This window comes from Aquimarina macrocephali JAMB N27 (genome assembly GCF_000520995.1).
GTDB classification, from domain to species: Bacteria; Bacteroidota; Bacteroidia; order Flavobacteriales; family Flavobacteriaceae; genus Aquimarina; species Aquimarina macrocephali.
Genome location: NZ_JACA01000007.1, coordinates 1 through 57,671, shown reverse-complemented (window position 1 = coordinate 57,671; position 57,671 = coordinate 1). Strand labels below are relative to the sequence as shown.

At 32.9% G+C, this 57,671-nt stretch carries 58 protein-coding genes (1 of these 58 running past the window's edge); 27 read left to right on the top strand and 31 right to left on the bottom strand.

Annotated features, from left to right (window positions below; genetic code table 11):
- Positions 1 to 277: the final stretch of an HAD family hydrolase gene (locus Z054_RS0107345; RefSeq protein ID WP_024769435.1), read on the top strand. Its footprint begins 416 nt before the window's first position; the window shows 277 of its 693 coding nt (coding positions 417–693); its start codon lies off the left edge, out of view; the stop codon is at positions 275 to 277.
- Between the two features lie 2 nt (positions 278 to 279).
- A complete protein-coding gene (locus Z054_RS0107340) occupies positions 280 to 909 on the top strand; it encodes a chloramphenicol acetyltransferase (RefSeq protein WP_024769434.1) in 630 nt (209 codons plus the stop codon).
- A 95-nt stretch (positions 910 to 1,004) separates the two neighbouring features.
- Here the strand turns inward: Z054_RS0107340 and Z054_RS0107335 are convergent, their stop codons facing one another.
- The 3 genes from Z054_RS0107335 to Z054_RS0107325 form a co-directional block, all read right to left on the bottom strand.
- A complete protein-coding gene (locus tag Z054_RS0107335; protein WP_024769433.1) occupies positions 1,005 to 1,790 on the bottom strand; it encodes a DUF3050 domain-containing protein in 786 nt (261 codons plus the stop codon).
- Between the two features lie 335 nt (positions 1,791 to 2,125).
- Positions 2,126 to 3,247 (bottom strand): histidine decarboxylase, encoded by a 1,122-nt coding sequence (locus Z054_RS0107330; protein ID WP_035090976.1) that lies wholly within the window; start codon positions 3,245 to 3,247, stop codon positions 2,126 to 2,128.
- A gap of 186 nt (positions 3,248 to 3,433) precedes the next feature.
- Positions 3,434 to 4,024 carry a pseudouridine synthase gene (locus Z054_RS0107325; protein ID WP_024769431.1) on the bottom strand — a complete coding sequence of 197 codons (591 nt, stop codon included), beginning with the start codon at positions 4,022 to 4,024 and terminating at the stop codon, positions 3,434 to 3,436.
- A gap of 328 nt (positions 4,025 to 4,352) precedes the next feature.
- Here Z054_RS0107325 and Z054_RS0107320 point away from each other — a divergent pair, with 328 nt between their 5' ends.
- Positions 4,353 to 4,802, top strand: a complete 450-nt coding sequence (locus Z054_RS0107320) for a cold-shock protein (RefSeq protein WP_024769430.1) — start codon at positions 4,353 to 4,355, stop codon at positions 4,800 to 4,802.
- A 114-nt stretch (positions 4,803 to 4,916) separates the two neighbouring features.
- Here Z054_RS0107320 and Z054_RS0107315 read toward each other — a convergent pair whose 3' ends face one another.
- Both Z054_RS0107315 and Z054_RS0107310 read right to left on the bottom strand, forming a co-directional pair.
- Positions 4,917 to 5,720, bottom strand: coding sequence for an MBL fold metallo-hydrolase (locus Z054_RS0107315; RefSeq protein ID WP_024769429.1), 804 nt, complete (start codon positions 5,718 to 5,720; stop codon positions 4,917 to 4,919).
- 220 nt (positions 5,721 to 5,940) lie between these two features.
- The gene (locus tag Z054_RS0107310) at positions 5,941 to 6,696 is read right to left on the bottom strand and encodes a sulfite exporter TauE/SafE family protein (protein ID WP_024769428.1); all 756 of its coding nucleotides are present in this window, start codon (positions 6,694 to 6,696) and stop codon (positions 5,941 to 5,943) included.
- A gap of 221 nt (positions 6,697 to 6,917) precedes the next feature.
- Between Z054_RS0107310 and Z054_RS0107305 the strand changes: the two genes are divergently transcribed.
- Complete coding sequence (locus Z054_RS0107305; RefSeq protein ID WP_152538489.1) at positions 6,918 to 8,654, top strand: SulP family inorganic anion transporter; 1,737 nt, start codon at positions 6,918 to 6,920, stop codon at positions 8,652 to 8,654.
- Positions 8,655 to 8,663: 9 nt separating this feature from the next.
- Here Z054_RS0107305 and Z054_RS0107300 read toward each other — a convergent pair whose 3' ends face one another.
- The 3 genes from Z054_RS0107300 to Z054_RS0107290 all read right to left on the bottom strand — a co-directional run bounded on the left by Z054_RS0107300 (position 8,664) and on the right by Z054_RS0107290 (position 11,849).
- Positions 8,664 to 9,629: a peptidase associated/transthyretin-like domain-containing protein gene (locus Z054_RS0107300; RefSeq protein ID WP_024769426.1), complete on the bottom strand. Its 966-nt coding sequence runs from the start codon at positions 9,627 to 9,629 to the stop codon at positions 8,664 to 8,666.
- A gap of 153 nt (positions 9,630 to 9,782) precedes the next feature.
- On the bottom strand, positions 9,783 to 11,396 hold the full coding sequence (locus Z054_RS0107295) for an FAD-binding protein (RefSeq protein ID WP_024769425.1): 1,614 nt from the start codon (positions 11,394 to 11,396) through the stop codon (positions 9,783 to 9,785).
- A 129-nt stretch (positions 11,397 to 11,525) separates the two neighbouring features.
- A complete protein-coding gene (locus tag Z054_RS0107290; RefSeq protein ID WP_152538488.1) occupies positions 11,526 to 11,849 on the bottom strand; it encodes a hypothetical protein in 324 nt (107 codons plus the stop codon).
- A 346-nt stretch (positions 11,850 to 12,195) separates the two neighbouring features.
- Between Z054_RS0107290 and Z054_RS0107285 the strand changes: the two genes are divergently transcribed.
- Genes Z054_RS0107285 through Z054_RS28040 form a run of 3 tightly spaced genes read left to right on the top strand, consistent with a single transcriptional unit; the run spans position 12,196 to position 14,652 of the window.
- Positions 12,196 to 12,525: a helix-turn-helix transcriptional regulator gene (locus tag Z054_RS0107285; RefSeq protein ID WP_024769423.1), complete on the top strand. Its 330-nt coding sequence runs from the start codon at positions 12,196 to 12,198 to the stop codon at positions 12,523 to 12,525.
- Positions 12,519 to 13,805 carry a type II toxin-antitoxin system HipA family toxin gene (locus tag Z054_RS0107280; RefSeq protein ID WP_024769422.1) on the top strand — a complete coding sequence of 429 codons (1,287 nt, stop codon included), beginning with the start codon at positions 12,519 to 12,521 and terminating at the stop codon, positions 13,803 to 13,805. The genes Z054_RS0107285 and Z054_RS0107280 overlap by 7 nt, the downstream gene beginning before the upstream one ends.
- Positions 13,806 to 13,821: 16 nt before the next feature.
- Entirely contained in the window at positions 13,822 to 14,652 is an 831-nt protein-coding gene (locus tag Z054_RS28040; protein ID WP_035090973.1) for a DMT family transporter, read from the top strand.
- A gap of 106 nt (positions 14,653 to 14,758) precedes the next feature.
- On the opposite strand, the gene Z054_RS0107270 is transcribed toward Z054_RS28040, so the two are convergent.
- The 8 genes from Z054_RS0107270 to Z054_RS0107235 form a co-directional block, all read right to left on the bottom strand.
- Complete coding sequence (locus Z054_RS0107270) at positions 14,759 to 15,010, bottom strand: hypothetical protein (RefSeq protein WP_024769421.1); 252 nt, start codon at positions 15,008 to 15,010, stop codon at positions 14,759 to 14,761.
- Between the two features lie 1,125 nt (positions 15,011 to 16,135).
- Positions 16,136 to 17,416 (bottom strand): M20 metallopeptidase family protein, encoded by a 1,281-nt coding sequence (locus Z054_RS0107265; RefSeq protein ID WP_024769420.1) that lies wholly within the window; start codon positions 17,414 to 17,416, stop codon positions 16,136 to 16,138.
- Between the two features lie 112 nt (positions 17,417 to 17,528).
- Positions 17,529 to 18,281 carry a LytR/AlgR family response regulator transcription factor gene (locus Z054_RS0107260; RefSeq protein WP_024769419.1) on the bottom strand — a complete coding sequence of 251 codons (753 nt, stop codon included), beginning with the start codon at positions 18,279 to 18,281 and terminating at the stop codon, positions 17,529 to 17,531.
- Positions 18,262 to 19,353 (bottom strand): sensor histidine kinase, encoded by a 1,092-nt coding sequence (locus Z054_RS0107255; protein WP_024769418.1) that lies wholly within the window; start codon positions 19,351 to 19,353, stop codon positions 18,262 to 18,264. Before Z054_RS0107255 ends, Z054_RS0107260 begins: the two co-directional genes overlap by 20 nt.
- A 10-nt stretch (positions 19,354 to 19,363) precedes the next feature.
- Positions 19,364 to 20,119, bottom strand: coding sequence for a hypothetical protein (locus tag Z054_RS0107250; RefSeq protein WP_024769417.1), 756 nt, complete (start codon positions 20,117 to 20,119; stop codon positions 19,364 to 19,366).
- Positions 20,116 to 20,538, bottom strand: coding sequence for an ABA4-like family protein (locus Z054_RS0107245; protein ID WP_024769416.1), 423 nt, complete (start codon positions 20,536 to 20,538; stop codon positions 20,116 to 20,118). The genes Z054_RS0107250 and Z054_RS0107245 overlap by 4 nt, the downstream gene beginning before the upstream one ends.
- Before the next feature lie 464 nt (positions 20,539 to 21,002).
- Positions 21,003 to 22,133: a PQQ-dependent sugar dehydrogenase gene (locus Z054_RS0107240; RefSeq protein WP_024769415.1), complete on the bottom strand. Its 1,131-nt coding sequence runs from the start codon at positions 22,131 to 22,133 to the stop codon at positions 21,003 to 21,005.
- A gap of 274 nt (positions 22,134 to 22,407) precedes the next feature.
- Positions 22,408 to 23,043 (bottom strand): LysE family translocator, encoded by a 636-nt coding sequence (locus tag Z054_RS0107235; RefSeq protein WP_024769414.1) that lies wholly within the window; start codon positions 23,041 to 23,043, stop codon positions 22,408 to 22,410.
- Between the two features lie 122 nt (positions 23,044 to 23,165).
- Here Z054_RS0107235 and Z054_RS0107230 point away from each other — a divergent pair, with 122 nt between their 5' ends.
- Positions 23,166 to 23,618 carry an Lrp/AsnC family transcriptional regulator gene (locus Z054_RS0107230; RefSeq protein WP_158237279.1) on the top strand — a complete coding sequence of 151 codons (453 nt, stop codon included), beginning with the start codon at positions 23,166 to 23,168 and terminating at the stop codon, positions 23,616 to 23,618.
- Here Z054_RS0107230 and Z054_RS0107225 read toward each other — a convergent pair.
- The 3 genes from Z054_RS0107225 to Z054_RS0107215 all read right to left on the bottom strand — a co-directional run bounded on the left by Z054_RS0107225 (position 23,615) and on the right by Z054_RS0107215 (position 27,944).
- Positions 23,615 to 25,999 carry a TonB-dependent receptor domain-containing protein gene (locus Z054_RS0107225; RefSeq protein ID WP_024769412.1) on the bottom strand — a complete coding sequence of 795 codons (2,385 nt, stop codon included), beginning with the start codon at positions 25,997 to 25,999 and terminating at the stop codon, positions 23,615 to 23,617. The genes Z054_RS0107230 and Z054_RS0107225 overlap by 4 nt on opposite strands.
- Before the next feature lie 148 nt (positions 26,000 to 26,147).
- Complete coding sequence (locus Z054_RS0107220) at positions 26,148 to 27,290, bottom strand: helix-turn-helix domain-containing protein (RefSeq protein WP_024769411.1); 1,143 nt, start codon at positions 27,288 to 27,290, stop codon at positions 26,148 to 26,150.
- Between the two features lie 93 nt (positions 27,291 to 27,383).
- Positions 27,384 to 27,944, bottom strand: coding sequence for a Crp/Fnr family transcriptional regulator (locus Z054_RS0107215; protein ID WP_024769410.1), 561 nt, complete (start codon positions 27,942 to 27,944; stop codon positions 27,384 to 27,386).
- A gap of 288 nt (positions 27,945 to 28,232) precedes the next feature.
- Here Z054_RS0107215 and Z054_RS28035 point away from each other — a divergent pair, with 288 nt between their 5' ends.
- From Z054_RS28035 to Z054_RS0107200, 3 genes are read left to right on the top strand one after another with little or no spacing between them, the layout of a single operon-like run.
- Positions 28,233 to 29,180 carry a GlcNAc-transferase family protein gene (locus tag Z054_RS28035; RefSeq protein WP_024769409.1) on the top strand — a complete coding sequence of 316 codons (948 nt, stop codon included), beginning with the start codon at positions 28,233 to 28,235 and terminating at the stop codon, positions 29,178 to 29,180.
- Positions 29,161 to 29,766, top strand: coding sequence for a prolyl hydroxylase family protein (locus tag Z054_RS29985; RefSeq protein ID WP_024769408.1), 606 nt, complete (start codon positions 29,161 to 29,163; stop codon positions 29,764 to 29,766). The genes Z054_RS28035 and Z054_RS29985 overlap by 20 nt, the downstream gene beginning before the upstream one ends.
- Positions 29,767 to 29,779: 13 nt before the next feature.
- On the top strand, positions 29,780 to 30,145 hold the full coding sequence (locus Z054_RS0107200; RefSeq protein ID WP_152538487.1) for a hypothetical protein: 366 nt from the start codon (positions 29,780 to 29,782) through the stop codon (positions 30,143 to 30,145).
- A gap of 397 nt (positions 30,146 to 30,542) precedes the next feature.
- Here Z054_RS0107200 and Z054_RS0107195 read toward each other — a convergent pair whose 3' ends face one another.
- From Z054_RS0107195 to Z054_RS0107170, 6 genes are all read right to left on the bottom strand, one after another.
- Complete coding sequence (locus Z054_RS0107195) at positions 30,543 to 31,052, bottom strand: DinB family protein (protein WP_024769406.1); 510 nt, start codon at positions 31,050 to 31,052, stop codon at positions 30,543 to 30,545.
- A gap of 18 nt (positions 31,053 to 31,070) precedes the next feature.
- On the bottom strand, positions 31,071 to 32,069 hold the full coding sequence (locus Z054_RS0107190; protein WP_241461397.1) for an NAD(P)-dependent alcohol dehydrogenase: 999 nt from the start codon (positions 32,067 to 32,069) through the stop codon (positions 31,071 to 31,073).
- A 264-nt stretch (positions 32,070 to 32,333) separates the two neighbouring features.
- On the bottom strand, positions 32,334 to 33,980 hold the full coding sequence (locus Z054_RS0107185; protein WP_152538486.1) for a hypothetical protein: 1,647 nt from the start codon (positions 33,978 to 33,980) through the stop codon (positions 32,334 to 32,336).
- 168 nt (positions 33,981 to 34,148) lie between these two features.
- Positions 34,149 to 35,810 (bottom strand): 7TM diverse intracellular signaling domain-containing protein, encoded by a 1,662-nt coding sequence (locus tag Z054_RS0107180; protein WP_024769403.1) that lies wholly within the window; start codon positions 35,808 to 35,810, stop codon positions 34,149 to 34,151.
- Between the two features lie 174 nt (positions 35,811 to 35,984).
- Positions 35,985 to 37,811: a serine hydrolase gene (locus Z054_RS29980; protein WP_024769402.1), complete on the bottom strand. Its 1,827-nt coding sequence runs from the start codon at positions 37,809 to 37,811 to the stop codon at positions 35,985 to 35,987.
- A gap of 64 nt (positions 37,812 to 37,875) precedes the next feature.
- Complete coding sequence (locus tag Z054_RS0107170; protein ID WP_024769401.1) at positions 37,876 to 38,319, bottom strand: GNAT family N-acetyltransferase; 444 nt, start codon at positions 38,317 to 38,319, stop codon at positions 37,876 to 37,878.
- A gap of 224 nt (positions 38,320 to 38,543) precedes the next feature.
- Between Z054_RS0107170 and Z054_RS0107165 the strand changes: the two genes are divergently transcribed.
- The gene (locus tag Z054_RS0107165) at positions 38,544 to 39,215 is read left to right on the top strand and encodes a DUF2293 domain-containing protein (RefSeq protein ID WP_024769400.1); all 672 of its coding nucleotides are present in this window, start codon (positions 38,544 to 38,546) and stop codon (positions 39,213 to 39,215) included.
- Between the two features lie 92 nt (positions 39,216 to 39,307).
- On the opposite strand, the gene Z054_RS0107160 is transcribed toward Z054_RS0107165, so the two are convergent.
- A complete protein-coding gene (locus Z054_RS0107160; RefSeq protein ID WP_024769399.1) occupies positions 39,308 to 39,814 on the bottom strand; it encodes a hypothetical protein in 507 nt (168 codons plus the stop codon).
- A 711-nt stretch (positions 39,815 to 40,525) separates the two neighbouring features.
- Here Z054_RS0107160 and Z054_RS0107155 point away from each other — a divergent pair.
- Positions 40,526 to 40,975, top strand: coding sequence for a hypothetical protein (locus Z054_RS0107155; protein WP_024769398.1), 450 nt, complete (start codon positions 40,526 to 40,528; stop codon positions 40,973 to 40,975).
- A gap of 44 nt (positions 40,976 to 41,019) precedes the next feature.
- On the opposite strand, the gene Z054_RS0107150 is transcribed toward Z054_RS0107155, so the two are convergent.
- Positions 41,020 to 41,691 (bottom strand): sterol desaturase family protein, encoded by a 672-nt coding sequence (locus Z054_RS0107150; RefSeq protein WP_024769397.1) that lies wholly within the window; start codon positions 41,689 to 41,691, stop codon positions 41,020 to 41,022.
- A 388-nt stretch (positions 41,692 to 42,079) separates the two neighbouring features.
- Here Z054_RS0107150 and Z054_RS0107145 point away from each other — a divergent pair, with 388 nt between their 5' ends.
- The 7 genes from Z054_RS0107145 to Z054_RS28020 all read left to right on the top strand — a co-directional run bounded on the left by Z054_RS0107145 (position 42,080) and on the right by Z054_RS28020 (position 46,715).
- Entirely contained in the window at positions 42,080 to 42,259 is a 180-nt protein-coding gene (locus Z054_RS0107145; RefSeq protein ID WP_024769396.1) for a hypothetical protein, read from the top strand.
- 420 nt (positions 42,260 to 42,679) lie between these two features.
- On the top strand, positions 42,680 to 42,997 hold the full coding sequence (locus Z054_RS0107140) for a hypothetical protein (protein ID WP_024769395.1): 318 nt from the start codon (positions 42,680 to 42,682) through the stop codon (positions 42,995 to 42,997).
- A 1-nt stretch (position 42,998) separates the two neighbouring features.
- A complete protein-coding gene (locus Z054_RS0107135; protein WP_024769394.1) occupies positions 42,999 to 44,072 on the top strand; it encodes a putative phage abortive infection protein in 1,074 nt (357 codons plus the stop codon).
- Between the two features lie 366 nt (positions 44,073 to 44,438).
- Positions 44,439 to 44,813, top strand: a complete 375-nt coding sequence (locus Z054_RS0107130; RefSeq protein ID WP_024769393.1) for a hypothetical protein — start codon at positions 44,439 to 44,441, stop codon at positions 44,811 to 44,813.
- A 46-nt stretch (positions 44,814 to 44,859) separates the two neighbouring features.
- The gene (locus Z054_RS0107125; protein WP_024769392.1) at positions 44,860 to 45,696 is read left to right on the top strand and encodes a GIY-YIG nuclease family protein; all 837 of its coding nucleotides are present in this window, start codon (positions 44,860 to 44,862) and stop codon (positions 45,694 to 45,696) included.
- A gap of 92 nt (positions 45,697 to 45,788) precedes the next feature.
- Positions 45,789 to 46,016 (top strand): DUF6671 family protein, encoded by a 228-nt coding sequence (locus tag Z054_RS0107120; RefSeq protein ID WP_024769391.1) that lies wholly within the window; start codon positions 45,789 to 45,791, stop codon positions 46,014 to 46,016.
- Positions 46,017 to 46,328: 312 nt separating this feature from the next.
- On the top strand, positions 46,329 to 46,715 hold the full coding sequence (locus Z054_RS28020; RefSeq protein ID WP_241461396.1) for a GIY-YIG nuclease family protein: 387 nt from the start codon (positions 46,329 to 46,331) through the stop codon (positions 46,713 to 46,715).
- A 19-nt stretch (positions 46,716 to 46,734) separates the two neighbouring features.
- Here the strand turns inward: Z054_RS28020 and Z054_RS0107110 are convergent, their stop codons facing one another.
- On the bottom strand, positions 46,735 to 47,580 hold the full coding sequence (locus Z054_RS0107110) for a CPBP family intramembrane glutamic endopeptidase (protein ID WP_084050161.1): 846 nt from the start codon (positions 47,578 to 47,580) through the stop codon (positions 46,735 to 46,737).
- Positions 47,581 to 47,818: 238 nt separating this feature from the next.
- On the opposite strand from Z054_RS0107110, the gene Z054_RS0107105 reads away from it, so the two are divergent.
- Positions 47,819 to 48,142: a hypothetical protein gene (locus tag Z054_RS0107105; RefSeq protein WP_024769388.1), complete on the top strand. Its 324-nt coding sequence runs from the start codon at positions 47,819 to 47,821 to the stop codon at positions 48,140 to 48,142.
- An 84-nt stretch (positions 48,143 to 48,226) separates the two neighbouring features.
- On the opposite strand, the gene Z054_RS0107100 is transcribed toward Z054_RS0107105, so the two are convergent.
- Together Z054_RS0107100 and Z054_RS0107095 are read right to left on the bottom strand one after the other, a co-directional pair.
- Positions 48,227 to 48,637 carry a DUF3592 domain-containing protein gene (locus Z054_RS0107100; protein WP_024769387.1) on the bottom strand — a complete coding sequence of 137 codons (411 nt, stop codon included), beginning with the start codon at positions 48,635 to 48,637 and terminating at the stop codon, positions 48,227 to 48,229.
- 199 nt (positions 48,638 to 48,836) lie between these two features.
- Complete coding sequence (locus Z054_RS0107095) at positions 48,837 to 49,541, bottom strand: CPBP family intramembrane glutamic endopeptidase (protein WP_024769386.1); 705 nt, start codon at positions 49,539 to 49,541, stop codon at positions 48,837 to 48,839.
- A 316-nt stretch (positions 49,542 to 49,857) separates the two neighbouring features.
- Between Z054_RS0107095 and Z054_RS0107090 the strand changes: the two genes are divergently transcribed.
- From Z054_RS0107090 to Z054_RS0107080, 3 genes are all read left to right on the top strand, one after another.
- Complete coding sequence (locus tag Z054_RS0107090) at positions 49,858 to 50,682, top strand: LytTR family DNA-binding domain-containing protein (protein WP_024769385.1); 825 nt, start codon at positions 49,858 to 49,860, stop codon at positions 50,680 to 50,682.
- Positions 50,683 to 50,807: 125 nt separating this feature from the next.
- On the top strand, positions 50,808 to 51,680 hold the full coding sequence (locus Z054_RS0107085; RefSeq protein ID WP_024769384.1) for an alpha/beta hydrolase: 873 nt from the start codon (positions 50,808 to 50,810) through the stop codon (positions 51,678 to 51,680).
- Positions 51,681 to 51,785: 105 nt separating this feature from the next.
- Positions 51,786 to 53,051, top strand: a complete 1,266-nt coding sequence (locus tag Z054_RS0107080; RefSeq protein WP_024769383.1) for an NADase-type glycan-binding domain-containing protein — start codon at positions 51,786 to 51,788, stop codon at positions 53,049 to 53,051.
- Positions 53,052 to 53,330: 279 nt separating this feature from the next.
- Here the strand turns inward: Z054_RS0107080 and Z054_RS29975 are convergent, their stop codons facing one another.
- Positions 53,331 to 54,704, bottom strand: coding sequence for a glycoside hydrolase family 113 (locus Z054_RS29975; RefSeq protein ID WP_024769382.1), 1,374 nt, complete (start codon positions 54,702 to 54,704; stop codon positions 53,331 to 53,333).
- Between the two features lie 252 nt (positions 54,705 to 54,956).
- Here Z054_RS29975 and Z054_RS0107070 point away from each other — a divergent pair, with 252 nt between their 5' ends.
- From Z054_RS0107070 to Z054_RS0107060, 3 genes are all read left to right on the top strand, one after another.
- Positions 54,957 to 55,181 carry a (4Fe-4S)-binding protein gene (locus Z054_RS0107070; RefSeq protein WP_174412246.1) on the top strand — a complete coding sequence of 75 codons (225 nt, stop codon included), beginning with the start codon at positions 54,957 to 54,959 and terminating at the stop codon, positions 55,179 to 55,181.
- A gap of 436 nt (positions 55,182 to 55,617) precedes the next feature.
- Positions 55,618 to 56,184: a hypothetical protein gene (locus tag Z054_RS0107065; RefSeq protein WP_024769380.1), complete on the top strand. Its 567-nt coding sequence runs from the start codon at positions 55,618 to 55,620 to the stop codon at positions 56,182 to 56,184.
- A gap of 207 nt (positions 56,185 to 56,391) precedes the next feature.
- Positions 56,392 to 57,540 (top strand): helix-turn-helix domain-containing protein, encoded by a 1,149-nt coding sequence (locus Z054_RS0107060; RefSeq protein ID WP_051473693.1) that lies wholly within the window; start codon positions 56,392 to 56,394, stop codon positions 57,538 to 57,540.
- Positions 57,541 to 57,671 lie beyond the last annotated feature (131 nt).

Genomic DNA, 57,671 nt, shown 5'->3' with positions numbered 1-57,671 from the left:
AGGACTGGAAAATTATTTTCATCACATTGAAATTGTTTCTGATAAAACAGAAAAACAATATAAAAAACTAGTAAAACATCTGGATATTACCGAAGATGAATTTTTAATGGTAGGTAACTCTTTAAAATCTGATGTCCTACCGGTTTTAAATATTGGAGCACATGCATTTCATATTCCGTTTCATACTACCTGGGTACATGAAATGGTCGATGATAAAATTGATCACCCAAATTTTAGAAGTTTTGCAAAGGCTAGCGAGTTATTGCAAATATTATAAAAATGAAAACAAAACTAGATCTTACTACTTGGAACAGAAAAGAACATTTTGACTTTTTTGGTAGTTTTGATGAACCATTTTTTGGGATAACAACAACTGTAGATTTTACATTAGGATACCAAAAAATAGAAGATCTGGGGTATCCTTATTTTTTGTTTTATTTATACAAATCCCTTCATGCTGCAAATGCAATTGAAGCATTTAGATATCGTATAGAGGATAATCAAGTGTTTGTATATGATAAAATTCATGCATCACCAACTATAGGTAGAGAAGATCATACATTTGGATTTTCATTTATGGAGTATGATGATGATTTTGATATGTTTTGTAATAAAGCGCAACAAGAAATTGAAGCTGTTAAAAAAAGTACAGGATTACGACATACAGATAATGCCAAGCGTATAGATACTATTCATTATTCATCTATTCCCTGGTATAATTTTACTGGACTTACACATGCTAGGCATTTTCAGTTTAAGGATAGTGTTCCTAAAATTTCTTTTGGAAGATATACCAAAGAAAACGGTAGATTAAGTTTACCAATTGCTATTAATGTACATCATGGACTTATGGATGGATACCATATTGGTCTTTATCTTGAAGAGTTTCAGCGGTTATTGAATGAATAGTGTGTTTTTTATCATAAAAATGATTCTTTAAGACCGTAATCAATATAGAAAAACAAAAGCCTTATATTTAAATGTAAGACTTTTGTTTTATTGTTTTAGGTACTGTGTATAAGCTTTTTATTTTCGATTAAATCAGAAATGCAATCCCATAACCTAATTCTTTGAATTAATGATCTCTTGGCGACTTGCAAAGCTTCTTCCCACTTTTTTGAATCATTTCCACATAATTGAGAAATCATTTCTAATGAAAGCGGCCCATGTTCATCACCATCAAGTTCGATATGTCTTTCTAGGTAGTATGTTAGTTTGTTATATAGTTTATTTTCTGAGTCGGATTTTTTCAATATTTCAATAAACATATCAGGAATTACATCCTCTCTACCAAAAGTGAATGCAGATGCAATACGATGAGGTTCTCCTGTTTCTATAATTTCGAAAGAAAACTTAACAAAACCTATTACGTGTTGATCAATATGTAATTGGCTTAATGCGTCATTAACATCATTTCCGGATTCAATTAAATCAATTAACGAATCAATTTTGGACGTATCAGCTTTTATCTGTTTCATGGCATCTAAATACATTTCAAAATGACTTTTGGGTTCTCCTAATTCATTAATATCACTTTCTTCTGCATGTACTATTTCATTTATAAATCTTGATAATACAGGGTTTTTCCTTGGGGTCCAAGGAGTAGTGGTGTTAGTTAATTTAACCTGTATTGCTTTTAATAAAGACATGAAATCCCAAACTGCAAAAACATGGTTTTCCATAAATATTTTTATATCATTAATATGATCTAAATTTTTATAGAGCTTGTGATTTTGTAATTGTGCTCTTAAATCAAAAAGTTCATTTTCTATATGCTGCAACTTATTCATAATGTATACATTCTATTTTGCTATTTCATGTTAGCTATTCTAATCAAAGAAAAATTTTAAAGCTGTATTTTTTAGCTGGCGCAAAAATAATATAAAAACAGAATACCACCGCATATGGCGGTGGTACTTGCAATGATAAATCATTTTAATATAGGAAAGTATTGTTGAATTATATTAAATAGTGAATGGGATATTCTATATAAGAAATGACAACATACTTTTACACAAATTCATTGACGAAAATACCATAAAATCGTATGTTTATTTATGAAATAATCATTACAATTTGTAATACCCCATTCTATTATGTTATAATCACATGATTCAATTTTATATTAGATAGCGCACATTTCAACTTCCATATCTGCTATAAAGTTATCAATTTGCTCATAAGATACATTGGGCATGCAAATGATATGAGATTGCCCATTTTCTGTTGCTAATTGCCATTTATTTATAATTTTAGGACTAGGAGCAGGGAAAATTATAGTAATGGCATTGGGGTTTCTCCAGGCTTCAATTCCAAGGTTTTTTAGTTTACTTTCTGTGTAAGAAGCCACAGCCAAACTATGTTCTGTACGTTTTTTGAACCCTTCGATTCCTAATTTTTTTATCGCATACCATAAAAATAACGGAGTATGTCCATTTCTTGATCCGGTTATAGTAGCATCAGAACTACCTATGTATGCTATTCTTCTTGCAATTCGATCTCTATTATCTTTTTTTACAATAACTACACCCGATGGCATTGGAGACCCTATAAACTTATGTCCACTGATTGAGATGCTATCTATACCATCTTCAAAATCAAATTGAGGCCGTGGAGTAACGAACGGAGCAAAACCACCTGCCAAAGCAGCATCTGCATGAATGTAATGTTTCTCTATAGCCATATCTTTCAAAATTCCTTTAATTTTTTTGGTATTGTCTTTAGCTTCAGTCATTGTAGTACCAATATTTGCAACTACTATTGCTGGCCTATGTCTGTTGTAGCCAATAGCTTCTTTTAAATCGTTATAATCCATCTCACCGTTTGGAAGTGATTTTACAATTACATGATTGATATTGAGTAGGGTTACATTTTTTTGAATACTATAATGTGTAGCTTCAGAAAAATAAACCATTCCTTTTGGATATAACTCTCTCGCTACATAAAGACTGTATAGATTTCCTTCAGAGCCACCATTGGTTACATATCCCCAAATATCATTTTCATGAGCTCTAAATAACCCTGCAAAGAAATTTACAACTTCACGTTCCATAGCTCTCGAATCTACACGATATGTAGATTCGCTAAATGGATCTCCTAAATTATTTAAAGGAAACTGAAGAAATGGCATTAATTCTGAATAATCGAAATCTTTTGAAACTGGGTATCCTAAAAAGTTTTGTGTTGTACTTTTGATACTATAATATAATTCTTCAAGTTGCTGTTGTTCTGTAGTATGTAATTTCATAATAGGCTTAATAATTTGCTCAAAATTACATGTATCAGGTTAATATTCTAAATTAGATAATAAAATAAGAATATTAATCTTTTTTATTTCGTATTAAAAGATTTTAATTCTATTACAATAATATTTATGTACTCTTTTTAGAATATCATTCTTGTAGATGTTTTGCTTTTACTTTATAGCGTGTATTTATAAAGTGTATAATTCTTTTACTTCCCCAGCTTCCATTGCATCCAAATTGATAGTACCAACTCGTACGCGTACTAATCGCAATGTGGGGAAACCAACAGCCGATGTCATTTTTCGTACTTGACGAAATTTTCCTTCTTGTAATGTGATAGAGATCCAACTGGTCGGCCCGTGTCTATCATCACGTATTTTTTTTGGTCTTTCAGGGAATTTGGGAGTAGTTGCTAATTTAGAAGCTTTACAGGGGGTAGTGATGTATTTTTTTCCTTCAAAACCGATTTCCACTCCTTTTCTTAATAATTCAATTGCATCTATAGTGATGTCTCCATTTACCTGGGCATAGTATTCTTTTTCTACTTTACCACTGCAGATGTGGTTACTTGTTTTTCCATCTGTAGTGAGTAATAATAGTCCTTCGGATTTTTCATCTAATCGTCCAATAGCCATTATTCCTTCTGGAAAATCATATAACTCTCCTAATAGTTTCTTTGAATTTTGTTTTTGTCCGTTATTAATAAACTGGCTTAAATAGCCATAAGGTTTATAAATAGAGAAATGTTTATGATTTTGTTTATCGGTATTGTTTTCCATTCAAAAGTTATAGAGATTGCTGTTCTAGAGGTGAAAAAACGAGTTTTCGAATTTACGAATTTAGTTTTATCAAAGCCTAAATTTCATATAGAACCATGAATCAGGCAAATACTTTTCTGAAATTAAAAATGAAAACTTATCTTTGTAGAAATTTCAATACATTGATATTTATATATCAGGTGTATATGTTATTGCAACCACTGGGTAAATTATTCGGTAAATCAATCTTAGAAATTGCTATTTTCCAATCATTCGTTTAGTATTTCAATGACAACCTCCGTATTTTAGGTTAAAAAATAGGTTTAATAAAAAACAGTATAAAGAGCGAATGGCAAAATCACAACAGACTTTTAGTAAAATTGAAAAAGAGAAAAAGAAGTTAAAAAAGAGAGAAGAAAAGCAGAAAAAGAAAGAGGAGCGTAGAGCTAACTCTAACAAAGGTAATGGATTGGATAGCATGATTGCTTATGTTGATGAAAATGGATATATCACCGATACACCACCAGATCCAACCAAAAAGAAGAAAATCAAAGCAGAGAATATTGAAATCGGAGTTCCTAAAAGAGAAAAAGAAGAATTTGACCCGGTAAGAAAAGGGAAAGTTGCATTTTTTAATGATTCTAAGGGATATGGTTTTATTAATGACGAAGAAACTCAAGAGCGATATTTTGTGCATGTGAATGGATTGATGCAAGAGATAAAAGAAAATGATAAAGTATCTTTTGAGCTTGAGCGTGGTCAGAAAGGAATGAATGCGGTTAGAGTGAAAAAAATATAGTTACTATACTAATGTAATGATTTTTTATAATCATATATAAATAATTAAAAAGGTCTGCATGTATTGCAGACCTTTTTAATGTTAGATTATTTATTAGCCCAAACGATGCTAAAACTATTTAGTGTTGTTGGGATACCAGTCTAATTGAATTACTTCTATATCTGGGTTTTTTGACACTAGTTCTTTAAACTTTACAACATCACTTAATCCCTCGGTTCCTCGATAATGATATGGATATACTTGTTTAGGTTTAAATTCAAGCACAGCACTCGCAGCACTTTCTACTGTCATAGTATATGGTAGATTCATGCATACAAATGCCATATCTATGTATTGTAATGCTCTCATTTCAGGAATATCTTCTGTATCTCCCGAAAAATAGAGCCGTTTCTTTCCTAAAGTGATTATGTAGCCATTGCCTCTACCTTTATCATGAAATTTTAAAGCCTCTTCTCTTAGATTGTACATAGGGACAGCCTCAATAGATATGCCTTGCACCTCTTTTGTTTCTCCGTTATTAAGAATAATCAGGTGATCCGTATATTGTGCAGGAAGTTTTTCAGCTACTGCCTGGGGAGCAATAATTTCGGCGTTTGATAAATCCAGGCTATCCAAAGTTTCAATATCCATATGATCGCCATGTATATCTGTGATGAGAACCAGATCTGCAAGTTTCTTATCTTTAAAAGCTTTGGCTCCTCCTGCCGGATCTATATAAATAGTTTTCTTTTTCCATTCTAAAATAGTTGTAGCGTGGATTATTGGGTCGATAGTAATATCACTTATTGGTTTTTTTGGTATTTCTTGGGGAGCCTCGGTAATGGTTTCATTGCTTTCTTCGGTATCTTCATTTTTTTGCGATTTACAGTTCAAAAAAATAAGACATACCAAGGCAATGAATACGGGGGAAAGTTTCATATGATGATGATTTTTGTGTTTATTAGATCTAAAAGATAAGAATAATGGGCGAGATATGTGAAATAGGTAGTATTATGCTGAGTAGATAAAGTAATTGCTATAGGTTAGTTTTTGTGTAATGTATTGTGATAGAGTGTAAAGCAAAGCGGGGTGGGAGTATACTATTGATTACATGTTGGTAACTTCTCTTTTAGCTTTTTTTGTTTTTAGAGATTTTGGGTTAATTATCTATCCATAATTTAATCGCCATAGCAATAACCATAATGATCAAAAATACTTTAACCAAACCATCCCCTTTTTTAACAGACCATCTACTAGCAATCCATCCACCCGTAGCGTTTCCTATAGCAAGAACAAAACCATATAGGTAATCGATCTGATTATTATATGCAAAAATAGCTAATGCTCCAATGGTGTAAATAAAAACTACCAATACTTTGACAGCATTTGATGTAACAAGGTTTAGGTAATTTATAGAGGTTAATGCTAATAAGATAAATATCCCTACACCTGCCTGGATAAACCCACCGTAGACTCCAATAAAGAAAAAAGCGAGAATAGATATCCAAAGATGTTTACCATGTGTCCTTTCTATTACATTTTGAAGGTTTACTTTAGGTTTAAAAACCATAAAAAGGACTACGATAACCATTACAATTGCAAGGATTTTATTAAATGTATCCCCTTTGATGTCAATTGCAATCTGGGCCCCAATCAATGATCCAATAAGAGCAGATATTCCCAGGTAAATTCCAAAAGAACCTGGTTTGATTCCTTTACTCCTAAAACCAGCAATCGAAGAGATAGATTGAATGAAAACCCCAATACGATTTGTACCGTTAGCAACGGCAGGAGGGAGTCCCATAAAAATTAACATAGGTAAGGTAAGTAAAGAGCCGCCACCAGCAATAGTGTTAATTACTCCTGCTATAAACCCAATAATTGCTAAAATGAAAAGAAGTAATGTTTCGTTCATAGAGTTTTTTGAAAAATACTAAGAAAAAAGTAAACTATGTTGGCGTCAAAAATAGGAAAATCTCTATAATGAGTCAGACAAAAATTAATTATTTCTATTTAGACAGGATGAATTAAAATTTAAATAGATGAATTATAAATTCTTTTGGTATAACTTCTTAAACTGTTGTAGATTTACCTAATAAATCAAAAACCTTCAGTAACGTTAAAAAGTTATATAAAATAATTCCGTTTCTTCAGATTTTTAAGGATAAAAAGTATAATAGCTCTTTCTTTAAAGCAGATTGTATTGCAGGTATTACTGTAGGAGTTATCCTTATACCACAAGCGATTGCCTATGCATTGCTTATGGGAGTACCTCCGATTTATGGTTTATATGCATGCCTAATTCCTTTATTGCTTTATGCTTTTTTTGGAACATCCAGGCAGCTAAGTATAGGACCGGTAGCTGTTACTGCAATTTTAGTAATGAGTGGAGTAAGCCAACTTGCAGATCCGTTTACAGAGAAGTTTGTCGAATTGGTTTTGTTTACCGGTTTCTTGATTGGAGTACTACAGATTATTATGAGTGTGTTGCGTATGGGGTTTTTGGTAAATCTAATTTCCCAACCTGTAATTTCGGGGTTTATCTCTGCTGCTGCAATAATTATCATTATTTCTCAATTGGATCAAGGATTGGGAATTAGCATTCCAGATTTTAAATACACGCATCAAACAATTTGGTACACTATTAGTCACTTTTCTGAAGTAAATTGGATTACACTGGGGATTTGTTTGTGCTCTATTGTGATTATTAATTTACTTAAAAAATGGAAACGATCATTTCCTGGTGCCCTTACAGTACTTGTAATTACAACTTTTGTAGCCTATATTTTTGACTTAAACGAAAAAGGGTTGGCGATTATTAAAGATGTACCTAGCGGACTTCCTTCTTTTAGTATTCCAAATATGGATTATGATACAATGGTTGCACTAATACCATCTGTATTGACTGTCACTTTTATTGGGTATGTTGGAAGTATTGGGATTGCTAAATCTATAGAAATGAAAAACAGGGATCACATTATACGCCCTAATCAGGAATTATTTGCTTTAGGAATAGCTAAAGTGATTGGTGCTTTTTTTCAGGCGGTACCTTCTTCTGGAAGTTATAGCAGAACAGCAATTAATGACGAGGCAGGAGGGAAGACTACTGTATCATCTATTATAGCTGCGCTAATGGTTATATTTTCTTTGTTGTTTCTCACGTCATTTTTTTATTATATCCCAAAAGCAACTCTTGCGGCAATTATATTAGTTTCTGTATTTGGATTGATTAATTTTAGTGAAGCAAAATATTTGTTTCGACTTAGAAGACGAGATTTTATTGTAATGATCATCACCTTTTTTGGAACATTGATTTTTGGAGTAGAAAACGGAATCTTTATCGGGGTGATATTGTCATTTGTTTTTCTACAGTATTACAGTGCTCGCCCTCATATTGCCGAATTAGTAAACATACCAGGTACCAAATATTACAGAAATATCAATAGATTTCCAGATGCAATACAATCAGATGCATATTTAATTATTAGGTTTGATAATCAATTATATTTTGGTAATTCAAGTTATTTTAAAGATGCTATTCTGGCCTATGTTTCTGATCGTAAACCATTACCAGAGTTTCTAATCCTTGATAATACAAATATGCATGATATAGATAGCACGGGCCTTCATGTGTTAGATGATATCCAGCAATACCTTGATGATATAGGAATTCAATTGTTAATGGTGGGTACGATAGGTCCAGTCCGAGATTTTCTAAAACGATCTGGTTTTACAGATAGATTAGGTGCAACCTATTATTATTTGACAATCTCTGATGCGGTAGATCATGCAGAAAACCAAGCTGCTGAACATAAAGAAATACACGAAGCAGCGGTACAGTTTAATAAGAAAAGAAAATCTTTTTTAGATTAATGCTGTTCTCTAATCCTCTTCGTATAAGTGCAATTTTAACCCCATACCATAGTTGGTGTTGTTGTTTTTGATCAAGTTATTGTTTTTGCTATATCCTCTGTCAAAACGTTGCCAGGTTCTATTTTTAAAAAATACTCTTCTGGTAAAAGTTTTGTAACTACTTATTTTGTCTGTAAACGGAAGTAAGGGTCTAAAAGTAGTAGACACTTTAACTATACCTTTTCGAGTTTCAATTTCACTGTACTTTTTTGTTTGCTGTAGTTTTCCATTCTTGTCTGTATAGCCTAATACTTGTATAGAGACAAAAACACCTTCTTTTGGGATAAAGACTTTATGTTCTGAAACGTTCAGTTCAAAATTAGATTTATCTTTATTAGTTACCTTAAATATAATATCCTCATACGATAGTCTTTTCCCTGGATATCCATTGTTATTGCTGTAAAACTGCATCTTGAACAAAGTAGAAAAAGATTGTTTTTTGTTAGAATTCCGATTTGAAGATTCAGTTTTAATAGGTAGGTATACTGAAGCAATTTTGGTAGACTTCTCAGAGCTTTTAGGAAAGAAAACTGCAATTTCAGACTCTACTGTAGGAAGCCAGCTTTTAAAATAATCATTATGTACTTCTGAAGCCAATTTCTTGGTTTTGTATTTTCTTTTCTTTTCTGCTGTAATATATACCTCTTTAAGTTCTGCAATATCCTGGACTAAAAGTATTTTTTTGGGTAAGGCAGCGGTAGAAAGCGCTAACTCTTTATATCCAATGGATGATACGTATAAAGAATCTATATCAGAATACCATTTTTTTGAGAATTGGAAATTTCCATCAGCATCAGCAAATGTACCACTTCCATTCCTAAAAGAAATTGTAGCATATGATATAGGTGTATTTTGTACAGAATCAAGTACAGTATAGGTCTGTGAATAGACAATTTGTGCTAAAAAAAGCAGTAGTAGGTGGGACAGCTTTTTCATTGGGTAATGGGATTAGAAAAACTAAAGTAATGAAATATATTTATACTAGAACGATTATCGTGCCAAAGAGCTATAATTATAATTAAAATTATTTTCAATTATAATTATGTTTTATGATTAAATAATTAACAATCAATTATTTGTGTTACTTATCTAAACAATTACTCCAACTACTTTGTTTAATCCGCATCTTTCAATAAAACCATTGGTAAATACGTTCATTGATTCAGAATCAAGTAAGTCGTTACGAGTATCAAGCCAATGTTGTACCGTGGCAGTACCATACATATTTTGAATACGCTGAAAATCGAGATTAAAATTTATTTTCCCCCAATGTAAGGTGTATGGAATATTAATGGCTTCTAATCGGTTCCATACTTTTTCATAGAATTTTCGGGTTATATCTGCATCTACACCATCTAATTCTAGTACACAGGTTTTGTCAAATTTTGTAAAGCCTAATAAAGCCTCGGTTCCTTTTACGTATCGCAATGATATTCCGCCAGGAAAAGGATCACCATCTTCAATAATCATCATAATTTCTTCGACTACTCGTACACTATCTTTAATATCTATTCCTAGAGCTGCACTGGCAACTTTACCTCTAAATTTGGTGTTGCTAAATGTTTCTCCAATAGTTCCCTCCATAGGAGGAATTTCTTTGTAAGCCAGAGGGAATAGTATGTTGACTAATTTTGGGACTAATAAAATCGATAACCCTCCCAGACTATCCATAACTGTTTGTATTAGTCCCAGTAAATCATCACCATAGGTTAAGCCTTTGTCGTCAGGAGTCCTACGGGTATAGTTATCTCTGTATTTGCGTTTGTAGGAGACTTTTAGGAATACACCTTTATTGTTGTTGTCTGGCTCAAAATCATATGGATTTATAAGTATTTCAAAATGATACAATTCTCGATCAGGAGAATGTTGAGGAAAGGGGAGTATGGTGTTAATTGTTGAAAAATCTAATGTTTTCATGGTGCTTTTAAGATCACTATTGTAAGCGATTTTATCTATGCGATGTTCTTCGAGTAGAAATTTGGGCTCTGTTTCTATCATAATACCGTGTATGATTCCAAAACTTCCGAAGCTTACCAAGGCGGCATTAAACATAGTGTCATCTCTTATTAAATCTGCACCTAACCAATTAATAAATCGATCGGATACTATAGGGTTAGAGCTTCGTTCTAGCCATATGTGACGATCTCGACCAACGACTAGATGTATCCCGGTTACAAAATCCTGTATTGCTCCTACGTTAAAAGCAGCGCCGTGGGTGCCTGTGGATAGAGCGCCTGCTACTGTTTGGCCATTGCTAGCTCCCGAGGCTTTAATGGAGCGATTAGGTCGTTTTTCTTTTTCTAATTTTGAATTAAGTTGTAATATAGAAACTCCGCATTGTACAAAAAATAGATCTTCAGCTAATCCTCCTTTGTTTAAGTATTCGTTGCTTATGTTTGGTTTGCTAACCGAAAAACTAAGACGTAATGATTTAGTGTCTAGGATACCGCCTTCAGAAACAGCTACCTTAGAAAATGACCAGCCGCTTCCCATAGCGCGTAATCTAATGTTGTTATCAATTGCATGTCCTGTTAGCCATTGTAGGTTTTTGGTCGTGGCTATGTATTTATCAGCTCCTTTACTCAACGAATCATCATTACGCACTTTGAAAGAGGCGTTTTGTGTTAGTTTTTGAGTAAAATTTTGATGCCTGTTTTCCCATTTCCTTATAGGTAATGTCTCGATGCCTTTTGGTAACGCCATGATTATACTTTTTTATATTTTATTACAAAATGTCTTTGTTTTTAGATAGCACTGCTGGCAGATCAATATCAAATCCGATATGGTTCCTGTGTTTATTGATATAAGCCAAACAGAAATGATGTATTTAATCTATAATTCATCAATTGGTGGATCTGGTGGAGCGCATTCCCATTCTATGGTTTGTGGTATAACAATGCCTAGTGTAATTGTAGATAGTAATATGTATCCAAGATTAGTGGTGTTAGTTGCCGAGCTTAAGTGCTTAGATTCGCACTTGGCATCGATATCTTTAGGAGAAACTAATCCCCAGGCGAAACTCCAGGAGGTTTTAGTGTTTTTAACCACAGAATCACTATCATGAATACTTACAACTCGTGTAGACATGCAGCTTGTACAACAAAGAGTTATTGCTAGTACTGCGCTTATACTTTGTAATCGAATAGAATGTTTCATTGTCTTAGATTTTAAGACAATCAGACGATATGATAAGAGGGGATTGTTAAGTAGGTTAAAAATAATAATATTCTAAATGATATAAAAGGGGGATTTACCTGTTTTTCATAATGATAAATATTAAAAATTCTATTTTAATGAATGATAATACTATCTGTAGTCAAAAATATTTATTTAAAGTATATTTTGGTATACTTTATGGTTTTTTAGTTAATATTAAGTATATTATGATATACTTTACTATATTTGATACATTATTGTGCTAAGGAGTATAATATATTATACTTAATTTACGTTTTACATTTTTAATGTATATTATTATATACGTTAATTTAATTTATGTGTGATGAATATTAATAACCTTTCAGACGAACAAATACTGGCAGAACTTACTCAAAGAGTAAAACAACGACGCCTTAATCTTAATATTACTCAGGATGAACTTTCTAAAAGGGCAGGGGTACATGTGCAAACGATTAAGAATTTTGAATCCGGAAAGACAACTACTTTATTAACTTTTATCCAAATACTTCGGGCATTTGGAGATTTAAGCGCATTAAGCTCTTTATTTCCAGATCCGGGTATAAGTCCCATAGAACTATTAAAACTAAAAGGAAAAGAGCGTGAGCGTGCGTCACGTAGCTCTAAAAATCAAAATGAAGACCCATTATGGTAGATGTTATTAAAATTACCCTTTGGGGAGAAGAATTGGGAGCATTGAGTTGGGATAGCAAAAAAAACTTTGCTTCTTTTGAGTTTTTCTCTTCATTTCTAAATAAAAATCAGGATGTGTCACCGATACACATGCCGATACGGTCTTCTGCAAAAAAAATATATAGCTTTCCTAATCTAAACCAGGAAACCTACCGCGGATTACCAGGAATGTTGTCTGATGTATTGCCCGATGATTTCGGAAATCGCTTAATTGATCAATGGCTAGCTCTTAATGATATCCCAAAATCTAAATTTACCCCACTAGATCGCTTGTGTTATATTGGTACTCGTGGTATGGGAGCATTAGAGTTTCAACCTGCAAAACACATAGGACAAGCTCAAACTACTACCCTCGAAGTAGATAAACTGGCACAACTGGCAGAAAAAATACTTAATACACGAGAAAAACTAGAACTAAATCTTTCTGAAACAGAACACCTTAATGAATTGATTAAAGTAGGAACTTCGGCTGGAGGGCAACGGGCTAAAGCCATAATCGCTTACAATTCCACAACAAATGAGATCCGATCGGGGCAAGCCATAGCTCCTCACGGATTTGAACACTATATTTTTAAGTTTGATGGAGTAAATGATACTACTCTTGGAGACCCACAAGGGTATGGAAGGATCGAATATGCATATTATTTAATGGCATTGGATTGTGGTATTAATATGGAAAAATCTTTACTTTTTGAAGAGCATGATAGAGCTCACTTTATGACCAAACGCTTTGATCGCCATAGTAATAACGAAAAAATACACATGCAAACCTTGTGTTCGATAGCACATTTTGATTATAAATCTCCAGGTGCACACTCTTATGAAAATGCATTCGAAGTAATGAGACAATTACGATTACCACATAGTGATGCTATACAATTGTACAAAAGAATGGTGTTTAATGTCATTGCCCGTAACCAGGATGATCATACTAAGAATATTTCTTTTTTGATGGATAAACGTGGAGTTTGGAGACTTTCTCCTGCTTATGATGTGACTTATTCGTACAATCCAGAAGGAATCTGGACCAGCATGCATCAGATGTCAATCAATGGTAAACGGGATAATTTTACACTACAGGATTTGATTACTGTAGGAGAGAAGATTAGCTATAAAAATCATAAGGAAGCAATACAGCAAGTTGTTGATGTTGTTTCTAATTGGGGGCATTATGTTCAGAAAACAGGAATTCCAAAATTACAGGGTGATCGATTAGCAAAACCATTTAGGTTGCACCTTTGATTTTTTAATTAAATACATGAAAAAAGCTATATACTTTATGCTTCTTAGCGCTGTGTCTTTTACAGCAATGAACTTACTTGTTAAGTATTTAGCACATTTTGGAGGAGCACAGCTGGTATTTTTTAGAGCGTTTGGCTCGTTATTTTTTACAATGAGTTATTTGTTATGGCATGAGATTCCAATATTGGGTAACCAAAAAAGATTAATGATTTATCGAGGCCTTGCAGGAGTTACTTCGATGGGATTATTCTTTATGTCAGTTAATTATCTTCCTATTGGTTCTGCTGTATCCTTACGATACTTATCACCAATATTTGCTACCATTTTTGCTGTATTTTTTCTTAGAGAACAAGTAAAACCAATACAATGGTTGTTCTTTTTGATGGCTTTTAGTGGAGTTTTGATGATCAAAGGTTTTGATCCCAATGTAGATTCTTTTGGTTTACTGTTAGTGTTGGGCTCAGCAGTATTTAGCGGAGTGGTATATGTGCTTATCAATAAAATTGGTCATGGCGATCATCCCGTTGTGATCGTTAACTATTTCATGTGGATTTCTGTTACTGTAGGAGGTGTTCTTTCCATTTTCAATTGGACCACACCAATAGGAGTAGAGTGGCTACTATTGCTTAGTCTAGGGATTTTTGGGTATTTCGGACAGTTATTTATGACCAAAGCATTTCAATCTCAGGCAACGAATAAAGTGGTATCCTTAAAATACGTCGAAGTTATTTTTACGATGATTGCAGGGGTGTTTTGGTTTACCGATATATATCCAATCCTAAGTATTATAGGGACCTTATTAGTGATCATTGGATTAATCCTTAATATTTGGTACCGTAAACGTTAACCTGATTTATGTGTTAGGCTTAGTTATAAGGCCCGAAAGCCTCAAGACATAGTAGGTTTCTAATACATAAATCGGGTTAGTATTACGAGTACTTGAAAGACTTTAATTATGAAAAGTCTTCTCTAAGATAAAACATGAGTTTTCTCTTATCTGTAAAGCTTTTGATAGTAATAATATCACCTGTAATTTTATTATAAATTACTTCAACAAATAATAAATCTACATAATAAATAGAATAGTAAAAATCACGATTTTGGTCATTTATTGTAAAGAGGTGAATGCCTCGATCCCAGAGGTCTTTGTATTTAATATCTAATTGTCGAGCATTAAACTCTTGTTCAAGGGTAATTCTTTGCATAAGCTATTAATTTTAATATGAGGCGTGATAAAACTACGGAAAAACCGTAACATATGCAAGTGAAAATTGTACAATATGTTGAAAAACAATAAAATGCATGTATAGGATGGCCCTTGCTTAAGCATATATTTGGTTATAGAACATTAGGGTTTTAAATAGCTTTATGGCCAATATTAACCATAAAACAATTATTATCTTTTTGCAAAAAGAATAGGTGTAAGTATTGCATATAGTATATACCAAAAAAAACTTTATTTAACCCTGTTTTTGTCTTGTGTAAGAAAAATCTTTTATTGAAATACAATAAATCCTACATGAAAATGTACTATTGCAGGTTTTTGTTTCTTTTGGCCCGAATTAACTAATAAAGAAGTCATTTTATAGAAAGCGGCCCCCTTTGGTTAACTACTCCAATAGAGGGCCTAAATTGAAACATAATTGGTATTTAACACAAACTCAACTTGTACTAATTATGAAGTTTCAACTTTACTTTTTACTAGTTCAAATATATCTTAGTTTTATAAAATCCATCATGTTTATTCATAAAAAAATTAACATTTAACCAATTAATAACAAAGTAATGTTAATTAATTGTTAACCAGTTGCTTGAATATACATGCATATGGGTGAATCTGTTTGATTATATTTGTTTTAGGAGTTCCTTTCTAGGTTTGTTCTACCCTTTTTATGGGGTAGCCATAATAAAGAAAATAAAAAACGTCAAATAGATACAGATTGTGTTCTCAATTCAGAGAAAAACAAAGCTAATTATAGAGTATTAATGCTCTTTTAAAATTCATTGATAGTAGGGAAGAGTCAGGTGCTAAATTTATGCTTTAAGAGTTTTTATCATTATATAAATAGGTTTATAGTTGTCTCTTGTTTCCTACGCTAATATTTAAAAATACTTTAGTGATACTTCTAGGGCTACAAAAAGTATGTTGAGTAAATCCCACTAACCGATCAATAATCCAGGATACCACTATAGATTTTGTCTTATAAAGCTTTTTCTTTAGCTCAGGATTTGGAAAAATAATCTTATTAAGATGTCTTATACTATTTCATATAAGAACTGGCATTAAATATTAGGGAGTCGTTGATTGATGTTTGACCTCTACATGATTTTTATTTGTTGTTAGTACGTTCGAAAATTAAAGAAGCGAAACACTGTACTCCATATTTTATCGTTTTTTCATCTACAGCAAAGTTTGGTGAATGTGGCATAGAACTTATACCTTCCTCAGTATTAGATCCTCCTAAAAAAAAGAATACTCCAGGTACTTTTTGCTGATAAAATATAAAATCTTCGCCAAAATAAGGAGCTTGTCCGTACAGTGGTTTAAACATTTCTTCATTGTAAAAATTACGAATAGTTTGTTCAGCAATGTTTGTGAGTTCAGGATCATTTATAGGAGTTGCATAAGCTCTTGAATATCCAATAGAAATAAAAGCATCTTTAAATTTAGAATTAAGGATTTGTTTTTTTATTTCAAGGGGTATACTATGAGTATTTTCAATATTAGTTTCAAAGAAACTAGCGCTAAAAAAAGTGGTGTCCTGATCTTTATAAAGTTTTGTTCCATCTAATAAAAAGTAGTCTTTATAAATTGTTTCCTTACTTGTGATCCCAATTTTAGGATCAGAAATATTATTTATGATATCCCAAGGTGAGCCTTTAAGGGGATTACGAGCATAACCTTTTAGAACAGTATTCATAAAATTTTCTAATTCATTGTCATTGACACTAGGTTTGAATTTTACCTTAAGGCTTCTTTGATAAGCAAATAATTCATTAGCCTTAAAATTGATCATTCCTGATGTTCCAGGACCAATATGTAGTCCATAAATTTCATCTGGTTTAATGATGTCAAAAAGCCCATCTTTAATCATGTCTTTTGCACCTGTAAAAGTCTCTTCAGATGGCTGAAAAATAAAATAAACGGTACCTTCTAGATCTTCTTTTTGTTGGGATAAAATAGTAGCTATTCCTAAACCAATGGTTGTATGAACATCATGACCACAGATATGTCTTATACCTCTATTTTTGGACTTAAAGGTAACTGGATCTGGATCATCTGTTTTAATAGCATCCATATCTGCTCTCCAAGCTATTTTTCGGCCTTTTTTACCACCTTTTAGAATTCCTACAACTCCATGACCACCAATATTAGTTTTTACTTCTAATCCTAAATCCTTTAAATAATCGGCAACGATTTTAGAAGTTCTTTTTTCTTGCTTAGATAGTTCAGGATTCATATGTAAATCGCGCCTAATTTTAACTAGGTTATCATAGATCTCATCGGTTTGTTTTACTATTTTTTGGTAGGTATTCGCGCTTTTATCTGATTGTGCACTAAGTATTCCAGTAGCTATTAAAAATACTATTGTTATAAGTTTTATCTTCATGATATAATTTTTTTTGTTATTTATTATATCACAAATATTGTCTTATTCTGTTACCATAAATAGAGCTTTTTGTTGAAGTGTTATTTTTAATTGTTGAAATGTAATACGCTTATTATTTGTTCATCCATTCTTTAAAATCACTGGTCTTTTGCCTACTTACAATAAATTCTTGATCTCTTGGATTTAACATAGAAAGTTTAACTCGATGATTAAAATACGAATCTATTTTTTGAATTGAAATTTTGGAAATAATTTGACCACGGTTAATCCTATAAAATTGATTAGGGTCTAACGAGCTAAATAATTGATCGATAGTTTCATCAATAATGTAGCGTTTATTAATAGTCACTCCAAAAGTGATGCTTTCTTGAGAATACACATATATCAAATCAGAAGTTTTAATTTGTACAAATCCGCTTCCTTCTTTTACTAGTATACCTTCTCGTTGGTTGATTACTTGCATACTACTAAGAAGCTGTTTTAAAATATCAGGAGCAACAACAGAGGGTGTATTTGTTTTAAAAAACTTATTAAGTGCAGTATTTAGTTCATCCTGTTGGATTGGTTTGAGTAAGTAATCTATGCTATTTACTTTGAAAGCTTGAATAGCATATTGATCAAAAGCAGTTGTAAAAACAATAGGTGCTTCTACATTTACTTCCTGAAATATTTCAAAACTCAGACCATCCGCTAGTTGTATATCCATGAATACTAAGTCTGGAGTTGGATGTGTTTGAAACCATATAACAGCATCTTCAACTGTATCGATTACGTCTAATAATTGATATTCGAAACCACCAGTTTTGAGCACGCTTTGTAATTGATTGGCTGCACGCGATTCATCTTCAATAATCAGTACTTGCATAGTTTTTATTTTGATCTGTTATTTTTAATAAGGGAAGGGAAACGGTAAATTGATTTCCATCGTTTTTAATTTCAGGAGATTTGTTAGAAATCAAAGCATATCGCTTTTGTATATTCTTTAGCCCTACTTTTGTTGAAGGTATTTTAGTAGATTTTAATTCAATTTTATTCTGTACTATTAACTGATGATCTTTAGCTTCAACATGTATTACAAGAGGCTTTCTTTTCGAAATCACATTATGTTTTATTGCGTTTTCAAGTAAAAGTTGAAGACTCATAGGGGCAATCATAGCATCTAGTGCTGTTTTTGGAATATGCCAATTCAATTTCAGGTTATCTCCAAATCTTTCAGACTGAATATGAATATAGGCTTTAGCAAATCTTAATTCTTCTCTAAGCGAAGTTAGATTAACATTTCCAGACTGTAATATAAAACGATATACATCAGATAGTTTGTCAACAAATTCTTTTGCGTCCTCTTTAGAATTTTGATCAATAATGTCCCGCAATGTATTGAGACTATTGAATAAAAAATGAGGTTGTGCCTGGTTTCTAAGTGCATCTAATTGTGTCTGTACAATCACTCGTTTTGCTTGTTCTTCTTCTTTAATTGATTTTTTTAATCTTATATAATAATAAACTGCTTCATATATTGCCATTGTCATAATAGTGATTAATATAATAGGTATAAGTATCTTTAATTGTGTGGTGTGACTGGAGTTCATACCAAATAAATTAAAGATCTTTGTTAGTAAAAACCCTCCAACGAAATCAACAAATAGTATAGTACTAATAATAGCTAGAAAAAATATTACGATGCGCTTTTTATCATCCTGAAAATCAGGATATTTTTTCCGTAAAAAAATCATAATTGATCTTATAATAAACCAATCAATAATTGTAAAAAATAGGGAGGCACTCCAATTAAGAGTTGCTATGCCAAAAGAGTGCCTTGCAAATGAATTATTAAAAAGGTAGTCCGTAATCAAACTCAGAATTAGAATACCTATGACAGTGAACCAAAAGTCATTAAAACCTAAATATTGTATACGTCTTTCTTTGTTAAATAGCATAGTAGTTTGATTATAGACTAATTAATGGCATACCTTGCTTAGCTTGATAGAAGGTGAATCCAATCCATGTGGCGTAAAGTAATCCAAAAATAGTTACCGAAATGACTTGATTTCTACTTGTGGCATTCCATTTATTAGATATCCATAGTGCGAATAACGGAATTATTTGTATGCTATGCAATCCAAAAAAATGAGCTACCCTTAAGTCACCACTTACACCAACATTATGAGACATTTCACTTATCATTTGACCACCAATCCAACTACCAAAAACTACGATTAACCAACCTAGAAGTATAGCCCATTGAATTGATTTAGACGTTTTTAATTTTAATCGGATAGTATCAAAGATAAATAACACCATAATTAAAACATTGATTACCGTTAGTATTCCCATTGCTGCAAAGAGTAATGCATCAAATTGAGACGATACATTATAGTGAGATTGCACTCCTCTAGATGCCTGATAAATAATGAGAAAAACTTCTATTAATAGTGTCCAGGTAACGATGTTATTGATACAATTTTTCTTTCTTTTTGAATACGGATATAAAGTCATAAGGTATCCTACTGTAAAGATATAAATGCCTACTGAGATTGAAAATTTTAAAGGTTTAATCCAAACATTCACTCCCATAAGTGTTCTTTCATCAATAAACCAACCAATCATACATCCAACAGCCAAAATTATATGGGTCATTACTACCCAATACAATATTGGACTTTCTTCTTTTACTGTGCTAAGTATTTTGTTTGAATATATCATGATTGTTTTTGTTTAAATGCTCTAATGATTATAAAAAGTAGAAATCCAATAGGTCCTAACATGAAAGTCCCAAAAAGACAAGGAGCCATTATTAATTGATGAATTTTTACTCCTTTATTTTGGTCTAGCATCCACATGCCTACCAGAAGATCAAAAGCTAGATAATGTACCCAGCCAGCCAGTACGGCATTTTCTTCTGTAAATAATGCCATAACCGAAGTAAGGCTTCCAAAATCTATTCCTCCACCTATTTGGATGGTTTTGAAAATATAGAAGACGTATATAAAAGACAGTAGTATCGGAACTACTTTGAAATCAATTAAGAACCGGGTAGCTTTCCAATTTGGAAAAAGAATCATAAGAATCCACATTGGCATAGCAATCATGCTTGATATAGAAAAAACTTCAGTGGGTGTCATAGTTATTTGTTTTAAAAAAGAATGGTTTAATGTATTTGATACTTCAAATATGTAGCTGTTAGAGAGAAGATGAAATACCTTTAGGTTCAACCATCGCTAAATATCCTTGAATTGTCAAATAGAACAATTCAAGGATGCTCTGATTAGGATAACCTAAGGCACGCTATATATAGGTCTAACTAAATAGTGAAAAGAAGTACGATTAAAAATTCTACAAAAGAAGAAAAGGAAATTTCCGAATAAATGGATTTTGGTTTACTAGTATCACTTAAAAATAAAGCCTTATAAAACGACCGTTTTATAAGAGTGGATAAATAAAAACGGTATAAAAACTAAAAAAAGCCCCACAGTGTTTTAAAACCTGTGGAGCCATGATAATAGTTTGATGATATGATTATAAATTAAGAATAATCAGTTTTTGTCATATCCTTGATTATGTTCTACGACAAGGTTTTTCTGAAGAATTACTTCTCAATTTTATTAATCTCTATAATACGATGTGTACTACTGGTATCTCCATACGAATTTCCGTTGGTAGCAATAAAGACACGTCCCTGAGGAGAAACCGCAATATCTCTAAGACGGCCAAATTTACCATTAAAGAACACTTCTTCATTGGTAATAGCAGTTCCATCGCTATTTAAAGTAAGCGCAATTATTCTTTGATCCTTTAAAACGGTCATCAATAATTTATTGGTCCATTCAGGAATTTTATCACTGGTATAGTATATCAGGTCAGAGGGAGCAATGGTGGGTGTCCATTCAAAAATAGATTCAATAACCTCTGTACCTGCTGCAAAAGTCTGTTCGTTTGGAGTATCAATTTTACCTTTTACATTGGGCCAGCCATAATTTTTGCCAGACTGTATGATATTTATTTCATCATCAGAACTTGGTCCGTGCTCAGAACTATATAGCTTGCCATTAGGGTGTAATACCAATCCTTGTGCATTTCTATGTCCCAAACTATATACATAACTCCCTGTAAAAGGATTATCAGAGGGAATAGTGCCATCTAGATTTAATCTTAAGGTTTTACCTCCCAAAGAATTCATGTCTTGAGAAAGGTTTGTGTTTCCTGCATCACCCGTAGTCATAATTAGGTGCATGTCGGGAGTGATCAACAAACGAGAGCCATCGTGGTTAGAGTTGGCAGGGATTTGGTCTATAAGTGTGGTTTCATTAGTTAACGTATTATTGGCATATGTAAACCGAACCAATCGTTCCAGTAAACCACTTCCTCCATTATACGTGTATACAACGTATACATATGGATTTGTATCAAAATTTGGGTGAAGTACCATTCCTAATAACCCACTTTCACCTACTTGTGATACGTTAGGAATAGTAAATACCAGTTGTTGTTCTCCGCTGTCAGGATTTATCCTGCTAATTTTTCCGTTACGTTCGGTAACCCATAAGAAATTATCAGGACCCCAAATTAGCTCCCAGGGAACGCTTAAGGTTTCTACTAATATTTTTGTTGCTTCTACAGGTTCACCTGTATCAGGATTTGTAGTATCGTCATCTCCTGAACAAAACCATAACAAAAATGAAATTAGTACAATACTTGCTAATTTTGATATTCGCTTCATAATATTTCTTTTTAAGTCAACAACTGAATCTTGTATAAGATAATGATTGTCAATAATTTGTATGATAATTGATAGTTGTGATTTCACCTATCAATTATTCTATATATTCTTATGAGAAAACAACATATCCAACTTTATTCTCAAAAGCTAATTACTTTCTCTTAATTATACAACGGTTAACTTATACGATACCCTACTTTTTTTCTAGATTTTAATTCTTTTTTAAGAATTGTTTACATGCTGTTATGAAAAGTTTTAATACTTATCTGAAGTATTATTTTTTACTTAAGGCTAATTTGATTCCTAGTAAAATAAAGAGAACTCCTGTGGTTTTATCCATCCAAAACTTCACTTTACTGTTCCCTCTGATCTTGTTTGCCAGCTTGGCAGAAAAGAATGCCAATATCATACACCATATTGTGCCTGTAGTTACAAAAGTAAACCCAAGAATTAGAAAAGGAATGGCACTTTTTGCATACTCAGGATTAATAAATTGTGGTAAGAATGCCAGAAAAAAGAGAGCAACTTTTGGATTAAGTAGATTGGTTAAAACACCTGACATGTATACTTTTAAGTAGTTTTGTGTTGTATCTTTTCTCTTAATTACTTCAGCAATAGCTGTTGATTTTGCTAACAATGATTTAATTCCCAAATATAGAAGATAAGCAGCACCAGCATATTTAACGATACTAAATGCAGTAGCAGATTTTGCTAATAGAATAGATAACCCAAGTGCTGCAAAAAGACAATGTAAAAGAGCTCCCGAAGATATCCCCAGAGCAGAGATCACTCCAGATTTTTTTCCTTGTGAAATGCTACGCCCTAAAATATACATAGTATCTGCTCCAGGTGTGAGGTTAAGCAGTATTCCTGCTAAAATAAAGGTTCCAAAATTGAGAATGCCAAACATAGGATTGTATTAGATTTTGATTCAAAATTATACGAAAGAAAGGAGACTAAGAAAACAAATCATTGGCTTATCTTTGTTTTTTCTGGAGAATATATCTTAATTATAACTAAAAACCAATGATTATGGTGAAAGACGATTTAGACTGGAAGATTTTAGAATTATTACAAAAAAATGCACGCTTGCCATTTGCACATATTGGTAGAGTAGTGGGGCTTTCTCCATCTGCTGTGGCAGAGCGAGTACAACGTATGGAAGATACAGAAGTGATCACAGGATATACAATGCAGGTAAATCCTGCTAAACTGGGATGGTCTCTTTCTGCATTCATTATGATGAGTGTAAATAGAATCAATTTTCAGTCTTTTACCGATGCACTGGATGCAGATGCGTATCCTGAAATGGTGGAATGCACCAGAGTCACCGGAAAAGACTGTTTAATAATGAAGTTTCATGTAAAGGATAGTAAACATCTTGAAGAAGTTATCAATCGTTTAGCACAACATGGAGATCCAACAACATTATTGATTTTGAATGAGTTAATGAAAAATGGTACAATAGGAAGATGTACTCATTAGTTACTTCTGTTTCTTTCCTCATCATTTCCAAAACCTCTTTGTTTACTCTTTATTTTATTATTTCCAAATGTATAGGATAGTGATATTCTGGCAAATCGAGGGCTATAATTTTGAGCATATACCGATTCTATACCATTTACTACAGAGGCTAGCCTACTATAACTTGATGTATCTAATATGTCATTCACCAATACCGAAAGCTGTAGTTTATCTTTAAACATACTTTGTTTTACTCCTAGATTTAGGTTGTAGGTTTCACTAATATCAAACAAGTTAGCTTTATGTGGTGAATTATATAAAAAGTTAACTTGTAATTTGGTGTTTTTACCTAATGTAAACGTATTATTTGTAGAAAAATAAAGCTGAAATCCATCTTCGGCATTAGCGTTTATTTTATTATCAATCACAGTTTTGTATCCAAGAACATATACCTGGTTCTGGCTTTTCCACCAAGGGAGCGTATTAAAAGAGAATGTTTCACCAACTCCCCAATTATAACTTTTATAATAGTTTTCTCGTATCACAGCTTGTACCTCGGTTTCTTGATCTGCAGTGAAAATAGTACCAAAACCATCAGTGGTAACATTAAGGAAAGCATTGGTAGTTAGTGTATTATTGTAGGTGTGATTAAATTCGAAACTATCTGTAAATGAAGGTTGTAAAAATGGATTTCCTTCAGAGAAACTATTACTATTCACATAAATTCTGAATGGATTTAAATTCCTAAAACCTGGTCGGTTAATACGTCTTCCATAATTAAGAGAAAATACGTTTTCATCATTTTTTTGATATGATATATAGGCTGTCGGAAAAAACTTTAAGTATTCGTTCGTATTGGTTTGGTTTAGGGTTTCTGAGAACCCTTCTGTAAGTGTGTTTTCTACTCGTAATCCGAGTTGAAATTCCCATTTTTCATTGATCTTTTTTGAAGCATTAACATATAATGCCTGAATATTTTCTGTGTATTCAAATTGATTGGAAGCTATAGGATCAAAAATAGGAGTACCCGTCTCTGTAGTGAAATTTTGTAAACCATTTATGGTTTTGATAAAACTAAGCTTACCACCATATGATAAATTAACAGATGGAAAAGGGTGTTCGACATCTATTTTTGCACTAAAATTATCGATACGTTGATCCGATAAGTTCATAGCTGCATAGTTGATCCCAACAAATTCACCGTTTGGTAAGAACGTATTCACTACATTGTCTTGTTTCAGGTTATTATCATAATCAAAATAATCAATATCAAAAGAGATTTTTCTATCCAGAGTATCCAGTGTAGTAATCATATGTAGGTTATACAGGTGGCTTTTTACCTTTCTATCAAAAAAACCTGTATTATCTAATATAGAATCTAATTGATTGGATGCATTAAAAATTTGAGTAGTAGATTGTACGGCATTATCCGGAGTATTTTGATTCCCCAGGTATTGTGCTCCTATGATAATATTATCTGTAATGTCATAATCTACCGATAAACGTCCTGATATATTATCTTTATTTGCCTTGTTATCCATATCCAATATCCATGGGCCATTGGGATAAAACACATCTACTTCTTCTATTTCTCTATTATTTCCTTTAGTACCATTAGCACTTACAGAAAATCGTAATTTGTTTTTGTTATAAAAAAAGTTGTTACGTAAAGTAGTAAAATGGTATGTATTCTGATTGTGGGACAGGGTAGTGGTATTCTTCCAGGAATTGTGTGCTCCTTTTTTGTAAACAATATTAATAAGTCCACCATTTCCTGCAGCTTCATATTTAGCTGGTGGATTCGTAATAATCTCTATTTTCTTAATATCACTTGCTGCTATGGCATTTAAAAAGTCTATTAGTTCTTCTCCGGATAGCTGTAATAATCGTCCATCAACCATTACGCGTGATGCACCTCTACCAATCATACTCAAGGTATTATTCTGGATGGTGACCCCTGGAGCTATTTTAAGAGCATCTAATGCATCTCCGCCACTGGCAGCAATACTATTTTCTACGTTAAACACCAAACGATCTGGTTTACGTTCTATTACTTTTTTGGTTTTGGTAATCACAACTTCATCAAGGCTGGTAGTACTGCTTTCGAGAGTAATATTACCTAAATCTACAACGCTATCTAGTACGATATCTTTTTGCCATTCGGTATACCCCATAAAACGTATTGCCAGTGTATAAGTTCCTTCTTTTGCCATTAGGGTGAAGTTTCCGTTTTCGTCAGTAATTGCACCTGTAATTACTGTACCATCAGAACCGGGCGTTGATAAAATAACATTGGCAAAAGCTATGGTTTCTGTTTTACTAATAACTTTTCCTTTGATTTCTAGTTGAGAAAAGCATAAGAAAGGACATAAAAACAATAAAGAAATAAAAATAGATCGCATCACAATTTTATATTTAAGATTAATTATGAAGCAAATATCATTTTTGAATACAACCTATGCGACCGATTAAAATAATCGAACGCTTTTGATCACCAAAAATGAGTTCGACTTTTTACAAGCAAACGTTCGACTTTTTGCAAAGCTCTGATTATGAGTTGTTTTTTCTGTATTGAGTAGGGGTGACGTTAGCGTATTTTTTAAAAGAAGTGTTGAAAGAAGATTTAGAGTTAAAACCAACTTCATACAAGATTTCGAGAACAGTTACCTGTTTTTTAGTAGGATCTTTTAAAATATCCATTGCATGTTGTATACGATATTCATTTACAAAATCAAAAAAGTGCTGATCCAGATGATGATTGATCAGAATCGATACTTCTCTAACGGGTAGTTGCAGATCATCTGCCAAATTCTGTATAGTGAGTGTAGGATTTAGATAAGGTTTTTGGTCGATCATATACGTTTTTAATTGTTGTATTTGATCCTGAATCACTTTATCGCCTGGGAGATTGATTACTGTTTCATTCTTTGTAATCATATTTTCTACCGGAAGTAATTTAGAATCAATTCCTCTAAAAAAACCTGGATTATACAATGCTTTTAAAATTAACCAGCATATAAAGCATAGAACCAGAAACACAACAATAATTCTGGCAATATTTACAGTTTGGAAATCATCATTATAAAACTTAAATATCGTTTTTGAAGTACTAACAACAAAGATGAAACTAGAAATAACGTTTAACTGAAACAACCATTTATGTTTTGCTGTGGTTGCATTAGAGTAGTTTTCCAGCATTATCTTCTTAGACTTTTTTAAGATGACAAAAATGGCAATGATATATGCTATAACCTGAATATGACCAATAATCATAGTGGAAATGGATTCTGGAGTTAGCAAATAATTATTCATAAAAGAAAGTTTGGCTTCTTGGCTTGCCAAATAAAATCTAGGTGTAAATATCAAAGTGCTTATTACAAATGGAAGTCCGTGTAACAGATGTTTTGGTTTCAGCTTAAAATCTATATAGATAACCGATAAGACAAAAAGATAAAGCACCGGACTTGAAAAAGATGGAAGATCCATACGTATCATTTCTAGCGTTAGAGGCATATCTATAAATCGATGGTAGAAAAAAGAACTGATATCGATGGCCACGAGGATAAGAAAAGCAGCAATAAGACGATTACTGGTTTTGTTTTTGGTTTTTACGGTTAATAAGAAGATGGCAAAAAGTGATGATATAAATACAATCATCAAGCTTATAATGCTAAGAATAGCGTAGTTATCCATTTAATAATTTAATACTTGTGTTTACCTTTGATGATATATAAGTTTTGAGAACCATACGGGATTCTCATAATTTCATCAAATATACTAACTATATTAAGATATCTCATGTAGCGCTCTATTAAGACTACGTAGCGTTATTCCTAAATAATCGGCTATATCTTGTTTAGAAAAAGCCATAGCTTCATCAGAAGAAAATTTCATTAATTTCTTAAGGTTATAGGCTATAGGATATGATTGTTGTTGGGATGCTCTAATCGCAGTATCTCGTACTTTATTGGCTAGTGCTTTTAATAACAATACATTAAGTTCTGGATGATTTTCCAGTAGCGTATAAAAATCTTTAACATCAACCTGGTATCCAGTAACCTCTGTTATCGTTTCTGCATTGCAAAAGCTAATAACATCATTAAAGATTTCTAATTCTCCGAGGATTTCACCAGTACTAAAAAACTCCTGGATAAAGTCTCGACCATTATCTTCATTTACATAACATTTTACCACACCACTTTTTATAATAAATATAGAGGGTACATATTTTCCTTGAATAATAATTTTTTCTTTTGAAATAAACTTCTTCTCTTTTACCATAGTACTTGCAGAAGATTCTGATAGTTGCGAAAAGAAATCTAATAATTCTTGATTGATCCTAATCATTTGAAAAATGCTTAAACAAACAGTCTTTTTTAGTTAAAAAATGATGCACGTGCAATATACTAAAGAAGTAGTATGATTATATAGATATTTTGATTCAATTATAGATTCTGGATCACGTCTGGAAAAGCAAGAAACCTCATTTCAAAAAGAGCATACCACTACCTCAATCTCCCTAAAGTTACATCACATTAGATCATACCTAAAAAGGGTAAATCACTGACTATTAATAGGTAAATCCCCCTTTTTTGAGAGACGAACCCATTGTATCTTGATAAAAATTTAGTTGTAATGACTCGTTTGGAGATAAAACTTATAACTGAAAAAGAAAGTAATATGCTCGAAAAGATATACATACAAATACCTGCATATCGCGATAAGGAACTGTCTAATACCGTTATTGACCTTAATAAAAAGGCAAAACATCCCGAAAGACTTAGAATCGTAATTGCATGGCAACACGGAAATAAAGAACAGCTTAAAAAAGAAATTTTTGACTATGGCAATGTCGAAATCCTCGATATTCACTATAAAGACAGTAAAGGTTGTAACTGGGCACGTAATTTACTTCAAAAACAATGGAAAAATGAAGCCTATACTTTGTATTTGGATTCTCATCATAGGTTTGTGAAAGACTGGGATCAGGAAACCATAAAAATGTTTAAAGTCTTAAAAGAAGAAGGTGTAAAAAAACCAATTATTACCGCATATCTCCCTTCTTATGATCCCGAAAATGAACCCGATGGTAGAATGAAATACCCCCTTAAAATCTATCCTTTAGAACGGGATAAAGGACTTCTTACTAAGTTAACAAGCTATCCTATTCCTCATTGGAAAAAAATTAAAAAACCACTTGTCGCACAATTTATCTCATTGCATTTTTTGTTTGCTGATGGTTTCTTTAATGAAGAAATTCATTTTGATCCAGAGATTTACTTTTTTGGAGATGAGGTTTTAACAAGCCTTAGAGCGTATACATATGGGTATGACTTGTTTCATCCTCATATTATCCTGGGGTGGCATTTATATGATAGAAAAACAAGAACACCACATTGGGATGATCATACTTCATGGTATAAACAAGAAGAGATGTCTTATAATAAAATGAAAATAATCTATACAACGAACATGACTTCTAATGCTATACTCGGGTTGGATAGAAAAGTGATTGAATACGAAAAACATATCGACCTTAAGTTGTATGATAATGCCATAGAAAATGAAGCAATCAATAGCTGAAATATTAAAAAAAGATAAAATCGTGTGTGTTGATGGTTTTTTATCTACCTCGATGTGTACTACAATATTAGAAGAACTCGAATATTCTTTTTGGAAACGCAGTACAGTAATAGATCCAAGGATACATGAGAGTCATCTTAGCAATACCCGGGTTAGTAAAAGTGCAGATCAGGTGTTATTTACAGATACCCTTTTAGAGGTGGTAGAGAAAATAGAGAACGATATCAAATCATTATTTGAGGTGGACCTGAATAGATTAGAGCATTGGCAAGCGACAAAATATGCTAAACACGGTAAGTTTGATTATCATTATGATAGCGGAGCCTGGAGGGAACATTATGCAGGAGAGCGAAAGAAAACCTATTTGTTATATCTCAATACACCTAAAAAAGGAGGCGCTACACATTTCAAAAATTTAGACATCAGAGTTAAACCAAAACAAGGAAGGTTATTGGTCTGGGATAATTTACTACCAGACGGAAATTGTAATTATGATATGTTGCATGCAGGATTACCAATTGTTAATGGTAAAAAAACAACATTGGTTACCTGGGAAAGACAAAAAGAAATACGACAAAAACTCTAAAATTGAAACGCATATGACAAAAAAAATCAAAAATTTAAAAGCCGAAAGTTCTAAAATACCTAAAGTATCAAAGTCTCATATAAGAGATAAGAACCTTGTTATTTCTGTAAAGAACCAAGAGAAAATTATAAAGGATGTTATAAAAAAGCATGGACCTATTATTGATCTTGAAAAAGACCCACAATTACTAATTGATATTCTGGTTAAATTTAAACCACAGTTTTATGGACCCGATGGAGGGTTACCACCGGGAGGAGTGCCTGATCCACCACCACCGCCAGGACCATCTTCATATAGAGGTATTGAGAATGTGCATCTTATGAAAGAAATTCTAAAACTGAATAAGAAAATGAGTAGTATAAAAAAACGACTCAAGTAAGCTTAAACCTGGATTGTGCAGTAGATTTTCTAATACATAATTCGGGTTTGCTATGTATTAACCTGAGTTCGAGTAATCTGAAATGCGTCAGTTTGAGTGAAATTCTGTTAAGAATTTTGTATCGAAAACAAGCATTTCAATGCTAAAAACCTATTCTCGATACAAATTTTACTCATTCTAATCGTAAAATTCACTCGAATTGACAGTTTTTATGCCCTTTAAATATTAATCAATTAGTATCGGACCGAGCTTTTCTAAACCTATATAACCATCAAAATAAGTAAACAAACTTCCAGAAAGGCTCTGTTTGATCAATTCATTTTAGAAAATGTATTATTCTAAAATATTCATTTAAGGGTAATACACTCTTTTTCTTTTGGTGTTATACTAAACCCTGTTATTCGATCTTTAATTCTTCAATAGCAGCTATGTGGTGATCATCGTGTTCTGCAACAAAAAGAAATAAATCCATGGTACGCATTGGTGTTTTTAACCTGGGATGCAATGCATGTTTGTAGATTTCCTTTTCGGTAAGTTTGTGAAGTTGGCTAACAGTTTCAGAACGAATATCTAAGAATTCATTGAGCAAATCATTACGATCTCTAAGATTATGTTGTGCAAAATCTGTTTTTTTATTTTGCAGATCGGCTGGTCTTAACTCCAATTTATTGGTTAAAATATCATTAAGCCTTCCTTGCCAGATGGGTTCTAAATCGATCAGGTGTCCAATATTTTCCTGGATAGACCATTTTCCGTTTTTCTTACTGGTTAGCTGTTCTTTTGTTAGGGAATCTATTGTATTCTTGATGACAGAGGGTGTTTCTTCCAGTCTTTTGAGTAGTAAAGGGAAGATGTTTTCTTCAAAAGAGAAGTCAAACTTTCGATCAAACCATTTTGCTCGTTTCATATATTTATTCTTTTTAATTTAGGCTTCAGATGTGATAATTATTTTTCCCAGAACCAGCCCTTCTCCAAAATACTGAAATGCTTCGATACCTTCAGACAATGGGTAACATTTATCAATAACGGGTACTACTTTTCCAGCATCACGTAGTGCCAGCATATGATTTATATCTTCTTTATTCTGTTTATGCATTAGCAATCCCATTTTCTTATCAGTGGTTTTTGAGATCAAGGGACCGCAAAAGAGAATTTGTAAAAGGCGACGCATAGAACCACCTGCCATAACATATGCTCCTTTAGGTTTTAATATACGTTTAAAATCAAAAACAGAGCGACATCCTACAATATCAAAAATCAAGTCGTATTGCTGTTTGTTTTTGGTAACATCTTCTTGAGTATAGTCAATAACATAATCTGCACCGATTGATTTCATTAGGTCTAGTTTCCTTGCGCTGTCTACACCAGTTACTTCGGCACCCAATGATTTGGCGATTTGTATCGCAAATGTACCTGCACCACCACCAGCACCATTGATCAAAACTTTTTGTCCGGGTTTAATCTCTCCATTATAACGAAGTCCTTGTAGAGCGACAACACCTGCTTGTGGTATAGCCGAAGCTTCTTCAAATGTTATATCTTCAGGTTTGGGCAAGAGTAACTCCTGATCTACACATACATATTCTGCAAAACCTCCCCAATGCAAAAATATATCTCCGAATACCTCATCACCGGTCTCAAACTGGGCGACTTTATTTCCTACGGCAATAACCTGTCCGGCAATATCAGAACCAAGAATATGATATTTGGGTTTTATAAGGCCCCAGATACGAGCAAAGAAAGGTTTTCCTCTTAGGAGTTCCCAATCTGATGAGTTGATAGCAGTTGCATGAATTTTGACCAGTACCTCATTATCTTTGGGCGTAGGTATCAGAATATCTTTTAGGGTAAGCACATCAGACGAACCGTATTTGTGATACATCAAAGCTTTCATTTGAGTATCCTGTTCTATACTGTGCCCCATGTGTATTTATGATTGGTGTGTATGTATAGGACGATTACCTTGGGGTATTGTTACATCATTATTATGAATCTGATTTGGTTAATCATTGTTTTAGCATATTTCAAAGCTCTAGAAGTACATATGCAAGTTCTATGGGGCTATACATAGATGATAACCAGATACTAGTATTAAGGAAAATAAATAGGAGAGAGGTATTTATCAAAAATAAGAAAGCAGGATTGTATTTAATACAGTCCTGCTTTAAAAATAAAAACCAAGGATAGATTAATCACAAGTTGTGGTTACTTCTTTAACATTACTTTGTGTTTCTATAAGGTTGTCTAGTTTCATGGTTCCTCTTACGGTTATTTCAACAAAATCACTTCCTATTGTTGTAATTACTCCATCAAAATTGTTAAAACTGAATTGAGATACGATTTCATTTCCTGTTAACGTTTCGTTAGTTGAAGTATCTGTACCTCGAACACGATAGCGTTGTACAAAAGGTATAATTACATTTTTATAACTTTGATAAGCATCATATACAAGAACTCCTGTTTTTGGTAATACTTCTATGGTACGATTACTAAAAAAAGTTTGAGTTTTTGATACCGAATTTTCACCAAATCCAGTATTAGATGTTGTCATTCCTTTGGATACGCTATATCCTGTAGAGACCGTTGTGGTTACATCAACTCCAACTCCAAAGAATTTGGCAGAAGCAGATGCTTCTACAGAAGCAGATACTTCATATGTGCTTTCTGAGGAGAGTTCTATAGATTCTTCCCATCCTATTGTTGTGCTTGATTCTTCACTTATTTCTGCTCCGACTTCTTGTTCTAATGTTCCTTGACTACAGTTTACCAGAGTACTATTAAACCCAAAAGAGGTTTCTGCTGCGGGAAGAATGGGTTTCATAAATTCGGTTTTTCCAAAAGAATCAATTTTCCATTGTATGGTAGCTGGGACAATTCTTAGATTTGCAAGTTGGTAATATTGGTCTTCAGAACCTGTGCTCATGAAATGACCATCAATAGCATTAGCATTTTTTGATCTTAAAATATATCCATGTGTGTTGTTTTTTATGTAAACGCTACCATCATCATTCGTTTCTATAATAAATTCATGTTCTTCGGTAGCAAGATTTTGATTGGCTAACTCTTCGTATACAAAAGAAGAATAAATATTACCTTGTATTGTTCGCCAGTAATGATTTGACCCTACTGCACGAATATAGAATGTAGCTTCTTTTCCTGGTACAGGGAACAGATAATATTGTGCTTTTATTTTATTTGTTGCATTAAATGCATCTTTAATATACCTAGAATAAAAATCGCCACTAGAATTTTTTAAAATAGCAATACCAAGATTTGATAATTCTCCATCTACAACTACCTGAAAATGATAAGGTATTGCTGAATTAAATGATATGGGTTTCTTTTTTTCAGCCAATGTATTAACCGATATTTTTAGAGCGGTACCGTTTTTTTGAAAAGAGACTTTTGTAAAAGTTTCAATTTGTATTGTTTTTCCATCTTTATCTTTGATATCTATTGTAACAGAAACTCCTTCTTTAAGCTCATTAACTGCTGCATCTGATAAATCTTCAATCGGAAATGAGATACTTGCTACATTGGTAAATTCATTTAACACCAGACTCCTGGAATATTCTCCCTGAGTAGCATCAATTTTTACTTCCGCAGTAGCGGGCGAATATCCTTTTTTTGCCACATTACGAGCATCTATGATTATCCCAATATCCCCTTTATTTGCTTCGAGATCTTCTTTACTAATACCATCTCCTTCATTAATATCAGATATGGGTTGTTCTGACTCTGGTGTAGCAGGTTCATCATCTTTACTACAAGAAGTCAATGTTATGATACCTGATAAGAATATGTAAATGGCATATTTAAAATACTTGATTTTCATGATTTGTGTTTTGATTAGTATACTTGTTTTTGTTCTGGCTAAACTATAAAACAAAGCAACCCAATCCCGGAAATTGGGGTGGACAAAATCATGGACAATTTAAAAAACCTAGTAATAATAAGGTTTAAGAGAGGAGGTGTAGAACAATAAAACAGAGAGAAAGTAGTGCTATAAGCTTTCGATTACGGTATCGATATCGATGTTTTCTGTGTCGGATATCTTTTTCTTAAGACGATATTTTGTTTTGACTACGCTATCAGGATTGATTCCTAACATGCCGGCAATTTCTTTATTCGATAAATGAAGTTTTAGCAATGCAATCATACGAATCTCTGCATTGGTTAATTTAGGGTATTTAGATTTTAACGTATAAAAGAAATTTGGATGTACTTCTTCATATAGTTTTTTAAAACCTTCCCAATCTTCTTCTGTAAGTATAATAGATTTGGTTAGCTGTTGCAGGTTTTCTTCTTTTTGTGGTAGTGTATTTGTTGATTTTTCAATTTGTTGCTCAAAAGCTTCAATGAGTTTATTTTTTTCTCGTATTGAATTAGAGAAATTATTAAGCTGCTGTTTACTCAATTCTAATTGCTTTTGCGTAGAAAGCAATTTAACTCTGGCAGCATTTTGTTCCTGGTTGTGGAGATAAAATATTCCAAATAAGAATATAATTTTTTCAATGGCATTTCCGGTAATAGAATATGAAAATGTCTGTACCATTTCATCATTGTATTGGGTAATCCAGGTGATAGTTGCACCAATAACAATAAACAAGGTGCCGAGCAGAATAAAATATTTAAATTTCCCCGGGATTACCATAATAAGAAAGGTACTCACCAATAAAAACATAAGATTGGTGATATTTACTTTTGGTAATACGCTATAATATGTGGTCATATTGGTAAGAGAAAGATAAAATAGCAGTATTACGGCCAGTATAGCCAATACGATATAGCCTTTAAAGATTCCACTTACGATCTTATTATATTTTTCAATCTTTAAATAGTTATGTACAAATAGAAGATATAATGAAGCAGTGATAGGAAGAAATATACTATGTGAAATTGGCCAGGTAAATGATAGCAGGGTTGGGATTTGATAATACCCTGTAAAAAACAATACATGACTAATACTATAAAAAGCATAAAAGATATAGCTCTTTTTAAATGCAGTGACCATAAGGTAAAAATTGGCTAGCAACACCAGAAATAGTACTCCAACATAGATGCTACTACTCCATAAATCAAATAATGCTTTTTCTTTTACTACTGCACGATCACTTATGTATACAAAATCAAAGCTTTTAAAGGAAACATTGTATAAGGCTCCGGGCATTTTTATATAATACGTTCTATTGGTATTAGGGAGCAGGTAATCCAGAATTTTACCATCTGCATTTTCGCCACTATATAACTTATTATTAAAGTTATTAGGTAGCACGCCCTGGCGTTCTGTAAAAAAGCTGTTTCCTTTGTTTTTGGTGAAAAACTGTACATCCCAATCATTAGAAAAGATTACAAAATCTCTTCGTACATCCGAGGTGTTTTCTATTGTAAACTTTAGCCAGATGATCGCATTACTATTATATGCAAAACCATTTTTTCTCGATGTAAAATGGTGTTGAAAGTTTTCTGCACTAATATGTTCAAAAGATAAGCTTGTTGTATCTTCAAAAACAAGAAGCACTGTGTCATCCAGGTATTCTTTTTCTAGTGCGTTATCAGTAAGCTCATATTTCTGAGCGTAGCCAGTAATTAGATGAGAAAAAAATAAAAAAAAGAATAAACCAACAGGTTTAGAAGTAGTTTTAAATATTTGTTTTGCAATCATTTAGTTTATAGTATACTGTTCGTATAATATATGGGGTAGTTAACTATATGCAGTAAACTGTAGCTAAACATACGAACATTACCCGAAAATGGGTATATGTTACGCTAAGTTTTTATAAATATTATGTTATTATTAAGAGATTTGAGTTTTCGAATATGTATCCAAAAAAAGGAATTACTCGGTATTACTTTGCTTTTTCTGCTCTATTTTTTCGATCATGTTTAGTGCATTCGTATTTTTCTCATTAAGGCTATACGATTTTTTGTAGTTCTCAATGGCCAGATCCAGATCTCCGATTTTCATACAGGCTTCAGCATAACTGTCATATACATTAGAGCTCTCTGGATAGAGTAGCACATTGACTTTAAATATATTTTGTGCTAACTTTAAGTTTTCGATACCCATAAAACGATATCCTAATCGATTTAGATTGTTTTCTGAAACTGCTGGATCATCCGCATTGGTTTTCATCACTTCCTGATACGCTTTCAGACCTTCTTCAAAATTACCTTCTTCAAGGAATTCAAAAGGAATTTTTTCGTCTTCTTTCATCAATACCAGAGTAGATTCAACTGTTTTTTTCATAGGATGTATAAGTAGCATATTTAATTGCCCACTCTCTGCATCGGTTGTAAACTGAACAGGTTGGTTTTTTTCTCTACTAATATACGTGCTATCAGATACCTTAAATAAAGCTACTGGTTCTGTGCCCAGGTCTTTTTTGAATAACTGATTATTAGTGTGGTATATTTCGATCAAATTATCGTTTTGCAGACGATATCGACCACTAATTTCTTTAAGTTGAGCAGCATTCATCTCCTTTTTCTCATACGTTGGTACAAAATCATCCCATGAATAGGAAAGTGCTACCGATCGAATCAATTCTGAAATAAAATCAGGATGATTAGAATTGGTTAATACAACCACTCCGTACCCTTTATCTTTATGCGCTATCATTTCACTTGAAAATCCTTCGTCCCAGCCTCCGTGGCCAAAGTAGATTTCGTCTTCCATTTTATTTATAAAGATGCCTAATCCACTAAAATCTTCTACAAACGGAGTTAGCATTTTGGTAGTCATATCCTGGGATAATGCAGCTTTACTTTCTCCTTTTAATGTCTGCTGTATATTAACCGCAAATTTACCCAGGTCCTCTGCAGTAGTCCATAGTCCTGCTGCGGCCATTTCTGGATAAGTATGTCGTTTCCCTTTGGTCATAGAACCATCTGGCAAATAACCGGTTGCTGCCATTTTAAATTGCTCACTTTGTAAGGGTTGATCATATGTACTATTACTCATTTGTAAAGGCTGCAATACCAACTCACTCATAAGTTGTGGAAATGGCTTTTGAGCTACATCGATCATCATTTGTTGCATCACTGTATATCCTCCTCCAGAGTATCGAAAACTCTTTTCTGGGATTTTATCTACAAAGATAGCCCCAGAATTGGCTGGAGATTCTCCGTTTAAGACTTGTACCAATGTAGGTACAGGCAGATCAGGGCTGTACCCTAAAAAGCCATGTAAGGTTAGTCCTCCAGAATGATTAAGAAGATGCTTGAGCGCAACTTTCTTTTCTTTAGTGAATTCACTGTCTGGTAATTTCCAGGATTGTAAATAGGTATTTACATCTTTATCAAGATCTATTTTACCTTGTTCTACAAGTGTCAATGCTCCGTATGCTGCTACAGGCTTACTAATAGAACCTGCCTGAAAAAGTGTTTGATTCGTGACAGGAGATTTAGTTTCCTTGTCTGTGATACCATAGCTTTTTATCCAATCGATCTTATAATCTTTAATAACTGCAATGCTTACTCCCGGAACTCCGTAATGTTTCATACGTTCTTCTATAGTCCATGTCGAATCTCCTTTAATATACACGGGATGACTAAGATTTGTTTCTACCAACTTTACGTGATCGGGTGCAATTACCGCTTCGGGAGTGGTAGAGCAGGACATAAAAAAAGAAAGGACAGGGAAGAGGAATACGAATTTTTTCATGATGAATTTGATTGATGATTGTGTTTGATGTGCTTAAAGTTAGTAAATATAATAATGGATAGTGTTAGTCATCATTTTTTAGTTCAAAATTAATAAGAACAATAGGATCTTTGTCTTCTATTCCGCCTGCAGCGGCATAGGCTTTTCTTGCTGCAGTATTAGAATGTTCTGTTGCAAGCCAAGCTTCCTTACAATCTAATTGTTTTGCATAATCACATAAATACCTGGTAATTTTGCGTCCGATTCCTTTATTATGGTATTCACCCAGTACAGAGACTTCATCTATAAAGAATACAGGATCTTTATCGGGATGGACATAGTGAAATCCCGAGGCCATTGCGACAATTTGAGTACCATCATATCCTAATACCATGTGATGTCTGGGATCATTTATAAATTCTTTGGCCCGATTTGTTTTTATGGGGTGATCAAACAAGGTATCTCCTACCTGTTCCATAGCAGAGAGGTCTGCTTCGGTAGCTAGTTTTAGTGCTATATGTTCTAACATGATTGACAATATGTGTTTATACCAATGTACTCTTTTTTTGAGTACCGATACTTCTTTTTGTCTTGCAAATCAAAAACTTAACATTGCGGGTATCTCTAGTCATTCATTCTATAACAACTGTAAGTTCCTTCATCAAAAATGTGTATGTATCAATATACGTGATGTTTTAAGATGAATTCAATACTAAAAAATGTATTTTCGTCTCCTTCTAAAACAATTTATATTTGGCTACAACTTCTCAGAATATATTTCTAACGAAGAAAGAAAAACTTCGATGTATACAATGTGGTAAACGCATTCTTGTTGGGAAATCATTTGTTGCAGAAAGCGAAAAACACAAAGGAACCTGTTTTAGCTGTTCTCCGTTTGGTGGGTATGTATTGTTACCGCCAGGAGATGCTGCAATGACCCGTAGATCCAGGAAACATTCTACCTTGTGCGGAGTAGTATGGGCATGGAATCAACGCCGAAAGCGCTATGAGCGACAAGGGCAGTTGGTGGAAGAAACTGCTATAGAGAAAGCAAAAACAGAATGTGAGAAAGATCAAGGTATCCGTGCAGAAAAAAATAGAAAAGCAGCTATAGTACGAGAACAACAAGACAAAGAATATATTATTAATTTCGCCATCGCTATTAGAAGACGATACCCTAATTGTCCAACAAAACGGGAGTTTGATATAGCAAAACATGCATGCGAGAAATATAGTGGTAGAGTAGGACGTACAGCAAATGCTAAGGAATTTGATGATAAAATGATTGATCTTGCAGTAGAAGCTCATATACGACATGCCGAAACTAATTATGACAATCAGTTTGGTAAAGGGAAACGTAAAAAAGAAATCCGAAAAGAAGTACGATCAGATATCAATCAGGTATTAAAACACTGGAAAAAGTAATGTTCAAAAAAGAGGCATGCTCATAGCACTAAATAAAAAGAAGCAGACTTCACATAGAAGTCTGCTTCTTTACTATCAATACTGTGAATTCTTTATCTGTATACTGAGTAAGCTAACACACAAGAATTACTTTCTCTTTCATTGCATGTCCAAAATACGATGTTGGCACTAATAAAAGCAGCTCCGGCAGAACTAGTTAATTGATTTACGTGTGCCTGTAGATCATCTTGATAGTGATCTAAATTGATATCTCCATCACCGTCAACATAATAGATCATACTTTTGTAGTGTGTAGAAACAGCTCCTGTTGGTGGCCATATACGAGGATACGTAGTACATTCTTTTACAAAACGCTCGAACTCTGATGAGGCATCATCGCTACATCCTTCATCTCCGTGAAGTGTACAATTAGCCTTAGCTTGAGTAGGAACAAGTTTACTTAATTCCTCTGCTGTAGCCTGGCGATGTTCTACAGTACCCACTAATTCCAAATATGGATTAGTCTTAACAATTTCTGGTTGTTCTGTATTCGTTTCACAAGAGGTAAATAATACTAGGAATACTAATAGACTTGATAAGATTTTTGAGTGTAATTTCATTTTATATTATTTATTGGTTAATACTTCTACTAAATAACTAATTATCTGCCTGATAATATTCAGTTTATATTTTAAGAATATGTAAAGAAAGCAATTCATTTTACGGGGAAATTTCACCTATTCATAATGATGAATTAACAAGTAAATAACGTACTGTATTTTGAAGAAAATGTTTATACTACTGGCTATACATCATAATTTACTTGACACCTAGAGTTTATGCAAAGAGCGGCACAATCACCCTATTGTCGAAGCATATTAATTGCTGGATTATGGAATGAACTATTTTGAGACAGAACCTCGATAAGTTCTTTAAATTAAACACTCGATCATCTACGGTAGCACCATATAAAGTTATGTTTATACAGAAACGGTGGATTTAGATTTAGATTTTATATTAGAAGATACAAATGATTATAATGAGTATAAATAAGGAGTAAATATGCAAGTCGTTTTTTCAGATTGCAGATTAATTATTATATTATGGCTGTTGTATATTTAGGGAACACTATAAAAAGAATTACCTCGGGTATGTTATTTTAATAATTGGAAGGAATACGTACTTCGAAATGCTTAGTACAGCAAGGTTGTTGAGCCCTCTCTTAGCATAGAATGATAAGGATTTTATCAAAAAAAGTAGCTAAACAGACAACTAGCACAACAACTTATATAATGTAACGTTTAAAGGGGCTTAAAATATATACAGATATTATGGGATATATAAAAGATTCTCCTTTCTACAAAGATGCAATACATGAATTTAATTACCCTAGTGGTAATTATTACCTGTTTGATACTTTTGTAGTTGCAGAGATTAATGAAGGAGTGTTATTTACCTGGGATGATCATGCCAAACCCATTACTGAAGAATTTGCCCATCTGTATGATAATAATGGTGAAGATATTGTATATATCTCAAACCGCGTGAACTTATATTCTGTAAAACCGAGTGATTGGGTTAAGTTTTTTAGAAACGGCTATAAACTAAGAGGATATGCCGTGGTAAGTTATACCTCCAGGGGGATTTTTAATTCTTTGATAGAAAAACTCTTTATGCGAAACAGTTTCCAGAGCTTTGATAATCTTGGAGATGCCATTACATGGGCAAAAGAACTAGTTCAAAAAATAGAAGTAGATTCTGAAAATGAGCAAAGCGTATAAGCATACTTTTTTCTTTTCTTATTGAGTATATAGTAATTGATAAATTAATTATTCTTTCTACTATAATACGTGCGAAAAATCCTATCCCAGATCACAGTATAAAACCCAAAATTGTATTTTGAATACTCATGATGATCTCTGTGAAAGATGTTATTACCAAATAGTAAGACCCGTTTATTCGAGGACGTATTTAGGTGTGATACTACTCCGATCACCCAATTAAAGAATAGAAAGAAAATAAAACTATAGAAATTAAGTGATAGTAAGAAAGGGAGTAGAGTTAGTATGCAACCAAAAAGAATCGCCTCCAGAGGATGCATCACATATAGGCTGATCTCGTTAAAACTATAATGCTCATGATGTTTTTCATGTGCTAGTGTAAATGGCCAAACGTAGTGAGAGGCATAATGAAATATATACATCACAAAATCAACAACAACAAAGAGTATTATAAAATCCCGTATAAGATTATCATTAGTAAAGATAATTTTGGAGTTGATAAACAATAGATATCCGGGAATTGCAACTAGTACATTGATTATCATAATTGTAATAGAAAGAGTAACATCTTTCTTTTCGATGGGTAACTTTTGATGTCGATAAAAAGAAGACCAAAGATAGCTAATCAGAATGGTACATAAGAACATAGCTATATTAGCCACAAGCAGTAGTCCCCAAAAATAGAAAGGGTTATGTAGTTTATAAAGATGATCCAATGTTTGCAATAGTATTGATTATAGCTGATGTACAAATCTAATGGATTTTTCTTTATTAATGTCCGGGCTTCGGCTTCGTGTTTCCTGAGCCCTTCGGCAAGCTCAGGACAGACCTGTCGAAGGGCTCAGCCCTCGATTTGAATGAAAGAATGACTTCTCCTTAACCCTGAGGCTCTCGAAGGGTGAGATTGATCGAGATAAAAATTGGGCTTCGAGAGCCTCAGCCCACAATACGAATAAAGCAACGAATCCCGAACCCTGAGCTTAGCCGAAGGGATAAACAACCAAACAATTTTATTGTCAAAAAATGACATGGATCATTATTCGGCAAGTTGATGTATTGTATTTTTATCAAAAACCAGGAATATAAACAAAAACAATATCGATTATGGAATTTATGGAAATCAAAGATAACCAGGGAACTATTCATTATATCAATCCTAGTCATATTTCGGCTATTTGCGAAACAGGAGATCAGTGCAAAATTAATTTGATGGGACAGGATTATATGATCACTCAGGATACCTTAAAAGAGGTCAAGCTTCATCTTACTTCTTTTAAGCATTAGTAAGCCAACCAAATCCTGAGCTGTCACACTGAGCCTGTCGAAGTGGATCTATGGGTGAGCCCTTCGACAAGCTCAGGACAGGCCTGTCATAACGCCAGTATGGGTAACGTATTCATAATGAGGGTGTCAGTGCCGTTTGATTGAGTAAACGTATCTTATAGAAAACTAAACGTTAACTTTTGATGAGTAACCGTTATTTTGGACTTAAAAATAGATAGGAAGTAGAACGACAGCTTGTCAGCTACAGGATTTATAGTACTCTTTTTAGATTGAAATAGAGGTAAATATTTGATAATTAATCAATTATTGTTTTTAATTAACATATAATTATCATCAAATATGTTAAAATATTAGATAATCGGTACTGTAGTTGACTTAGTACATATTCAAATAATTGTTGAATTTAAAAACAAAAAACGTATGAGTAATGTATTAAACAACCGGTTATCGGTTACCGTAGATCCACAAGTGATCATAGACGTAAAAAGTAAGATTGAAGAAATCAGTACTTTATTACCATTTTTAACAGGGCTTACTGCTACTGAGCGTAAGACACTACCTAAAATTAACAGAAGTAACAAGCTCTTTGTAGAAGATACACTGGATAGTATGCGACAGAACGAAGAGATTGTACCTGGTTATATTAACCTGGACGAAGTAGAAAAGGATTATAAGCTGTATAATGAGCTAAAGGTATTAGCACTAGGTAGGTTAATAAAAAGAAAGTTAATATATTAGAATGAAAGACAATACTCTTAAAATCTGGATATGGGTACTCGGTACACTAAGTTTTCTGTTAATTTTATTTTCGTTTTTTGCTCCTTGGTCTCTTTTACAGCCTAATATACTGCCAAAGACTGATTTCTCACAGGGAGGAGAATTAGGGAAAACTATTGGAGGTTTAATGGCTCCTTTCATTGCTATAGGTGCTGCATTTTTAACTTTTATTGCTTTTTTAGTTCAATATCAAGCTAATCAAAGGATTCAAAAACAGTTTAACATACAGCAAGTAAGTAATCATTTTTTTGAAATGCTGAGACTTCATAAAGAGAATGTCAATGAAATGATGATTGTCGGGTACGATTATAAAGTAGAGAAAACAAAAGTAATTACAAGAGATGTACCTTTTGAAAGAATTACGGAAAAAAGAAAAGTATTCGTTACTATGAATACTGAACTTATTTCTACTTATGAAATATGTAAATTTTACTTAGAAAGATTTGATATTACTAATGAAAATTTAATTGCTAAAATAGCTTATAGAATATTTTATTTTGGTATCAAATCAGAAGTTACTTATGATAAAAACTTAATAGAAAATGATAAGTATGAACTTCTTAAAAAAGAGATTATAAAAATTCGAGAAAAACATAAAGAAACAAATAGTAAACATAATCAGTTTCAAGTAAATAATAGAAAAGTTGATGTGTATATAAAATATAAACCATTTTCAGGGCACGAAAATAGATTAGGTCATTATTATAGGCATTTATATAGTACTGTAAGATATATAGTTTCAAAAGAAAAAGATGGAGTAATAGATAATGATCAGACTATGGCATATCTAAAACTTTTAAGAGCGCAGATGTCTAATGATGAACAGTTAGCGCTATATTATAATTACCGAATTGGGTTTGGAGCTAATTGGGATTTATTGGGAAGCAGAGGAAACAAATTTTTAACAGATTACAAAATGCTACATAACCTACCACTTGAAAGAGTTGAAATTACAGAAAAAGCAGAGGATCATTTCAAAGAGTATATCAAAAAAAGCGGAAGCTCATTGTTCGAATGGTTAGATGAGAGAATATAAGTAACAAAGCTATAGACAAATGATAAATTTATTAGTATGCTAGAAGATATAAAAAGAATTTTATGGCATGAATTTGGACATTTCTGTGTGAATCTTCTTTTTTTTTAAAAACATAATCAATTTAATATTGAACATATTCAATTGTCCCATCAAAACAGAATAGAAGAGGAGCTTTCCAACTGGAGTGGTGAGGTGAAATTGTCCAATAACTTAAATACGGAAAACGTATTAAAAGATAATTCCATTTTTGTTTATAAAATAATAAGCCTCGTTAGTGGTTGTATTTTTGAAACATTATATTTTCAAAACTTTGTTAATGAAACTTCGAAAACATTTGATCAATGTTTTTGCAGGAAAAATAGGTGTATGGGTCAGGGAGATTGGTATAATTTTAATCATCTTATTTCGGATTTTAAGAATAATTTATTTGGTGAGAAAACAAATAGGGAATTTTTAGATTTTCTTTATTCTGGTTTTAGAATAGAATATGAAAAAGAAGTAAATGCTTTAAAAGATTTTATAAAAGAATTAAATAAAATTGTAGAGAGTCAATCTGAAATTGTTCTAAATGATTATGACAGTAATCGAGAAACTACACACTATTCTTTTATAATTGCTAGTAATGACCTAGATGTTTTGAGTGAAGAGGTATACAAAATTATGGAAGAAAATGATTTTGTTGATGTATTGGATAATGCTACGCAAAGAGTAATGAACAAAATAGTGAAGCAGTATTTATAATACTCAAAAAGATATTACTAGGGATGTTAGATTAATCTAAAAATATATGACTAATAACCGACCACAAACCATACAAATCTTTTTACCTGATGGTTCTCCCACTAGTATAAAAGAAGCAGAGATTACAAACCGATTGATGAAAGCGGTATTATTTCCTCGTAATAAATTAAAGGAAGTAGCAAAAAGAGAATTAGTACATTTTACTGGAGTATACTTTTTGTTTGGCACCTCGGAGGAAGAGGCAAAACCAATTGTATATATTGGCGAAGGCGAAGATTGTTATACTAGAATACAAGAACATAATCGAAGTAAAGATTTTTGGACGCATTGTGTGATCATTGCAACTAAAACAGATGAGTACACAAAAACAGATGCTAAGTTCTTAGAACATTATTGCATTCATCAAGCTGAAACAATTGGGAGATATGTATTATATAATAATACAGGTTCTAAAAAACCTTCTTTACCAGAAACTAGGGAATATGATTTATTAGATAATTACGATACTTTAAAAGTGCTATTGGCAACTCTGGGCTATCCATTGTTTGAAGAAAAAAGAAAATCAAAAGAGTTGTTTTATTGCAAAGGGAAAGATGCCAAAGCAAAAGGAGAATTGACAGATGATGGGTTTGTAGTGTATCAGGGAGGTGTTTGTACATTAAAAGAGTCTCCAAAAGCACCGGAATGGATTATTAGATTGCGTAAAAAATTAATTGATCAAGAAGTACTCAAACAAGAGGAAGGAGTATGGGTATTTCAAAAAGACGAAATTTTTAATTCACCGAGTGCAGCTGCAGTTGCAGTACTGGGTAGACCGGCGAATGGTTGGACAACCTGGAAGGATAGAAATGGTAAAACCCTTGATGAGTTGAAAAGGAGATAAGATTAACCTGATTCGAATTATAGATTGTTTGTAAATGATGTTCACTATATAATATGGAAGAAAATTGGGGTAACTTTTTGATATGCATAATTATGTTATCTATCATAATTTATGCTTTGGTGCAAGAATATAGATCTAATAGATGCCCAAAATGTAAAACAGACTATTTTAATATAGCGAAGACAAAAGAAGACTATTTGGGTGAAGATTTTGCTAACCCTGAAAAACGTATTTTTCGCAATTATTATAGCTGTGGGAAATGTAATCACGAATGGACAAAAGATATTTACCGTTCTAAAAGTGGTGAAAACTATTATTAACAAAAACTGTTAAAAAACAACCCAATACCATATAAAATAGGCCAAACCCCACTTACCCAAGTGGGGGTGGGTACTTATATAAGTGGGTAGGTTGAGGGTATACATGCACCTTAGGGTACTTATGGTAGTGGGTATAGCTGCCTGTGATCTTGGTTAGGGGTACTTCAATTAGAGGGGTGGGGTACTAAAAAGAGAGGCACAACGGTGTTCCAACAGAGGAACCACCGAGTAAAAACATAGGAGAGGGTACTTATATAAGTGGAGATACCCACTTGTATAAGTACCCTCTATATAATTCTCCAGTTCCAAAAAATGAAACTCATATGCTGTAGTATTGTAAAAACAAAGCTTAATATGAATGGGTATATGTACATTTTAGAGTGCAGTGATGGGAGTTATTACACTGGTAGTACCAAAGATATAGATAGGAGATTGGAGCAACACCAAAATGGAGAAGGAGCGAACCATACCAAAAAGAGATTACCGGTAAAGCTGCTGTATTATGAACACTATAATCGTATTGATACTGCTTTCTACAGAGAAAAACAGGTGCAAGGTTGGTCCAGAGTAAAAAAAGAAGCACTAATGAGTGGAGATTTGGAGGAGTTACCAGGATTGTCAATGGCATATCGTGATAAAGATTGGGCTTCGAGAGCCTCAGCCCTCGATTCGAATAAAACAACGACTTCCGAACCCTGAGGTTCTCGAAGGGTGAGTACTACAATTTCGAACCCTGAGGTACTCGAAGGGTGAGATACCTGAGTATGATCATAAACACATAAATCAATCCGGTAAACATAAGGTTAAAAACTACGATATCAATTCCTTTTGTTGTTGTTGGTTGGAAAATCATAGTACTTGCCGTTAGAGACATATGCATAAGAATTATGATCCATAAACTTTGGGTGTGATCATATACCCAGACCATCAAAATTCTAAATGCAGGTAAATGCGTAACCAGCTTTATGATCAGTAAGATTATTAATGGAGCATCACCATCGGGATCTTTGTCCATAAAAAGAGGTAAATGCCATATTCCCCATATAACACCAACAATTAATCCTGTAGTGAGTATATTGAAACGCGCCCTCAATTTTGGTACAGCAAACCCTGTCCAACCGATCTCTTCAAAAAAACCGGCTACGATGCCGCCTAGAATTCCCCCAAGAATTAAAAAGAGAAGATCATCGGTAGAAAGAAGGATAGGAGAAAATTTAGAAGAAAAAACAGAGAGTATTAAATAGGTAAGTCCAAAAAGTAGAGGAGCAGAAAAAAGAGCTATCACATACCATCGAGTTTTCACTTTCCATTTACCCATTCGAGTTTTTAGTTGTTGAAAACTGTTTTTACCATCTTCAAAATAGTTAACTAACAAACCTGCTATAAAGGGTCCTGCACACATAGCCAAAAATAGTAATGGAATTTGACTATCCGGTACTTCTTTCTTTCCGGTAAATCCGTCAATACCCATAATAAAAATAAGACCTGTCCATGAAATCAAAAAAGTAAGTAGAAAGTATATAAATAAAAGGTGTTTTGTACGAATACCTGAGCTGTTTTTCATGCTATACAGTAGTTTTATGCTGAGTCTTTTAGATTACCCATTTATCGAAGTACTTATGTTACTAAAATAATGAATCTTTTATTATGATTTCAACTTTTAGTAGTGTATTTGTGTCATATAATTTTCTTAGGTTTGATTAATATTGTAAAGCTGTTTAGGATGATTATGTTTATCACTATACTGGTCATATAGCCTTTGATCTGTGTGTAGCGTATTAAATAATAAGAATATATAAAAGATGAGTTTAATAGGAACTGCTGTATACTCTAAAACCTCTTTTGGTATTGAAGCTATTTGGTGTCATACTAACGATGATGTGGTGACGTCTGGTACCGGTAAAGGAAATAAAAAGAAGGATCTCAATTCAATAAAACAATTTGAAGGCGATTATGAGATCACTTATTTTGATGATAATGCAGTATCATTGGGGACGTATCAACTAACGATACGGTACGATCAAAACTGCTATCACTTAAAATGGATAGAGGATATGAAGGTGGTTTATTTTGGAATAGGAGTGGAACTAGATAATAAATTACATTTTGGTTATCGTGATACATAACAGAAGAACCTTATACATCTAGAATATCACTTCGAACCCTGAGCTGTCACACTGGGCTTGTTGAAGTGGTGCTGAAGTGAGAGTTTACCCTCTGGCATATAACAAATACCCTCCACCAATGATCAATAGAGGAGAAGCAATTGCAAGTAATATGATTGTCCATCGATATAATCCCCAAAATGAAACTATTTTTCGATCTTCATTGTTGGTGTCATATACTATATTAACGATATCACCTATGTCATAAGGTGCAGGACTTGAACTTATTTCACTTTTGAATGTAATTAGGTTATTACTTCTATCGGTATATTCAAAAACAGGTTTGTAGGTATACCCATCATCTCCACTAATTTGAATTAAATCAATAACTTTTGCTTTTGTTTTGACCCCTGTAGCAATTAATTCTTTCGAATTGTAATATTGTTTTATTGCAAAATAGACTAACACAATAGCGGTTATCAGCATTCCTGTGTATAGATATTCGATCATTTTCATTTTTTAATAAAGATTAGATACTATGTTAAGCACAAACTCTGTTTACAATGTAGTTATTTTTTGCAAACCACATTTAGCTGGTTTTATTTCCTTTTCTGATGAAGGCAATGTTAATGCCAAGTCGATGGACTCAGCCCTCGAAAGGAAACGAAAATAATGATCACTGGGCGTAGTCGAAGGGTGAGATTTCTAAATTGTTCTACACGCGATCCAACATAGACATTGTATTCAGTACGCAATGTGCAATAATTAATGGCCATAAATTTCTCCCGGATACCACATACGCTATACCCATGACCAGACCAATAAGGCCGGTGGTTATAGATCTTTCTGAAAGATCATACGAATGCCTGAAACCAAAAATTACTGCTTGAAGAAGTACTGCAAACACTGTGGCAAAAGAAGATTTTGAAAATAAGCGTTCAAACCAATTCATCAAGAAACCTCTATCTAATAATTCTTCTAACATTGATTCAACCCAAATAAAAAAAATAATAGAAAAGAATAGGGAGTAATTTCCTTTTAAATTTCCAAACTTAGAACCTCCCGCAGAAGTATCCTGAGCTACAGAAAATGGTAAAAAGTCTTTTATGATCTGAAATATAACTATTGTGAGTACTACCGTAATAAGAATTAGTACCGATATGCCTAATGTTTTGGGAAAACTCTTCGGTTTTCGTAAACCTAATTCTTTCCAGGTTACACCTCTAACTCTCATTCTCCAGGTTGCTACTCCTAAACAGGTGAACGACCAAAAAAGACCATTTGCTATAAATCCTACTTCTGGAACATACAATTCTCTAATCAAAAATAGTATAGCTATGTAGATGGCCAGATCTAATAGAATACCTTTATGATTATGGGTGGTGAGAGTTTTAGTGTCAGAATCTGCTGCTTTAATCATATGTATAGTGCTTTATTTTTCTTATCAGACGCCATTTCTAATTATTGTGTTACAAAATCAATGCTATTATTTCCGCTAGTACAGATGCCGACGTATTCTCAAAAGATAAATGGAAGAATAACAGAACAGTGCGTTATTTTTGTATTTGTGAACTAGTTTATTTTTTGATAGATTGGCAATATATAAGAGAAGTTCATGCTATGAATAGTGATCAGTGTATTTTGCCTTGTTTCAATTCATATATTTGACATTGTCTTCTATAAAACGAACACTAATGAAAAACCACCATATTAATCCCAAATAGGGTTTTATTTTTATGATATTGAACAATCCTTTTCCATTTAGTACTTCTTATAAAACTCATATTTTAATAGGAGCCATTTTAGGCACATTATTAGGATTTATTTTGATTGTTTTAGAACCTTTTAATATCAATAACTTTAATCATATTTATAAAGAAGTATTGTTTATGGGGTTTGGATTTATAAAATTCACCAACTATGTATTGGCACATTTTGTAGAAAATTATTTTTATAATAATAAGAACACCTGGACTTGGTGGAACGAAATTATTTTTCTTATACTATCTTCTGTATCCGCAGCTGTTTTTGGATATTTCTATTTAGATATTGTCTTTGAGAGACAACCATTATCTTTACTAAGGTTACTTCTTTTTTTTATCTACATCGTTTTACCCATTTTGCCCTTAATTATTTTTCCAAAATTAGTGTTACGCTATGTGTTTACTAAAAACTCAAGAGGAAATTCTCTTTCTCAAGAGATTGTTTCTAAAAACGAAAGAATGCCTTTAGAAAAAATAACATTACACGGTAATAATGCTAAAGACGAATTGACTATATATAGAAAGCAGCTATTATATGTAAAATCGATTGACAATTATGTAATGGTTTTTTACAAGGATGAACAAATTAAAAGTGTAATGTTACGTAGTAAATTATCTGACATTGTAGTTCAAGCCCCTTTCCTAATTCAGGCGCATCGATCATATTTAGTTAATTCAGAATATTCATTTAAAATAATTGGGAACTCTCAGAAGGCTAGTCTTATTTCAAATGATTTTGAAGAAGTAATTCCAATAGCAAGATCCAATTACAAAACGATGAGAAGCCTATTCAATTAGTCCCATAACCTTATTCCATTCATCCCTAAACTCTGCGATTAATAACTAAAATAGTCAATTAGTAACTTACTTTTTTTCCTCCAAAACATATCGCTTTAGTTTGTGTCATCAAAATATATAATGACATGAAAAAAATTATTAAAATAGCGAGTTGGACTTTACTAACAATAACAGTATTAGCTGTTGGTTTTGGAATTTATATGTATCAGACAGATGATATGATCCGAGGAATGATTCATGAAGATGAATCAAAATTATATTATTACCCTTCAAAGGAAATTGCTTCTTTAGAGAAATTTAGGTACTCTGAGTATGAATTAATTGTTGAAGATTCTATAAAGATTTATACCTATCATTTCAAACCTTTAACAGCACCTAAAGGGAATGTATTTTATATTCATGGAGCTGGTGAAAATGCTACCATATGGTCTAGTCTAATCAAACCATTAGTAGATTATGGTTTTTCTGTTTATGCTGCTGATTGGAGAGGGTATGGTAAATCAAACGGAACACCGAATTATAAAGGTATTTTAAAAGATACAGAAGCTGCATTTAAAGACTTTATTCATAAAACACAAAAAGATAGTTTAAAAACGATAGTCTACGGAATGTCTTTAGGAGGGCAATTAGCCATTAAAATCACAAAAGATAACCAAGATAAAGTGGATGCCTTGATTCTTGACGGAAGTTTTGAATCTGCCCAAAGAATAGCAATTGATTATGCTCCTTTTGAATTCATCAAAAATAAACATAGAAAACACCCTGAAAAATTTAATCAAGATTATGTAGGAGTACGCGATATAGTAGATATACGTCATATTCCAAAACTAATTATTCATAGTATTAATGATGAAGGTGTTCCTATAAGTCATGGAAAAAACCTATTTAAAAATGCAAAAGAACCTAAAACATTTTGGGAAACTAATACTCCACACATCATGACGCTTAGGGATTATCCTGAAGAAGCTATTGCACGAATTAATGTCTTGATACAATGATATAGTGTATTTGATTAATTTTATTTTATCACGGTAAACAGGGGAAGTAGTGGATGTAATAAGTGATATATTTGCAGTGAATACCAATGATATACCATACATTTTATGAAAAACATACTTACCTGTATCATACTACTCATCACTTTTTTTTCTAGTGCCCAGGAAATAAAGGTACTCACGCCAACACGTATAGAAATACTGGATCTAAACACTACAGATGAAAAGGAATTTAACAGAAACAGAAAAGCTTGTGAAGCCATTTGGGAACGCATGTCAAAAGGGCTTAAAAAAGAAGACCTTACCCAAGAGGAGAAAGCAGAATTAGATAAGATGGTAGATGAAACAATGACGAATTATTGGGATATCGAAGGCCAGGGGTGTAGTTGGTATTGTGGTGGAGGATCATACAAAGAAACTGCATCATCACATCTGGCGGATCAGGGAAGCATAAATTATCGCGCAGAAAATGCAATGGATCTTAATTACAAAAACGTATGGGTAGAAGGAGTACCAGGATATGGAGTAGGAGAATATCTTGAATATAGTTTTTACCAGGGAAGGCCGCGCATCACAGAAATTATCGTTGTAAATGGACATGTGAAAAGTGAAACTGCCTGGCGAAACAACAGCCGAGTGAAAAAACTTAAAGTGTATATTAAGAATAAACCATATGCCATCCTAAATCTTACGGATCAACGTGCTGCACAACATTTTAAAGTAGCTCCAATTGGCAAATTAGATAAGAACATAGACTATGTCACTTCAAAAAGTTTACCACCCTGGACCATGAAATTCGAGATTATGGAGGTATATCCGGGAGATAAATATGAGGATACTGTACTTTCTGAAATCTATTTTGATGGGATAGACGTACACTGTTTTGCTAAAGGGACGTTGATCACTATGGCAGATCACACCCAGAAACCTATAGAAGATGTAAGTGTAGGAGAACAGATACTTTCTTATCATCAAGCTACAGATAGCTATATTGCTGCGACCATTCAAGAGCTGGCAAGCCCAATTCATGATGCTCTAGTTGCCATTTCATTATCCGATGGTTCTACGATTACCTGTACTCGTGATCATCCGCTCTTATCTTTTTCTGGAGATTGGTTGTCCTATATCCCAGAGAAAACGCAGATAGCATATGAGTTTGATGATGTTAAACAACTTAAGATAGGGAGTGTATTACAAACTAATTCTGGTGCCGTGAACATTTTAAATATCAAAGAAATTAATACTACACAACAAACGTATACTATCGCAAAGCTGGTTAAAACCAATACTTTTATAGCTAATAATATTGTAGTTGGTACCGAAGAGTTACGTATCCCAAGAACATGTGATAGACACAAAATAATAACAGAGTGAATTGACCTTATAACCTGAGTTCGATGTAAGAAAATCACGTCAATTCGAGTGATCTGATACTTCGACATAGCTTAGTATAGACTGGAAAATTGTATCGAGAATAGTGATTTTCTATCTAAAAAAGCTATTCTCGATACAGTTTTTCTCCATGTCACCTCGAGCGTAGTCGAGAGGTCATTCTGAAAAACCACTCGAATTGACGCTTTTTATAACATTTTAGTTTAGGTCGAACTCAGGTTATACTAGTATCCTGAAGCCCTCGTTTTTTAATCGTAGTTACTAGTTTTTAGATCTATTTATGGGAAGGGCATACCATTTTGCAATGGTATTTTGTGCCGGTTTATAACGTGGTGAAAAATCCAGGCTTGTAGATGCACTATTGATAGAGGTTCTGGTATTCCATTGCCAGATGTACATACCCGAAAACCATTCTTTATTCCACAATGACTCAAATAAAGCCTGATACGCAAGTTGTTGGGTACGATCAGATTTTTTCTGATATAGGATACCAAAAAGAGATCGCCACTCCCAGGGTTGTATTGCGGCAGAAGCTTCACTTTTATAGCCCACCTCTGTAAATAGTATTGGCCTTTGGTGGGTTTGAGATAAGGTTTCTAATTTTGAAATATGAGTATCCCAGCCCTTTTTTATGGTAACCAGATTGGGGTTAGATTTTTTGGTAAGCGGAAAATAAGCCTGTATACCTATATAATCTAATTCTTTCCAAAAATCGACATGATCAAATTCTCCATCCCAATTAGCAGCATACGTAAGCTTGCCATGATATATAGTTTTGATTTCCTGTACAAGGGCCTTCCAGCGATCTGGCTGATGTTTTAGTGATGACCGTAGCTCTGTGCCTATGCAGAATAATTCAACTCCTGTTTTTTGTGCCATCTGGGCATAATGAATCATATTACTGCGGTAAGAATCAAACCATATATCCCAATCGGTGGCTGATGGTAAAGCAATATCAGAACGCCAACCTTCGCCCATCCATAAATGTGGTTTTAGTTGTACATGAACTCCTTTTGCTTGTAATTGTACAATACTGTTGATAAAAACGGAATCTCTCCTGGACCATTGCCCAATAGCCTTTGGAGTATTCATTTTTATTGTATGTTGATCTTTCTGGTATAAAAAAGGAATAACAGCTACCCATTCTACATTATTCTTTATCAGTGTAGCAATAGACTTTTTATTATTAGACCCCCAACCAAATACACTCATTCCACGATGTTTTCCATCGGTTTTATACAGATCATTTGTAGTATCACTAGTGTTTTCAACAGAATAATCCCACTGATAGGAAAATTCTTCTGTACTGTTAGTGTAGATAATGGCTTTATAGATACCAAACAAAATAAAAAAAGGAATGGCTACTCTAAATACAACTTGTTTCCCCATAATGATAAACCCCTTGCGACGGTATGTTCTTATAAAATATCGAATGAGTAAAAAAAGGGTATATAAAATCGCAAATAAGACATGAACACTAATTAAGAATGTAGTATTAGGAAGTACTTCTACTAAGCTTTCAACTGATTTTTTAAAACTAATATCTGCACGTAATGATAATGAAAGGAAAAATAATATGATCAATATCCAGGTACCCACATATATCTTAACAGCAGTAAAGAATTCCTTTTTCATTCCTAAATATATCTAAAAACTGATAACTATTAGAAGACTAATATCCAAAAACGTTACAACATGATCTATAACCGATTTAAGAAAACGAGACATAGAAGAACCTAATATAATAGTGAATACCAATAAATTATCGAATATGATTCGGGCTAATTAAGAAAACAATTCGTTTTTGTATAGTATTTAAAAGGAAGCTATATCTTTAAAAGATTGTTATAAATATAGTATTATATCCACACTTTAAATCATCATATTATGGCAAACGAAATTAGAAAAGAATACACCAATGGAGAAATTACAGTGGTTTGGAAACCAGGAAAATGTATTCATGCAGGTAACTGTGTAAAAACTTTACCAGAGGTATACAAACCTAAAGAAAAACCATGGATCAGACCAGAGATGGCTACTTCTGAAGCTTTAAAGAATCAGATCGAAAAATGCCCTTCTGGAGCGTTGGCATTTTATGAAAATGCAAAGTAGTTTGACCTGGACTATGCAGGTATGCTCAACAAAAAAGCATCTTGTTACAGAACAAGATGCTTTTTTAGAATTAGGCTAATTCAAATATGAGTCCCTGCAACAGAACTTCTCTTTACTTTTCGTTTGATGAGCTTGTCAAAGACGTATTGACTATCATGTTCACTTCGCTATTTATAATACAAATCCTTGGGTCAAAATTAGTACACTAACAGTGCTCTTGAAAGAGTTTAATACCTAATACACATAAGTTAAATCTCCCCTTTTTTTAAATGGAAATTTCACACCTGGATAACAATGTAATTTTATCAGGAATGAAGAGAAATTCTTATCAAAAGAATATAAGAGTAAAAAAATGGTTTGTGAAAAGATGTTAAGAACTTGTTTTTACTTTCTGAAAAAAATGTGATTTCTTTGCTACCGGGAAAAAAACAAACATTTGGAGCATCAGGAAAAGGAACACGTTAAGGTATTCACTCGTTATAACTTTTTTAATAAAACATATTGTGTATTCAGAGGAGCTTCGCTACGCGAAATCTCAAGAAGAAAACCAAATTATAGAAGTGAGTCGGGGAGTACCTATTATTATACAAAACATGGAGTGTATAGAATGTCTAACCATTGGGGTAGGGCTGCAAAGTGCCAGTGGAGACTAGTATCCGATTTTCCTCCAGAAATTGATGATCTGCGATTAGGGTTTGCAGATTGGGGGGATTTTAGAGAAAACCTGGATCCTGATGTAGATGCATACTATATTTCGGTAGACTTTGAAGAAAAAAAGGTGAGTTATATGCATAAGGATAACCCTAATTATGATCAGATTGCCGTATTACGCTCTGCAGATGCAACCAGAAAACTCATCAAACAAATTAAAAACCTCCTCGATACCTACAAGTGGGCCAAATATTATGATTATGATGATCTGGATGAATTTCGTGAAGAAGTGATAACCAGGCTGATCAATAGCAATATAACTTTAAATGAATTAAGACGTGAGCTGGTGTAGTTTATAATTCTTATTATAGCAAACTACAGTTTTAAATATTTGCTATATATTTACTTTACCTGTTGTGCATTTTGATATTTTTGAATACCAAATTCGTCAATTCGAGTGCTTCGACCATAGGAAGAAGTGTATCGAGAATAGGATTTGAGGTCAAAAAAGCTATTCTCGATAGTCCTGCTGAGCTTGGTCGAAGTAGAATTTTTCTTTATGTCATCTCGAGCGCAGTCGAGAGGTCACTATGAAAAACCACTCGAATTGATGCTTTTTTATAGTATTGATTTTAAAATACACAATGGTTTTACTTTTTATACTTTCATGGATTTAGAACGTCAATTATTATTTCTTTTTAGTGCATTAGGCGCAGTAAATGGTTTTTTATTAAGCTTTTATTTCGCTTTTTTTTCTAGGAAAAAAAGATTATCTAATTATTTCCTGTCGGCACTTTTGTTTGTGTTAAGTGCACGAATACTAAAATCTGTTTTCTTTTATTTTAATCCAGAATTATCTGAAATATTTATACAAATAGGACTTTCTGCTTGTGTTTTAATTGGCCCTTTTTTATACCTATATACCAAAAGTTTAATAGTAGAATCTAAACGTAATAGCTGGTGGTTATTTCATGTTATTCCAGTGTTGACTTTGGTCATTTTATTAAGTGTTATATACCCCTATTGGGAATATAAAAAATTATGGTCCGGAAACTTTGTCAAAATTATTTATTTGCAATGGCTTTTGTATATCGTATTTACAGCGATTCAATTAAAGCCGGTTTTTAGCACATTGTTTTCCAAAGAACATAAAATAAAACAAATAGAAATTTGGGTTTTAAGTGTATTTGGTGGAGTATCCATTATCTGGATGGGTTATAATATTGGATCTTACACATCGTATATTGTAGGTGCACTTTCGTTTTCGTTTGTGTTTTTCCTTTTCATCTTATTTTGGGTATTGAAAAGAAATAAAACGTCTTTGTTTTTTGAAGAAACTATTAAATACGCTGATAAAAAGATTGATCTTGATGAAGCAAGTGAATTTCAAATCAAATTAGATGATATAATTAAAGAAAAGGAGCTATTTAAAAATCCAGATCTAAAACTTGCAGATGTTTCTAAACAACTACATGTTTTACCACACTATTTATCTCAATTTCTAAATGACAATCTAGGCAAAAGCTTCCCTTTATTTATTAATGAATATCGAATCCAAGAAGCTAAACAACTTTTGATTAATGAAGACAATTACACTACAGAAGCTGTTGGTTATGAGTGTGGATTTAATTCGAAATCAACATTTTACACTACCTTTAAAAAGATAGTGGGTAAAACTCCTGCAGCTTATAAAAAAGAAGTAGCATAATCCGTTGTGCATTTGATATTTTTTAATTCAAGATTCGTCAATTCGAGTGCTTCGACCAAGAGAAGAAGTGTATCGAGAATAGAATTTTGAATTAAAAAAGCTATTCTCAATACAATTTTTCTTCATTCTAT

Coding starts and splice junctions, on each gene's coding strand:
- Z054_RS0107085 (WP_024769384.1), top strand. CDS start 50,808: ATGAAAAAAATTATTAAAATAGCGAGTTGGACTTTACTAACAATAACA.
- Z054_RS0107195 (WP_024769406.1), bottom strand. CDS start 31,052: ATGAAACGAGCAAAATGGTTTGATCGAAAGTTTGACTTCTCTTTTGAA.
- Z054_RS0107235 (WP_024769414.1), bottom strand. CDS start 23,043: ATGTTTGGCATTCTCAATTTTGGAACCTTTATTTTAGCAGGAATACTG.
- Z054_RS0107190 (WP_241461397.1), bottom strand. CDS start 32,069: ATGGGGCACAGTATAGAACAGGATACTCAAATGAAAGCTTTGATGTAT.
- Z054_RS0107105 (WP_024769388.1), top strand. CDS start 47,819: ATGAGTTTAATAGGAACTGCTGTATACTCTAAAACCTCTTTTGGTATT.
- Z054_RS0107280 (WP_024769422.1), top strand. CDS start 12,519: ATGGTAGATGTTATTAAAATTACCCTTTGGGGAGAAGAATTGGGAGCA.
- Z054_RS0107260 (WP_024769419.1), bottom strand. CDS start 18,281: ATGCAAGTACTGATTATTGAAGATGAATCGCGTGCAGCCAATCAATTA.
- Z054_RS0107225 (WP_024769412.1), bottom strand. CDS start 25,999: ATGCGATCTATTTTTATTTCTTTATTGTTTTTATGTCCTTTCTTATGC.
- Z054_RS0107140 (WP_024769395.1), top strand. CDS start 42,680: ATGAGTAATGTATTAAACAACCGGTTATCGGTTACCGTAGATCCACAA.
- Z054_RS0107120 (WP_024769391.1), top strand. CDS start 45,789: ATGTTATCTATCATAATTTATGCTTTGGTGCAAGAATATAGATCTAAT.
- Z054_RS0107340 (WP_024769434.1), top strand. CDS start 280: ATGAAAACAAAACTAGATCTTACTACTTGGAACAGAAAAGAACATTTT.
- Z054_RS0107330 (WP_035090976.1), bottom strand. CDS start 3,247: ATGAAATTACATACTACAGAACAACAGCAACTTGAAGAATTATATTAT.
- Z054_RS0107125 (WP_024769392.1), top strand. CDS start 44,860: ATGACTAATAACCGACCACAAACCATACAAATCTTTTTACCTGATGGT.
- Z054_RS0107270 (WP_024769421.1), bottom strand. CDS start 15,010: ATGCAAAGAATTACCCTTGAACAAGAGTTTAATGCTCGACAATTAGAT.
- Z054_RS0107315 (WP_024769429.1), bottom strand. CDS start 5,720: ATGAAACTTTCCCCCGTATTCATTGCCTTGGTATGTCTTATTTTTTTG.
- Z054_RS0107215 (WP_024769410.1), bottom strand. CDS start 27,944: ATGATTAGGATCAATCAAGAATTATTAGATTTCTTTTCGCAACTATCA.
- Z054_RS0107245 (WP_024769416.1), bottom strand. CDS start 20,538: ATGACACCCACTGAAGTTTTTTCTATATCAAGCATGATTGCTATGCCA.
- Z054_RS0107095 (WP_024769386.1), bottom strand. CDS start 49,541: ATGATTAAAGCAGCAGATTCTGACACTAAAACTCTCACCACCCATAAT.
- Z054_RS0107200 (WP_152538487.1), top strand. CDS start 29,780: ATGACAAAAAAAATCAAAAATTTAAAAGCCGAAAGTTCTAAAATACCT.
- Z054_RS0107250 (WP_024769417.1), bottom strand. CDS start 20,119: ATGATATATTCAAACAAAATACTTAGCACAGTAAAAGAAGAAAGTCCA.
- Z054_RS28040 (WP_035090973.1), top strand. CDS start 13,822: ATGAAAAAAGCTATATACTTTATGCTTCTTAGCGCTGTGTCTTTTACA.
- Z054_RS0107170 (WP_024769401.1), bottom strand. CDS start 38,319: ATGTTAGAACATATAGCACTAAAACTAGCTACCGAAGCAGACCTCTCT.
- Z054_RS0107130 (WP_024769393.1), top strand. CDS start 44,439: ATGGGTCAGGGAGATTGGTATAATTTTAATCATCTTATTTCGGATTTT.
- Z054_RS0107300 (WP_024769426.1), bottom strand. CDS start 9,629: ATGAAAAAGCTGTCCCACCTACTACTGCTTTTTTTAGCACAAATTGTC.
- Z054_RS28035 (WP_024769409.1), top strand. CDS start 28,233: ATGACTCGTTTGGAGATAAAACTTATAACTGAAAAAGAAAGTAATATG.
- Z054_RS0107230 (WP_158237279.1), top strand. CDS start 23,166: ATGGTGAAAGACGATTTAGACTGGAAGATTTTAGAATTATTACAAAAA.
- Z054_RS0107180 (WP_024769403.1), bottom strand. CDS start 35,810: ATGATTGCAAAACAAATATTTAAAACTACTTCTAAACCTGTTGGTTTA.
- Z054_RS29985 (WP_024769408.1), top strand. CDS start 29,161: ATGAAGCAATCAATAGCTGAAATATTAAAAAAAGATAAAATCGTGTGT.
- Z054_RS0107255 (WP_024769418.1), bottom strand. CDS start 19,353: ATGCTATTTAACAAAGAAAGACGTATACAATATTTAGGTTTTAATGAC.
- Z054_RS0107310 (WP_024769428.1), bottom strand. CDS start 6,696: ATGAACGAAACATTACTTCTTTTCATTTTAGCAATTATTGGGTTTATA.
- Z054_RS0107145 (WP_024769396.1), top strand. CDS start 42,080: ATGGAATTTATGGAAATCAAAGATAACCAGGGAACTATTCATTATATC.
- Z054_RS0107325 (WP_024769431.1), bottom strand. CDS start 4,024: ATGGAAAACAATACCGATAAACAAAATCATAAACATTTCTCTATTTAT.
- Z054_RS0107290 (WP_152538488.1), bottom strand. CDS start 11,849: ATGAAACATTCTATTCGATTACAAAGTATAAGCGCAGTACTAGCAATA.
- Z054_RS0107110 (WP_084050161.1), bottom strand. CDS start 47,580: ATGAAAAACAGCTCAGGTATTCGTACAAAACACCTTTTATTTATATAC.
- Z054_RS0107060 (WP_051473693.1), top strand. CDS start 56,392: ATGTCATCTCGAGCGCAGTCGAGAGGTCACTATGAAAAACCACTCGAA.
- Z054_RS29975 (WP_024769382.1), bottom strand. CDS start 54,704: ATGAAAAAGGAATTCTTTACTGCTGTTAAGATATATGTGGGTACCTGG.
- Z054_RS0107320 (WP_024769430.1), top strand. CDS start 4,353: ATGGCAAAATCACAACAGACTTTTAGTAAAATTGAAAAAGAGAAAAAG.
- Z054_RS0107285 (WP_024769423.1), top strand. CDS start 12,196: ATGAATATTAATAACCTTTCAGACGAACAAATACTGGCAGAACTTACT.
- Z054_RS0107135 (WP_024769394.1), top strand. CDS start 42,999: ATGAAAGACAATACTCTTAAAATCTGGATATGGGTACTCGGTACACTA.
- Z054_RS0107240 (WP_024769415.1), bottom strand. CDS start 22,133: ATGAAGCGAATATCAAAATTAGCAAGTATTGTACTAATTTCATTTTTG.
- Z054_RS0107155 (WP_024769398.1), top strand. CDS start 40,526: ATGGGATATATAAAAGATTCTCCTTTCTACAAAGATGCAATACATGAA.
- Z054_RS0107185 (WP_152538486.1), bottom strand. CDS start 33,980: ATGAAAATCAAGTATTTTAAATATGCCATTTACATATTCTTATCAGGT.
- Z054_RS28020 (WP_241461396.1), top strand. CDS start 46,329: ATGAAACTCATATGCTGTAGTATTGTAAAAACAAAGCTTAATATGAAT.
- Z054_RS0107070 (WP_174412246.1), top strand. CDS start 54,957: ATGGCAAACGAAATTAGAAAAGAATACACCAATGGAGAAATTACAGTG.
- Z054_RS0107265 (WP_024769420.1), bottom strand. CDS start 17,416: ATGAAGATAAAACTTATAACAATAGTATTTTTAATAGCTACTGGAATA.
- Z054_RS0107090 (WP_024769385.1), top strand. CDS start 49,858: ATGATATTGAACAATCCTTTTCCATTTAGTACTTCTTATAAAACTCAT.
- Z054_RS0107220 (WP_024769411.1), bottom strand. CDS start 27,290: ATGGATAACTACGCTATTCTTAGCATTATAAGCTTGATGATTGTATTT.
- Z054_RS29980 (WP_024769402.1), bottom strand. CDS start 37,811: ATGAAAAAATTCGTATTCCTCTTCCCTGTCCTTTCTTTTTTTATGTCC.
- Z054_RS0107100 (WP_024769387.1), bottom strand. CDS start 48,637: ATGAAAATGATCGAATATCTATACACAGGAATGCTGATAACCGCTATT.
- Z054_RS0107295 (WP_024769425.1), bottom strand. CDS start 11,396: ATGGCGTTACCAAAAGGCATCGAGACATTACCTATAAGGAAATGGGAA.
- Z054_RS0107080 (WP_024769383.1), top strand. CDS start 51,786: ATGAAAAACATACTTACCTGTATCATACTACTCATCACTTTTTTTTCT.
- Z054_RS0107160 (WP_024769399.1), bottom strand. CDS start 39,814: ATGAAATTACACTCAAAAATCTTATCAAGTCTATTAGTATTCCTAGTA.
- Z054_RS0107335 (WP_024769433.1), bottom strand. CDS start 1,790: ATGAATAAGTTGCAGCATATAGAAAATGAACTTTTTGATTTAAGAGCA.